General features: G+C 68.8%; 60 protein-coding genes and 5 pseudogenes (1 of these 65 running past the window's edge). 35 read left to right on the top strand and 30 right to left on the bottom strand.

Annotated features, from left to right (window positions below):
- On the bottom strand, window positions 1–865 hold the 5' portion of the coding sequence (locus tag BXA11_RS16190) for an ABC transporter substrate-binding protein (RefSeq protein WP_076435341.1). It extends 491 nt beyond the left edge of the window; 865 of the gene's 1,356 nt are visible here — the first part of the coding sequence; its start codon is at window positions 863–865; its stop codon lies beyond the left edge, outside the window.
- A gap of 142 nt (window positions 866–1,007) precedes the next feature.
- On the opposite strand from BXA11_RS16190, the gene BXA11_RS16185 reads away from it, so the two are divergent.
- Window positions 1,008–2,069 (top strand): LacI family DNA-binding transcriptional regulator, encoded by a 1,062-nt coding sequence (locus tag BXA11_RS16185; RefSeq protein WP_076435338.1) that lies wholly within the window; start codon window positions 1,008–1,010, stop codon window positions 2,067–2,069.
- Between the two features lie 690 nt (window positions 2,070–2,759).
- Window positions 2,760–4,124: a CE1 family esterase gene (locus tag BXA11_RS16180; protein ID WP_239104849.1), complete on the top strand. Its 1,365-nt coding sequence runs from the start codon at window positions 2,760–2,762 to the stop codon at window positions 4,122–4,124.
- Between the two features lie 87 nt (window positions 4,125–4,211).
- Here BXA11_RS16180 and BXA11_RS16175 read toward each other — a convergent pair whose 3' ends face one another.
- Both BXA11_RS16175 and BXA11_RS16170 read right to left on the bottom strand, forming a co-directional pair.
- Complete coding sequence (locus tag BXA11_RS16175; RefSeq protein ID WP_143734313.1) at window positions 4,212–5,582, bottom strand: hypothetical protein; 1,371 nt, start codon at window positions 5,580–5,582, stop codon at window positions 4,212–4,214.
- Window positions 5,579–6,001 (bottom strand): MerR family transcriptional regulator, encoded by a 423-nt coding sequence (locus tag BXA11_RS16170; protein ID WP_076435331.1) that lies wholly within the window; start codon window positions 5,999–6,001, stop codon window positions 5,579–5,581. Before BXA11_RS16170 ends, BXA11_RS16175 begins: the two co-directional genes overlap by 4 nt.
- Before the next feature lie 28 nt (window positions 6,002–6,029).
- Here BXA11_RS16170 and BXA11_RS16165 point away from each other — a divergent pair, with 28 nt between their 5' ends.
- Both BXA11_RS16165 and BXA11_RS16160 read left to right on the top strand, forming a co-directional pair.
- A complete protein-coding gene (locus tag BXA11_RS16165; RefSeq protein WP_030506921.1) occupies window positions 6,030–6,782 on the top strand; it encodes an MBL fold metallo-hydrolase in 753 nt (250 codons plus the stop codon).
- Window positions 6,779–7,465, top strand: a complete 687-nt coding sequence (locus tag BXA11_RS16160) for a siderophore-interacting protein (protein WP_083744287.1) — start codon at window positions 6,779–6,781, stop codon at window positions 7,463–7,465. Before BXA11_RS16165 ends, BXA11_RS16160 begins: the two co-directional genes overlap by 4 nt.
- An 87-nt stretch (window positions 7,466–7,552) precedes the next feature.
- Here BXA11_RS16160 and BXA11_RS16155 read toward each other — a convergent pair whose 3' ends face one another.
- Window positions 7,553–8,281 (bottom strand): LysR family substrate-binding domain-containing protein, encoded by a 729-nt coding sequence (locus tag BXA11_RS16155; RefSeq protein WP_083744286.1) that lies wholly within the window; start codon window positions 8,279–8,281, stop codon window positions 7,553–7,555.
- A gap of 56 nt (window positions 8,282–8,337) precedes the next feature.
- Between BXA11_RS16155 and BXA11_RS16150 the strand changes: the two genes are divergently transcribed.
- The gene (locus tag BXA11_RS16150; protein WP_076435327.1) at window positions 8,338–8,709 is read left to right on the top strand and encodes a DUF5997 family protein; all 372 of its coding nucleotides are present in this window, start codon (window positions 8,338–8,340) and stop codon (window positions 8,707–8,709) included.
- Here BXA11_RS16150 and BXA11_RS16145 read toward each other — a convergent pair.
- Entirely contained in the window at window positions 8,706–9,284 is a 579-nt protein-coding gene (locus BXA11_RS16145; RefSeq protein ID WP_076435325.1) for a TetR/AcrR family transcriptional regulator, read from the bottom strand. The two genes, BXA11_RS16150 and BXA11_RS16145, sit on opposite strands and share 4 nt — an antisense overlap.
- Window positions 9,285–9,366: 82 nt before the next feature.
- Between BXA11_RS16145 and BXA11_RS16140 the strand changes: the two genes are divergently transcribed.
- On the top strand, window positions 9,367–10,251 hold the full coding sequence (locus BXA11_RS16140; protein WP_076435323.1) for an NAD(P)H-binding protein: 885 nt from the start codon (window positions 9,367–9,369) through the stop codon (window positions 10,249–10,251).
- Between the two features lie 7 nt (window positions 10,252–10,258).
- On the opposite strand, the gene BXA11_RS16135 is transcribed toward BXA11_RS16140, so the two are convergent.
- Complete coding sequence (locus BXA11_RS16135) at window positions 10,259–10,876, bottom strand: histidine phosphatase family protein (RefSeq protein WP_076435321.1); 618 nt, start codon at window positions 10,874–10,876, stop codon at window positions 10,259–10,261.
- A 40-nt stretch (window positions 10,877–10,916) separates the two neighbouring features.
- On the bottom strand, window positions 10,917–12,173 hold the full coding sequence (locus BXA11_RS16130; RefSeq protein ID WP_076435319.1) for a PEP/pyruvate-binding domain-containing protein: 1,257 nt from the start codon (window positions 12,171–12,173) through the stop codon (window positions 10,917–10,919).
- A 58-nt stretch (window positions 12,174–12,231) separates the two neighbouring features.
- Here BXA11_RS16130 and BXA11_RS16125 point away from each other — a divergent pair, with 58 nt between their 5' ends.
- Window positions 12,232–12,621, top strand: coding sequence for a hypothetical protein (locus tag BXA11_RS16125; protein ID WP_030506913.1), 390 nt, complete (start codon window positions 12,232–12,234; stop codon window positions 12,619–12,621).
- The gene (locus BXA11_RS16120) at window positions 12,618–13,253 is read left to right on the top strand and encodes a transcriptional regulator (protein ID WP_076435317.1); all 636 of its coding nucleotides are present in this window, start codon (window positions 12,618–12,620) and stop codon (window positions 13,251–13,253) included. The genes BXA11_RS16125 and BXA11_RS16120 overlap by 4 nt, the downstream gene beginning before the upstream one ends.
- 34 nt (window positions 13,254–13,287) lie before the next feature.
- On the opposite strand, the gene BXA11_RS16115 is transcribed toward BXA11_RS16120, so the two are convergent.
- On the bottom strand, window positions 13,288–14,211 hold the full coding sequence (locus BXA11_RS16115; protein WP_076435315.1) for an SDR family NAD(P)-dependent oxidoreductase: 924 nt from the start codon (window positions 14,209–14,211) through the stop codon (window positions 13,288–13,290).
- A 109-nt stretch (window positions 14,212–14,320) separates the two neighbouring features.
- Here BXA11_RS16115 and BXA11_RS16110 point away from each other — a divergent pair, with 109 nt between their 5' ends.
- Window positions 14,321–14,986: a TetR/AcrR family transcriptional regulator gene (locus BXA11_RS16110; RefSeq protein ID WP_076435313.1), complete on the top strand. Its 666-nt coding sequence runs from the start codon at window positions 14,321–14,323 to the stop codon at window positions 14,984–14,986.
- A gap of 146 nt (window positions 14,987–15,132) precedes the next feature.
- Window positions 15,133–16,623 carry an ArnT family glycosyltransferase gene (locus BXA11_RS16105; protein ID WP_076435311.1) on the top strand — a complete coding sequence of 497 codons (1,491 nt, stop codon included), beginning with the start codon at window positions 15,133–15,135 and terminating at the stop codon, window positions 16,621–16,623.
- Between the two features lie 91 nt (window positions 16,624–16,714).
- Here the strand turns inward: BXA11_RS16105 and BXA11_RS16100 are convergent, their stop codons facing one another.
- On the bottom strand, window positions 16,715–17,740 hold the full coding sequence (locus tag BXA11_RS16100) for an ArsR/SmtB family transcription factor (RefSeq protein WP_076435309.1): 1,026 nt from the start codon (window positions 17,738–17,740) through the stop codon (window positions 16,715–16,717).
- Between the two features lie 101 nt (window positions 17,741–17,841).
- Here BXA11_RS16100 and BXA11_RS16095 point away from each other — a divergent pair, with 101 nt between their 5' ends.
- The 7 genes from BXA11_RS16095 (at window position 17,842) to BXA11_RS16065 (ending at window position 23,896) form a co-directional block, all read left to right on the top strand.
- Entirely contained in the window at window positions 17,842–18,417 is a 576-nt protein-coding gene (locus BXA11_RS16095; RefSeq protein WP_076435307.1) for a dihydrofolate reductase family protein, read from the top strand.
- A 10-nt stretch (window positions 18,418–18,427) separates the two neighbouring features.
- Complete coding sequence (locus BXA11_RS16090) at window positions 18,428–19,510, top strand: questin oxidase family protein (RefSeq protein WP_076435597.1); 1,083 nt, start codon at window positions 18,428–18,430, stop codon at window positions 19,508–19,510.
- Between the two features lie 168 nt (window positions 19,511–19,678).
- Window positions 19,679–20,647, top strand: a complete 969-nt coding sequence (locus tag BXA11_RS16085; protein ID WP_076435306.1) for an ABC transporter ATP-binding protein — start codon at window positions 19,679–19,681, stop codon at window positions 20,645–20,647.
- A complete protein-coding gene (locus BXA11_RS16080; RefSeq protein WP_143734311.1) occupies window positions 20,640–21,392 on the top strand; it encodes an ABC transporter permease in 753 nt (250 codons plus the stop codon). The genes BXA11_RS16085 and BXA11_RS16080 overlap by 8 nt, the downstream gene beginning before the upstream one ends.
- Window positions 21,374–22,147 (top strand): ABC transporter permease, encoded by a 774-nt coding sequence (locus tag BXA11_RS16075; protein ID WP_083744284.1) that lies wholly within the window; start codon window positions 21,374–21,376, stop codon window positions 22,145–22,147. The genes BXA11_RS16080 and BXA11_RS16075 overlap by 19 nt, the downstream gene beginning before the upstream one ends.
- Before the next feature lie 10 nt (window positions 22,148–22,157).
- Window positions 22,158–23,294 (top strand): sensor histidine kinase, encoded by a 1,137-nt coding sequence (locus BXA11_RS16070; RefSeq protein ID WP_076435300.1) that lies wholly within the window; start codon window positions 22,158–22,160, stop codon window positions 23,292–23,294.
- Entirely contained in the window at window positions 23,291–23,896 is a 606-nt protein-coding gene (locus BXA11_RS16065; protein ID WP_076435298.1) for a response regulator transcription factor, read from the top strand. The genes BXA11_RS16070 and BXA11_RS16065 overlap by 4 nt, the downstream gene beginning before the upstream one ends.
- Before the next feature lie 168 nt (window positions 23,897–24,064).
- On the opposite strand, the gene BXA11_RS16060 is transcribed toward BXA11_RS16065, so the two are convergent.
- Window positions 24,065–24,784: a DUF2306 domain-containing protein gene (locus tag BXA11_RS16060; protein ID WP_076435296.1), complete on the bottom strand. Its 720-nt coding sequence runs from the start codon at window positions 24,782–24,784 to the stop codon at window positions 24,065–24,067.
- A 99-nt stretch (window positions 24,785–24,883) separates the two neighbouring features.
- Between BXA11_RS16060 and BXA11_RS16055 the strand changes: the two genes are divergently transcribed.
- Entirely contained in the window at window positions 24,884–25,624 is a 741-nt protein-coding gene (locus BXA11_RS16055) for a TetR/AcrR family transcriptional regulator (RefSeq protein ID WP_076435294.1), read from the top strand.
- Between the two features lie 634 nt (window positions 25,625–26,258).
- Here BXA11_RS16055 and BXA11_RS16045 read toward each other — a convergent pair.
- Window positions 26,259–26,729, bottom strand: coding sequence for a hypothetical protein (locus tag BXA11_RS16045; protein ID WP_076435292.1), 471 nt, complete (start codon window positions 26,727–26,729; stop codon window positions 26,259–26,261).
- Window positions 26,730–26,784: 55 nt separating this feature from the next.
- Between BXA11_RS16045 and BXA11_RS45760 the strand changes: the two are divergent.
- Window positions 26,785–27,147, top strand: a pseudogene (locus BXA11_RS45760) (recombinase zinc ribbon domain-containing protein); the annotation flags it as partial.
- Between the two features lie 9 nt (window positions 27,148–27,156).
- Window positions 27,157–27,564: a hypothetical protein gene (locus BXA11_RS16040; RefSeq protein ID WP_239104851.1), complete on the top strand. Its 408-nt coding sequence runs from the start codon at window positions 27,157–27,159 to the stop codon at window positions 27,562–27,564.
- Window positions 27,565–27,935: 371 nt separating this feature from the next.
- Here the strand turns inward: BXA11_RS16040 and BXA11_RS16035 are convergent, their stop codons facing one another.
- The 4 genes from BXA11_RS16035 to BXA11_RS16020 form a co-directional block, all read right to left on the bottom strand.
- A complete protein-coding gene (locus BXA11_RS16035; RefSeq protein WP_076435288.1) occupies window positions 27,936–28,406 on the bottom strand; it encodes a DUF4262 domain-containing protein in 471 nt (156 codons plus the stop codon).
- 216 nt (window positions 28,407–28,622) lie between these two features.
- Window positions 28,623–28,982, bottom strand: coding sequence for a hypothetical protein (locus BXA11_RS16030; protein WP_076435286.1), 360 nt, complete (start codon window positions 28,980–28,982; stop codon window positions 28,623–28,625).
- Between the two features lie 185 nt (window positions 28,983–29,167).
- A complete protein-coding gene (locus BXA11_RS16025) occupies window positions 29,168–30,274 on the bottom strand; it encodes a sensor histidine kinase (RefSeq protein WP_076435284.1) in 1,107 nt (368 codons plus the stop codon).
- Window positions 30,271–30,927, bottom strand: a complete 657-nt coding sequence (locus BXA11_RS16020; protein WP_076435282.1) for a response regulator transcription factor — start codon at window positions 30,925–30,927, stop codon at window positions 30,271–30,273. Before BXA11_RS16020 ends, BXA11_RS16025 begins: the two co-directional genes overlap by 4 nt.
- Window positions 30,928–31,015: 88 nt before the next feature.
- On the opposite strand from BXA11_RS16020, the gene BXA11_RS43150 reads away from it, so the two are divergent.
- Genes BXA11_RS43150 through BXA11_RS16005 form a run of 4 tightly spaced genes read left to right on the top strand, consistent with a single transcriptional unit; the run spans window position 31,016 to window position 34,261 of the window.
- Window positions 31,016–31,438, top strand: a complete 423-nt coding sequence (locus BXA11_RS43150; protein WP_159454790.1) for a hypothetical protein — start codon at window positions 31,016–31,018, stop codon at window positions 31,436–31,438.
- Entirely contained in the window at window positions 31,435–32,421 is a 987-nt protein-coding gene (locus BXA11_RS16015; RefSeq protein WP_159454789.1) for a peptidoglycan-binding protein, read from the top strand. The genes BXA11_RS43150 and BXA11_RS16015 overlap by 4 nt, the downstream gene beginning before the upstream one ends.
- The gene (locus BXA11_RS42140) at window positions 32,418–33,074 is read left to right on the top strand and encodes an ABC transporter ATP-binding protein (protein ID WP_076435280.1); all 657 of its coding nucleotides are present in this window, start codon (window positions 32,418–32,420) and stop codon (window positions 33,072–33,074) included. Before BXA11_RS16015 ends, BXA11_RS42140 begins: the two co-directional genes overlap by 4 nt.
- Entirely contained in the window at window positions 33,071–34,261 is a 1,191-nt protein-coding gene (locus tag BXA11_RS16005) for an ABC transporter permease (RefSeq protein ID WP_076435278.1), read from the top strand. The genes BXA11_RS42140 and BXA11_RS16005 overlap by 4 nt, the downstream gene beginning before the upstream one ends.
- Before the next feature lie 11 nt (window positions 34,262–34,272).
- Here the strand turns inward: BXA11_RS16005 and BXA11_RS16000 are convergent.
- The 4 genes and pseudogenes from BXA11_RS16000 to BXA11_RS15985 all read right to left on the bottom strand — a co-directional run.
- A pseudogene (locus tag BXA11_RS16000) lies at window positions 34,273–34,583 on the bottom strand (transposase family protein); the annotation flags it as partial.
- A 365-nt stretch (window positions 34,584–34,948) separates the two neighbouring features.
- The gene (locus BXA11_RS45755) at window positions 34,949–35,278 is read right to left on the bottom strand and encodes a tyrosine-type recombinase/integrase (RefSeq protein WP_204053511.1); all 330 of its coding nucleotides are present in this window, start codon (window positions 35,276–35,278) and stop codon (window positions 34,949–34,951) included.
- Window positions 35,279–35,483: 205 nt separating this feature from the next.
- Complete coding sequence (locus BXA11_RS15990; RefSeq protein ID WP_076435276.1) at window positions 35,484–35,816, bottom strand: hypothetical protein; 333 nt, start codon at window positions 35,814–35,816, stop codon at window positions 35,484–35,486.
- Window positions 35,813–36,031 (bottom strand): hypothetical protein, encoded by a 219-nt coding sequence (locus tag BXA11_RS15985; RefSeq protein ID WP_076435274.1) that lies wholly within the window; start codon window positions 36,029–36,031, stop codon window positions 35,813–35,815. The genes BXA11_RS15990 and BXA11_RS15985 overlap by 4 nt, the downstream gene beginning before the upstream one ends.
- Before the next feature lie 85 nt (window positions 36,032–36,116).
- Here BXA11_RS15985 and BXA11_RS15980 point away from each other — a divergent pair, with 85 nt between their 5' ends.
- The gene (locus tag BXA11_RS15980) at window positions 36,117–36,368 is read left to right on the top strand and encodes a GntR family transcriptional regulator (protein ID WP_076435272.1); all 252 of its coding nucleotides are present in this window, start codon (window positions 36,117–36,119) and stop codon (window positions 36,366–36,368) included.
- A 29-nt stretch (window positions 36,369–36,397) separates the two neighbouring features.
- On the opposite strand, the pseudogene BXA11_RS45750 reads toward BXA11_RS15980, so the two are convergent.
- Window positions 36,398–36,529: pseudogene (locus BXA11_RS45750) on the bottom strand (peptide-methionine (S)-S-oxide reductase MsrA); the annotation flags it as partial.
- A gap of 330 nt (window positions 36,530–36,859) precedes the next feature.
- Window positions 36,860–38,932, bottom strand: coding sequence for a WD40 repeat domain-containing protein (locus BXA11_RS15970; protein ID WP_159454788.1), 2,073 nt, complete (start codon window positions 38,930–38,932; stop codon window positions 36,860–36,862).
- 1,542 nt (window positions 38,933–40,474) lie between these two features.
- Here BXA11_RS15970 and BXA11_RS15960 point away from each other — a divergent pair.
- Together BXA11_RS15960 and BXA11_RS15950 are read left to right on the top strand one after the other, a co-directional pair.
- Entirely contained in the window at window positions 40,475–40,780 is a 306-nt protein-coding gene (locus BXA11_RS15960; RefSeq protein ID WP_076435264.1) for a hypothetical protein, read from the top strand.
- Window positions 40,781–41,525: 745 nt separating this feature from the next.
- Window positions 41,526–42,476: a helix-turn-helix domain-containing protein gene (locus BXA11_RS15950; RefSeq protein WP_076435259.1), complete on the top strand. Its 951-nt coding sequence runs from the start codon at window positions 41,526–41,528 to the stop codon at window positions 42,474–42,476.
- Here BXA11_RS15950 and BXA11_RS15945 read toward each other — a convergent pair.
- From BXA11_RS15945 to def, 3 genes are all read right to left on the bottom strand, one after another.
- Entirely contained in the window at window positions 42,473–43,042 is a 570-nt protein-coding gene (locus BXA11_RS15945) for a hypothetical protein (RefSeq protein ID WP_143734305.1), read from the bottom strand. The two genes, BXA11_RS15950 and BXA11_RS15945, sit on opposite strands and share 4 nt — an antisense overlap.
- 467 nt (window positions 43,043–43,509) lie before the next feature.
- Window positions 43,510–44,478: an NADP-dependent oxidoreductase gene (locus tag BXA11_RS15940; protein ID WP_076435593.1), complete on the bottom strand. Its 969-nt coding sequence runs from the start codon at window positions 44,476–44,478 to the stop codon at window positions 43,510–43,512.
- Between the two features lie 20 nt (window positions 44,479–44,498).
- The gene (def, locus tag BXA11_RS15935; RefSeq protein ID WP_076435255.1) at window positions 44,499–45,047 is read right to left on the bottom strand and encodes a peptide deformylase; all 549 of its coding nucleotides are present in this window, start codon (window positions 45,045–45,047) and stop codon (window positions 44,499–44,501) included.
- A gap of 123 nt (window positions 45,048–45,170) precedes the next feature.
- On the opposite strand from def, the gene BXA11_RS15930 reads away from it, so the two are divergent.
- On the top strand, window positions 45,171–45,593 hold the full coding sequence (locus BXA11_RS15930) for a LysR family transcriptional regulator (protein WP_239104877.1): 423 nt from the start codon (window positions 45,171–45,173) through the stop codon (window positions 45,591–45,593).
- 511 nt (window positions 45,594–46,104) lie between these two features.
- Here BXA11_RS15930 and BXA11_RS15925 read toward each other — a convergent pair.
- A complete protein-coding gene (locus BXA11_RS15925) occupies window positions 46,105–47,289 on the bottom strand; it encodes an FAD-dependent oxidoreductase (RefSeq protein ID WP_076435250.1) in 1,185 nt (394 codons plus the stop codon).
- A gap of 88 nt (window positions 47,290–47,377) precedes the next feature.
- Here BXA11_RS15925 and BXA11_RS15920 point away from each other — a divergent pair, with 88 nt between their 5' ends.
- From BXA11_RS15920 to BXA11_RS15905, 4 genes are all read left to right on the top strand, one after another.
- Window positions 47,378–47,890 (top strand): MarR family winged helix-turn-helix transcriptional regulator, encoded by a 513-nt coding sequence (locus tag BXA11_RS15920; protein ID WP_083744281.1) that lies wholly within the window; start codon window positions 47,378–47,380, stop codon window positions 47,888–47,890.
- A gap of 439 nt (window positions 47,891–48,329) precedes the next feature.
- Entirely contained in the window at window positions 48,330–48,683 is a 354-nt protein-coding gene (locus tag BXA11_RS15915; protein WP_076435246.1) for a DUF4240 domain-containing protein, read from the top strand.
- A gap of 35 nt (window positions 48,684–48,718) precedes the next feature.
- Window positions 48,719–49,054, top strand: a complete 336-nt coding sequence (locus tag BXA11_RS45745; RefSeq protein ID WP_083744280.1) for a recombinase family protein — start codon at window positions 48,719–48,721, stop codon at window positions 49,052–49,054.
- 354 nt (window positions 49,055–49,408) lie between these two features.
- Window positions 49,409–50,230: a 5'-nucleotidase C-terminal domain-containing protein gene (locus BXA11_RS15905; RefSeq protein WP_076435242.1), complete on the top strand. Its 822-nt coding sequence runs from the start codon at window positions 49,409–49,411 to the stop codon at window positions 50,228–50,230.
- A 130-nt stretch (window positions 50,231–50,360) separates the two neighbouring features.
- On the opposite strand, the gene BXA11_RS15900 is transcribed toward BXA11_RS15905, so the two are convergent.
- The 5 genes and pseudogenes from BXA11_RS15900 to BXA11_RS43145 all read right to left on the bottom strand — a co-directional run bounded on the left by BXA11_RS15900 (window position 50,361) and on the right by BXA11_RS43145 (window position 53,362).
- Complete coding sequence (locus tag BXA11_RS15900) at window positions 50,361–50,798, bottom strand: type II toxin-antitoxin system VapC family toxin (protein ID WP_143734303.1); 438 nt, start codon at window positions 50,796–50,798, stop codon at window positions 50,361–50,363.
- Window positions 50,795–51,001 (bottom strand): CopG family transcriptional regulator, encoded by a 207-nt coding sequence (locus tag BXA11_RS15895; protein ID WP_231513793.1) that lies wholly within the window; start codon window positions 50,999–51,001, stop codon window positions 50,795–50,797. Before BXA11_RS15895 ends, BXA11_RS15900 begins: the two co-directional genes overlap by 4 nt.
- 301 nt (window positions 51,002–51,302) lie before the next feature.
- Window positions 51,303–51,401 (bottom strand): annotated as a pseudogene (locus BXA11_RS44565) (peptide-methionine (S)-S-oxide reductase MsrA); the annotation flags it as partial.
- A gap of 524 nt (window positions 51,402–51,925) precedes the next feature.
- Window positions 51,926–53,002 (bottom strand): TRM11 family SAM-dependent methyltransferase, encoded by a 1,077-nt coding sequence (locus tag BXA11_RS15890; RefSeq protein ID WP_076435240.1) that lies wholly within the window; start codon window positions 53,000–53,002, stop codon window positions 51,926–51,928.
- A 213-nt stretch (window positions 53,003–53,215) separates the two neighbouring features.
- Window positions 53,216–53,362 (bottom strand): hypothetical protein, encoded by a 147-nt coding sequence (locus BXA11_RS43145; protein WP_159454787.1) that lies wholly within the window; start codon window positions 53,360–53,362, stop codon window positions 53,216–53,218.
- A gap of 324 nt (window positions 53,363–53,686) precedes the next feature.
- Here BXA11_RS43145 and BXA11_RS15885 point away from each other — a divergent pair, with 324 nt between their 5' ends.
- From BXA11_RS15885 to BXA11_RS15875, 3 genes and pseudogenes are all read left to right on the top strand, one after another.
- On the top strand, window positions 53,687–53,866 hold the full coding sequence (locus tag BXA11_RS15885) for a hypothetical protein (protein ID WP_076435238.1): 180 nt from the start codon (window positions 53,687–53,689) through the stop codon (window positions 53,864–53,866).
- Window positions 53,867–53,961: 95 nt separating this feature from the next.
- A pseudogene (locus tag BXA11_RS15880) lies at window positions 53,962–54,258 on the top strand (PIN domain-containing protein); the annotation flags it as partial.
- 30 nt (window positions 54,259–54,288) lie between these two features.
- Window positions 54,289–54,551: transposase (locus BXA11_RS15875; protein WP_159454786.1), on the top strand; the 263-nt coding region annotated here is incomplete at its 3' end.

Below are 54,551 nucleotides of genomic sequence, written 5' to 3'. Positions count from 1 at the left end.
CGTCGCCCTTGATGAAGCGGCTCATCATCGTCGCGTAGTCGACGGCGTTGACGTCCTTCCAGAAGTACCCGGCCTTGATCCACTTCTCCAGGTGCTGCGTCGCCTGCACGTTGGAGGGGGTGTCGATCGTGGCGCCCGGCTTCTGGTAGATCCAGTCGTTGATCGGCCCCGAGGGACCGTACGAGGCCATCAGGTCCTGCAGCGGGAAGGCGAGTCCGCCGGTGGCCCCGCCGTTGAACTGGGCGATCGGGGTGATGCCCGCGCTCTTGGCCTTCGCGAGGGCGTCGTCCAGTTCGGCCAGGGTGGTCGGCGGGGACGACATGCCGATCTTGTCCGCGAGCTTCTTGTTGTAGAACACACCGGTCATGCTGAAGTTCAGCCCCATGGCGTACAGCGATCCCTCGCCGCGGGTCTTCCCGCCGGGGGCCAGGCGCATCTGCTCCAGCTGCGAGGCGGGCCAGGCGTCCCAGCCGAACGCCTTCGCGTAGCCGTCGAGGTTCTTCAGCAGGTTGTTCTTCACCAGCTCAGACACCTGCGGGAGCCGCATCAGGTCCGGCGGGTCGTCGGCGAGGACGCGCGGCGCGTTCTGGGTGATCACCGCGAACTGGTCCTCGCGGATGTTCCACTTCACGTTCGGATACTGCTTGGAGAACTCGGTGCTGAGCTCTTTCGGCAGGGGGAAGCCGGTCTCGATGTAGGCGTTGAGCGTGACCGGCGCCGTGCCGCAGGTCGGCGCGGCCGCCAGGGACGCGCTCGTGGCCTCCGGCTGAGGGGCGTCGCCGCCGGGCGCGCCGCAGCCGGCCGCCAGCGCCCCTCCCATCACGACCGCGAGCGCGGCCCCGTTCCAGCGAGTTCGACGCGACATCTGCGTCTCCTTGATTGCTAGGGGACTCGCCGGCGTACACCGGACGCCCCAGGACTCAGGTTTGCTAAATCGGATTAGCAGTGCGATAGTCTCATCACACGAGTCGCGGAGTGTCAACCCCCACATCGCAGGAGGTCGCTCGGTGAGCCCACGACGGGTCACTCTGGCGGACGTCGCCAAGATCGCGGGCGTCTCGCCGACCACCGCGTCGCTCGTGCTGTCAGGACGCGGCCGGGAGCTGCGCATCTCCCAGGACGTCGAGCAGCGTGTCCTGAAGGCCGCGGCCGAGTTGCAGTATCGGCCAAACATCGTATCCGTAGGCCTGCGAACTGGGACAACTCGGACTATCGGCTTTATTTCGGACACGGTTGCCACGACGCGGCTCGCCGGCGACATGATCAAGGGAGCCCTCGAGGCCGCCCGGGAGCGCGGCTTCATGCTGTTCATCGGTGAGACGGAGGGCGACGCCGAGCTCGAACGGCTCCTGCTGCAGGCCATGCACGACCGTCAGGTGGACGGCATCATCCTGGCCTCGATGTACACGAGAACCATCAAGGTGCCGAAGGGCATGGCGACCGCCCCCGCCGTCCTGCTCAACGCACTGCCCAAACAGCCGTCTCCGTTGCCCTCGGTCATCCCCGACGAGATCGAGGCCGGACGCGTCGCCGCGAGGGCTCTGCTCGACGCCGGCCACCGCGAGGGCATCCACCTGATCGGCGCAGGCCCGGGACGGCGCAACGTCCCCGCGGGGGGAAGCGTCGCAGCCGTCGAACGGCTCATCGGCATCCGCGAGGTGCTCGCCGAGGCGGGGGTAAAGCCGGCCGGCGGCCACGTCTGCCCCGACTGGCAGCCGGAGTACGGCCTCGCCGTAACCCGGGAACTGCTGAAGAAGGAGCGCCCGAAGGCGTTGATCTGCTTCAACGACCGGGTCGCCCTCGGCGCCTATCAGGCGCTCGACGACTTCGGGCTCGAGGTGCCCGCCGACGTCTCGGTCGTGTCCTTCGACGACCACCCGATCGCCTCGTGGATGCGCCCCCAGCTGACCACGGTGGCCCTCCCGCACTACGAACTCGGCCGCAAGGCCGTCGACGTGCTGTTCACGGAGATCGGCCGTGACCGCGAGGACGACGGCGGGGAGGGCGAGGTGCATCGCGTGCCGATGCCCATCCGCCCCCGCGAGTCGGTCGCGTCGCCGGCCGCCTGACCGGACGCTCCGGCCGGCGGTGAAAAGGGCGGCCTCGCCGCCGGAAACGCAGAGCCGCGGGCGATGAAATTTTCATCGCGGCGTCGGCGGCGGCCGCGACCTCTTCCCTGGTCAAAACTCAGGGAATGGACGGCCGCGGGCGAGGGGATCTCGGCCGGGAAGCAAGATCCTTGACATGCATCCTGACTTCATATTTGCTCCGCTTCACCACCACTTCCAGTCGCCCGGCAGAGAGGAGCACGCGCCCGCCCCCGTCTCTGTTATCGCTAACAATTTGTCGGCTCGACGCCAGGCGAAGCTGATCGGGGTCGCCAGATTCCGGCGCAATCCGCCTTCATCTGGCATTCGCCAGGCCACAAGCCGGATTCCACGATTCCGCTGCGTTCTCCGTCGGAACCGCCGAGGAGAGAACGCGGCAGCAGGATAACGGCGATAACGGAAACCTGAATTCGCCTTGCTCTTCCCCGGCGGGGAAAGGGCGAGCACGCGCGCGCCGACGACGGCCGGTCGCCGCGCTCCTCCGGGGTCGACTGACGGTGGGCTCATTCAGCGTTCGAATCCGTTCTGCGAGACCGCCCGGCCGGCAGGCACATGCCGGCGTTCCGGCGCTCCACCAGAACTTCACCAGAACGAGAACCCATTGGCTTCCCTATCGACGTACGTCGACTTTCGAACGACAAAGGGAGTTGCGTGAAGTTGAGACAGAGATCCATCTTTACCGCTGTCGCGGCCGCCGCGCTTCTCGTCCTGAGCACGGGACGCATGGCGCTGAGCGACAGCCTCGGTGCGACCACGCCGTCCTCGGCGAGCGCCGCCGCGGCGGCGACCTCCGGCTGCGGGAAGACCCCGGCGCTGAGAAGCGGTTCACAGACGATCACGACCAGCGGCAAGAGTCGCAGCTGGATCCTGCGGATTCCCGACAACTACGACAACAGCCGCCCCTACCGGTTGATCATCGCGTACCACTGGCTGAACGGCACGGCGCAGATCGTCGACTCGGGCGGGTCGGACGGGTCCGTCTGGGCCTACTACGGGCTCAAGCAGCTGTCGAACAACAGCACGATCTTCATCGCGCCCCAGGGCATCAACAACGGCTGGGGCAATTCCAACGGTGAAGACCTGACCTTCACCGACGACGTGCTGCGGCTCGTCGAGAACGATCTGTGTGTCGACACGACGCAGCGCTTCGCCATGGGGTGGAGCTACGGCGGCGCGATGAGCTTCGCGGTCGCGTGCGCCCGGCCGACGATCTTCCGTGCGGTCGCGGTCTACTCCGGCGCGCAGCTCAGCGGGTGCAACGGCGGCACCCAGCCGGTCGCGTACATGGGAATCCACGGCATCCACGACTCGGTGCTCAACATCTCCAACGGCCGGCAACTGCGTGACCGGTTCGTCTCCAACAACGGCTGCACTCCCATGAGCCCCAGAGAGCCCTCGCAGGGCAGCCTGACGCACATCATCACCGCCTACTCGGGGTGCCGGGCCGGCTATCCGGTCGTATGGGCGGCGTTCGACGGGGATCACACCCCCTCCCCCAACGACGGGTCCACCTCCACGAGCGGCGCCAGGACCTGGACGTCGGCAGAGGTGTGGAAGTTCTTCACCCAGTTCCAGTCCGGTCCGTCTCCGTCCCCGTCTCCCTCCGCTTCGCCGTCCTCGTCCCCGTCCGCGTCCCCGTCTGCGTCGCCTTCCGCGTCGCCTTCCGCGTCCCCGTCCCCGTCGCCCAGCGGCGGATCGGGCGCCTGCCGGGTCAGCGCCACCGTGAACGCGTGGAACAACGGCCTGACCGAGCAGATCGCCATCACCAACACCGGGTCCTCCACCGTCAACGGCTGGTCCCTGACCTTCACCCTCCCCAGCGGGCAGACCATCACCAACGGATGGAACGCCGCCTACTCGCCCAGCAGCGGACAGGTCACGGCGAGGAACGTCGGCTACAACGGCACGATGGCCCCCGGATCCACCACTGAGATCGGCTTCCAGGCCACCCACACCGGCAACGCCGCCAAGCCCACCGCGTTCGCCCTCAACGGAAACCCCTGCACCGTCGCCTGATCGCGGCAATCACCGGGGGTGGAGCCCGACCGGGCCCACCCCCGGGTCCTCACCGCCGCACAAGGCACGCTCCCGAAACGACGTTCCCTAGCCCGCACGCCAGAGAGCGGCGTGGGAGACGGCGAAGGGGTTCTCCTTCTTCGAGGTCACCGAGCCCGCCGCGTAGACCTGGCCCGTGCCGGGTCGCAGGGCCAGAGAGTTGACCTGTGCCACGTACCCCGCCGGCGCGGGGATGCGGTGGCGAGTCCAGCGCCCCTCGGACAGATGCCACAGCAGGTCGCCACGGCCGAGCACCCACAGGCCACCCCTGCCGTCGAGCTCCGCCTGGCCGAACGTCGTTATCCGCCAGGCGGGACGCCCCACGCTCGACCCCGGGGGACCCCAGTGGCAGGTCCACGACCTCCCGTTCCAGTGCAGAGCCACCGGGCGTCCCCTTTCCAGTGGCTCGCCCTCATCGTCGTACTCGTGCTCCATCAGCCACGAGACCCCGCCCACGGCCCACACGTCATCCGGGCCGATCACGCCGACATCCCGGAGCACGCTGCCCGACACTTCGTGGTCCGGCGTTTCCAGGACGGGCACCCCGATCAGGCGCCAGCCCACCTGCTCCCTGCCCACCTGCTCCCAGCGCATCGCCGCCGGCTGCCCGCCGCGCCCCCCGGTCACGGCCCAGACCTGCTCGTCCTGCGAGCTGAGCGCCCCCGCCTCGGCGGGTAGGCGATAGTGCTGCCATTCCCGCCCCGTCCACAGCAGCCCCACCCGCCCGTTCACGGTCCACGCACGGTCCGTTCCAGCGGATTGCGCGGCGGTAAAGCCCCACCCGATCGTGTCGGCCGCCGGCTTCGCGAGTGCCTCCGAACGCCACCGGCCCCTCTCGTAGGTGCCGATGAAACCGATCGTGTCCCCGCCCTTCCTGCCACTGGAGTTGCCGATCGCCCAGGCCTTGTCCGCTGAGGCTGCGGCGAGCGCGACGACCGACGGCGCGCCACGATCGGGTAGGGGAGGAATCTCGAACGTCCGCCATGCCCCGCCGTCCCGACGACGCACCCCGCCGTCCCTGGTTTCCAGGGAGGTCCCGCGCTGCCTTTCTGTCCAGAAGGTGGCCCAGAGCGCGCCGTCGGCGGCCACGGCGAGCAGGTCGATGGATCCGCGGGCGCGGTCGACCCAGAGCGTCCGCCACGCCGTCGCGACATCGGACGCACGCAGGTCGTCGCGGCCCTCCGGCGGCAGCGCGCACCTCGCGGGCCGGGCCGGCAACGGCTGAAGCTCCGTAGCGCCGGTCGGGCGCGGCGAGATCACGGCCATCGGCTTCGCATCGGCGGCGCGGCCTGGTGCGGGCGTACGCCTGCCGGTGGCGTCAGGCGTGGACGCGCGATCGGCGGGGGTCGCATCGGGATTGAACGCGCAACCGGCGACGGCCACCATCAGCACGGCCAATGCCCGACTCACCGCTCTCATGCCCGGAGTCTCTCGTCCGTCGAGCCGGGCGGGATACGCGCCGCGATCTGCTCGCGGGCGTGCGGGCAGTCCGCCAACCTGTGCGGGCAGGCGAGGGCGTGCTCGATCAGGTCCTTGGCCGCGCGCGCCCGCGCGATGCGCTGTTCCAGTGCGGCGACGTGGCGGCGCAACAGGTCCCGGTGGTCCATCGGATCGGGAGCCGACAGCACGGCGCTCAGCTCGCGCAGCCCGAGCCCGGCCTCCTTCCCCATCAGAATCAGCGCCACTCTCACCAGCGCGTCCTGTCCGTAGCGGCGCCGGCCGCCGGCACGCCGAGCGGGTTCGATCAGCCCCACGCTCTCCCAGTGCCGCAGCACATGCGTGGCCAGGCCGAACCGGTCCGCCAGCTCACCGATGGTCAGCTCCTCACTTGACTTCATGTGAACATTAACCGGCACCGTTGGCCGCATGCTCAAGCAAGCAATCGCCGTTACCCGCGTGGTCAACTCCTGCGTGCTGCTCGAACTGGACGACCACGCCGTGCTCACCGACCCGTGGTTCACCGAACGATGGTTCCTGCGCCGGGGCGAGCCACTCGGGCTGCGGGTCGCCGAGTTGCCCCCACTCTCCGCGATCGTCGTCACCAATCTGGCCACCAACCACTGGGACCTGCGCGGGCTGCGCGCGTTGCCCGGCAAGGATTCCACACCGCTGTACGTGCCCACCGCGGGCATGGCCCGCCGGGCGAGGGCGCTGGGCTTCCGGCGCGCAGAGCGGGTGCGCTGGGGGGAGACGTACGAGATCGCGCCCGGCCTGTCCATGCGGGTCGTGCCTGCCGGCCGGACCCTCGTGTGGCCCAACAACGCCTACGCGTTCAGCACGGCGAACTCCCGGTTGTTCTTCGGCGGGGAGATCGCCGACGTGGCGCTGCTGGAGCGCTACCGCGCCGAGCACCCGCCTGCGGATCTGGCCCTGCTGCCGGTGAACGGCCTGCGGCCGCCGCTCGGACCGCCTTTGGTGATGGGTCCCGCCCAGGCCGTGGCCGGGGCGTCCGCACTCGGTGCGAAGGTCCTGGTCCCGGTGCACGACGCCCACGGGCACGATCCGCTCTCGGCGCTGTTCCGCACCACGGGCACCGCCTCGGACGCGATCGCCCTGGCCGGACCGGATCTGACGGTGATAAACCTGCCCACGGGCGAGCGCTGGGAGTTGACACCATGATCGGGTTCCTTCACGGAACGGTTTCGGAGATCGAGCAGATCGCCGAACGCATGCGCCGCATCCGGATCACCGGCCCGGACCTGTGCGACCTGACCTGGCTGCCGGGCATGCACACCCGGCTGCGGGTCGGCGACCCCCGCTCGCCCCGCTCGTGGTTACGCGGGCTCCGCCGCACCTACTCCATCTGGGACTACTCCCCCGCCGGTCACCTCGATCTGTGCGTACTCGACCATCCGTCCGCCGGGCCCGGAGCGCAGTGGGCGCGGCGGGTACGCGTCGGCGACCCGGCGGCTCTCACTTCGCCGGAAGGCAGGCTCGTCCTCCGTGAGGATGCGCGCTACCACCTGTTCGTCGGCGACGAGACCGCGACCGCGGCCTTCGGAGCGATGCTGCGCGCGTTGCCCTCGTCCGCGATCGTGCACGGCGCGATCTCGGTCGGGGACCCCGGCGACCGTCTCCCACTGGACCATGCGGATCGCCTGACGTGGAGGTGCCGCCCGGCCGACCTCGCCGACGTGACCCGCTCCCTGGAGCTCCCCCACACGCCGGGGGTCGCCTATCTCGCCGGAGAGGCCCGCGCGTGCCAAGCCGTACGTCTCCACCTCGTCCGAGAACGCGGCTGGCCTCGCGGATCCGTCGTCGTGAAACCGTTCTGGACCCCCGGGCGGCGCGGCATGGACTGACCGCTTCATCGAAGCCCGCCCTTCGACGAGGGCGGTCTCGTACCTGTCACGCCCGCCGGCGGTCAGGCGAAGGTTCGGGGTCGGAGGTCACCGCGACCGATAGCCCTTCCTCTTGCGGCCGGCCGGCACGCCCCGGCGACCGGAGCCGTTCTGCGCGGGTTTCTGGGCCTGCCGGGGTGCTGGTTTCTCCGCGGGCGAGGCAGGGGTCCGGCCCCGCGAGCTGTTCACCGTCCGGCCGCGGACGATGCCGATGAAATCTTCGACCAGGTCGGTGGTCGCGTCCGTGGGCCAGGTCAGCGCGATCTGAGACTGCGGCGCGTCGAGCACCGGCCGGTACGTGAGATCCCTCCGGTGGTAAAGGCGTGCCAGCGACTGCGGGACCAGGAGAAGCCCGGCGCCGGCCGCCACCAGCTGGACCGCCTCCTCCGTCGTGGCCGGACGGGTGAACGCGCGCTGCCCGGGCCGAACCTGCCACTCGATCGTGTCGTCCAGAGCGTGGAACACCTCGTCGTCGGCGAGGTCGGCGACGGTCACCTCGTAGGCGGCGGCCACCGCGTGGTCCTTGGGCACCACGACCACCGTGGTCTCCACGTAGAGAGGAATCACGCTGAGCCCGTCTCGGTCGATCGGCAGCCTGGCGAATCCGGCGTCGGCGCCGCCGTTCCGGAGGAGCCCCACCACCTCGCCGGCGGCAACCGCGACCAGGGCGACCGGCACGTCGGGCGTCCTCTCGGTCCAGATCTTGACCCACTTCGCGGGTGTCACCCCGGGCACGTAAGCCAGCCGGAACACCCTGCCGGTCTCTCCATCAGTCACTTCCTCAGGCTACCGATGTCATGGGAACCCGCTCCGACTGACTACTCTTGACGTTTATGAGCTCGTCCAAGCCGAAGACCATCCAGACGATGAAGCCCGCGACCGCGGCCAAGAAGCTGGGTGTCCTCCTCTCGGCCACACCCGCCGAGTTCCAGGCGGGGGTCGTCTCCAGGGACGAGCTGAACGAGTTGCAGTCGAAGCCGCCCGCCTGGCTCCTCGACCTGCGCCGCAACGGCCCGCACCCCAAGCAGGTCATCGCCGCGAAGCTGAGGATCTCCATCTCCGGCCTTATCAGAGGCGGAATCACCGGACCGCTCACCACGGCCGAGATCGAGGCGCTGAAGGCGGAGAACCCGCCGTGGCTGGAGCACGAGCGGTCCGTCCAGGCCGAGGTCCGCAAAGAAGCACTCCGTCTCAAGCAGCGCTAGACGTCTCCGGCGGCCGCGCCGGAGCCGCGGATGCCCTCCAGCACAAGCATGACGTGCCTGCGCCAGGCACCGGCACCGGTCATGTTGGCCATGGCACCGCGGGTGATGAGCACGAAGTCATCGGCGCGGAAGTCCGCGCGGAGGCGGCCGGCGTCGACGGCGCGCCGCACGATGCGTTCGGTGATCGCGGAGAAATCCGTCTTCTCGGCGGCGATGTCGTTCCAGCTCGGCTCTTCCGGGCCGAGGAGCGCGAAGCGGAACGCGGCGTCGGCCTCCGCGGACTCCAGATAGCCGTACAGCAGCGTCTCGAACGCCACCCACGGATCCTCGGCCTCGTCGGCGGCGCGGGCGAGGCCGGTTATCGCCTCGAACCGGCGGCCGATGATCGCCGCGAGTAGCGCTCGCTTGTCGGCGAAGTGCCGGTAGAGGGTGCCGACTCCCAGGCCGGCACGCTCGGCGATCTCGTCCATCTGCACGGCGTCGCCTCGCCGGGCGAACAGTTCGGCGGCCGCATCGAGGACGGCCTCGCGGTTGCGCCGGGCGTCGGCGCGCAACGAGCGTACGGGAGCGGTCATGGTCACTCCACTCTAATTGACGTTGCCTGGAAGCCGTGCCATATTCGGAACCGGAGTTCAGGTTCAGGTTAGGAGAGATCTGATGATCGTCGTCACCACACCGACAGGACAGATCGGCAGCCGGCTGGTCCGTCGGTTGCTCGACCAGGACGAAGAGGTCCGGGTGATCGTCCGGGACGCCTCGCGTCTGAATGGCGCGGTCCGCGAGCGGGCCGAGATCGTCGTTGGCTCCCACGACGATCCGGCCGTGCTCGACAAGGCACTACCCGGGGCCGATGCGCTGTTCTGGCTCGTCCCACCGAATCCACAGGCGGCCAGCGCCGAGGAGCACTACCTCGCTTTCGCCCGGGTGGGCTCCGCTGCCGTCGCCCGCCACGACGTCGGTCACGTCGTCGGCGTCTCCAGCGCCGGGCACGGCTGGCCGGCCCCGGCAGGCGTCCTCTCGGCGGCTTTCGCGATGGACGCCGAACTCCGCACGTCCGGTGCGGCGTACCGGGCGTTGTCCATGCCCTTCTACATGGAGAACCTCCTCGGGCAGCTCGATGCGATCCTCGGACACGGCGCGTTCTCCCTGACCTGTGCGGGTGACCTGCCGCTGGCGTCGATCGCGACGCGGGACATCGCCGGCATCGCGGCCGGCCTGCTCACCGACCTGTCCTGGACCGGGCAGGAGAACCTCCCCGTGTTCGGCCCCGACCGGCTGACCCCTGACGGCATGGCCGAGGTGATCAGCCAGGAGCTCGGGCGTCCGGTCGCCTACCGTCGTGTGAGCCTGGACGATTACGCGTCGCTTCTGCGCTCCCGGGGCGCCGGCGACCAGGCGGTGAAGGACGTGACCGAGGCGTTCGCCGCACAGGACCACGGCATCTACGACGCGGACTGGGCGACCGCCACGCCCACGCCGACGGACTTCCGCACCTGGTGCAGGGACGTGCTCAAGCCCGCCGCGGACGCCCGGGCATCCTGATGCCGCCTCACGGCCTGATGCCTGCGGGGAATCCGGTCCATCGCAGGTCGGGCGGGAGGTGACTCATGTCGTTGAACATCACGATCGTGGGCGGCAGGCCGTCGCGGTATTCGATGACCGTCAGCGCGGTGTTGGCGCTGTTCAGGCCAAGCCACCGGGACGGCGGCGCGTCCAGGGCGTGCCGCACCAGCCACGCGATCGGATAGGCGTGCGTCACCAGGACCTCGTGCGTGCCGGGCCGCACGCCTTCCGCGGTTGGCTCGGGGACCTTCGCGAACCGGGCGACCAGAGCATCGGCGATCCTCTGGCCCGAGGCCGCCTCGGCCTCGTCGTAGCCGTCGAAGAAGCCGGCCCAGGACGGGGGCGTCTCTGCCGCGCCGGGCACGTAGGGCACGTGGTCGACGAGTTCGGCCGCCTCGGTCACGGGCACGTTCTCCGGCAGATGACGCGCGAGTTCGTACGCGCTTGCCACCGCACGCGGCAGCGGTGAGTGCCACACCGCGTCGACAGGCACGGCCGCCAGCCGTTCGCCCAGCAGGCCTGCCTGCCGACGCCCGACATCGGTGAGTTCGCCGAACGCGTCGGCTGCGCCGTGACGCGCGAGGTAGAGGCGTCTGATCGTCATGACAGGTACGGGAGCCGGCGCGGACGACGGAAGTAAGCAGTCACGCGTCTGCCGCCGTGACGGTGCCGGTGGTGCCGTCAATGGTGACGACGGTGTCGTCGCGGAGCCTGCTCGTCGCGTTCGGGACGCCGAGGACGGCGGGGATGCCGTGCTCCCGAGCGACAATCGCGGCGTGGGAGAGCACGCCTCCGGTTTCGGTGACGACGCCGGCGGCGATGCGGAGCAGTGGCGTCCACGCGGGGTCGGTGAAGGGGCAGACGAGGATGTCGCCCGGGCGCACGCGCGCGAAGTCGCCGAACCCACGGACGATCCTCGCGATGCCGGTCACGGTCCCGTGACTGCCGGGCGTTCCGGCGAGCTCGGCGATGGTGACACCCGGGGCTCCGGAAGGAGGTGCGGGTGGTGGGGGTGGGGGTGGTGGGAGTACGGCGGTGACCGGCCGTGCTTGCAGAATCCACGTGCGGCCGTCGGCGATCGCCCACTCGACGTCCTGCGGTCCGCCGAGTGCGGCAGCGATCTGTCCGCCCAGCTCGGCGAGCCGCGCGGCGGTCGCGTCGTCGATGGCCGGCCGGTTCCGGACAGCGGTGGGCACGTCGCGGATGACGAGCCGGGTGCCGTGCCGGTCGAGGCGCTTCTGTTTGTCCGCGACGGTGCGGGTGACCGACCCGTCACGGGCGACGCGGTAGGCGTCAGGGGTGACTCTGCCCTCGACGATGCTGGGGCCGAGGCCCCAGGACGCCTCGATCCGGGTCGCCTCGTCCGGGTCCGCCGGTGTGAACATGACCCCGGATACCTCGGCGTCCACGTGGCGCTGGACGATGACGGCCATCAGAAGATCGCCGAACGGTTGGTCGTCCGAGGCAGCCCTGTAGGCGACGGCACGCGGGGAGAACAGCGAGGCCCAGCAGGCGCGTACGGCCGTGGCGACCGCACCGACTCCGCGCACGGCGAGGAAGCTGTCGTGCTGGCCGGCCGCCGATGCCTGGCAGGTGTCCTCCTTCGCCGCCGATGATCTCACTGCCACGGGCGGCTCACCGAGCTGGTCGAGCGCGCGTCCCAGCGCATCGATCACGGCGGCGGGGACCGGCAGCGCCTCGACCGCCTGCCGCGCCGCGGCGACGTCGTCCGGCTCGCCGGCGAACCGCCCGAGGTCCAATTGATGGACAGCGGCGAGGTAGGCGTCGAACGGGACGACGAAGCCGTCAGGAACCGGCAGATCCGCACGGAGCAACGCGCCGAGTGCGCCGGCCTTGCCCCCGCACGTGCCGACGACGCTCTCCATGAGAGGTACGACCACGACGCTTCCCTTCAACGAAGCGTTGACAACAATTTGTTGATTGTGCATCCTGAGCCCTATGCAACGCAAGGACGACATCAGCGCGCACGCCGACAGCGTCCAGGCTCAGCGTGAACGGGACGCGCGTGAACGTCTTCTGGGCCTGGGCGCGGACGAACTCGACGCCCGCCCGTGGCGTCCCTCACCCGTCCCGCCGTCGGCGGTCGACCTTGTGCAGTTCGCCGTCTGGCGCAACGCCGGCCTGGCGCCGGAGGACATCCTGAGCGCACTCGCCCTCCTGCCGGCCGCACGAGCCGAGGTCGAAGGACTCGAGTCCGCCCTGCTGTTCATCGCCCGGAGCGCAGGTCTGACCTGGGCGCAGATGGCACACGTGATGGGGTTCAACTCCCCCCAAGCGTGCCAGCAGCACTACACCCGCCTGACCGCACGACAGGACGCCGGCTCGTGACGCGCGACTCCGCGCCCCACCTCCTGGTCCTGCACGCCGTACGCATCACCGGGTTCGCGGACACCCCGGCGATCGCTCTTCGGTACGGACTCGACACGGCCACGACGAAGGAGGTGCTGCGCGACGCCGAGGCACGCGGCTGGGTCGAGCACACCGCCTTCGCGGGCACCGGAGGCTGGTCGCTGACCGAACCGGGCCGCGCCGAGAACGAGCGCCGGCTCGCGGCCGAGCTCACCCGCGTCGGCGGCGCCGACGAGGTCCGAGACGTCTACCGCACGTTCCTTCCGCTGAACGCTCTCCTGCTGCAGGCCTGCACCGACTGGCAACTCCGGCCCACCGCCGGCGATCGGCTCGCCGTCAACGACCACTCCGATCCCACCTGGGACGCCGGAGTGCTTCACGAGCTCGCCTGTATCGACCGGGCACTCACGCCACTCGTCGACCGGCTCGGCCGCGTCCTCACGCGGTTCCACGGATATGACACACGATTCGCCACAGCCCTGGCACACGCCCGAGCCGGGAAGGGCGCCTGGGTCGACCGCACCGACGTGGACTCCTGCCATCGTGTCTGGTTCGAGCTCCACGAAGACCTCCTCGCCACGCTCGGCCTCGACCGGCACGAGCGACCCTGACCCGTTCCCGTACGACGAAGGCGAACAACGCCGCCTACATCGTGATGAGCGATGACTGAACGACGGGGAACTTCACCCCGGTGAGGTCTTCGGAGACGGCCCACAGCCGCTGCTGGACGGCCACCTCGTACGACTCCGGGCTGGAGGTGACCAGCCGGGGGTGGCCCATGATCTCGTAGCGTCCGCCGGGACCGTAGTACTGGCCGCCGAGCACCGCGGGGTCGGCGGCGGCGCGCAGGGTCGGCAACGCGCCCATCGCCGACGTCTGGGTGATCAGCGGCGCGAGCCAGGTGAGCGGAAGCCGGAGGGCCGTGGGACTGTTGCGGGCGAGCTCGGTGTTGGACATGCCGGGGTGGGCGGCCACCGCGACGGTGGTGCCGTGCGCGGCGAGCCGGCGCTGCAGCTCGTACGTGAACATCAGGTTGGCCAGCTTGGACTGGCCGTAGGCGGCGACCCGGCTGTACGACCGCTCCCACTGCAGGTCGTCGAAGTGGATCGCGGCCCGGACGCGGTGGCCGATGCTGCTGACCGTGACCACGCGCGAGCCGGGCACCGGCAGCATCAGGTCGAGCAGCAGCCCGGTGAGCGCGAAGTGACCAAGGTGGTTGGTGCCGAACTGCATCTCGAAGCCGTCCCGGGTGATCTGCTTCGGGGTGTACATCACGCCGGCGTTGTTGATCAGCAGGTCGATCCGGTCGAGCCGGGACCGCAGCGCCGCCGCCGCGGCCCGGACGGAGTCGAGCGAGGTCAGGTCCAGCGCCTGCACGGTCACGTCGCCGGTCATGCGGGCCGCGGCCTGCTCGCCCTTCTCCACGTTGCGTACGGCGAGCACCACGGACGCCCCGCGCTCGGCGAGCGCCTTGGCGGTCTCGTACCCCAGTCCGGTGTTGGCCCCGGTCACCACGGCCACCCGTCCGCGCTGGTCCGGAATGTTGGCCGTCGTCCACTTCTCGCCCATGTCAGGCTCCCAACTAACTAACGTACCGAAGGTATCTTGCACCCACGACGCTAAGGTACTCGCGGTACGTTGTCAACGTACCGGAGGTACTTAAGTTAGGCTGGCGATCGTGACTTTCCAGCGGGCGCGCACCGAAGAGCAGCGGGAGATCCGCCGGCGGGCGATCCTCGACATGGCGTCGGCGATGCTCGACGAGATGCCCGTGGCCGCGGTCACCCTGAACGAGCTCAGCCGCCGGGTGGGCCTGGCGAAGCCGAACGTGCTGCGCTACTTCGAGTCCCGCGAAGCGGTGCTGCTGGAACTGCTGGACCGCTTCCTGCGTGAGTGGCTGACGGAACTGGCGGACGAGCTGGCCGCCGGCGTCGATGAGAATCTGCCCATGGCGGAGCGAGCGGCAGCGGTGGCCGACATTCTCAGCCGCTCGCTCTCCAGCCGAGTGGTGCTGTGCGACCTCTTCGGCGCACAGGGCGGCGTCTTGGAGCACAACGTCTCCGTCGAGGTCGTAGCACGCTACAAGCGCGCCTCCCTGGAGCGCCTGGCGGCCATGACCGCCCTGATCCAGAACTACCTGCCCGAGCTGGGCGAGCACGCGACACAGTTCAGCCTGCAAACCATGGTCATGGCCGGCGCGCTGTCGGCGTACAGCACACCCCCACCCAGCCTGCAGGCGGCCTACCAGGCCGAACCCGACCTGGCCCGCTTCCACATGGAGCTGAAGGACTCCTTGAAGCTGGCCCTGACCGCGACTCTCCTCGGCGTGCTACCCCGCCGCTGACCTGCCCTGCTCCTGCCCTGCTCCTGCTCGGAATCACCTGGGCGATCCCGAGTTCGTCGTCGGCGTAGACCGCGCACCGGCTTTCGCCCTGATCGACTTCGCTACAGGCCCTGGCGCCGTGGCGGTAGCGCGATCACACTGTGACAATGCCGGACACCACCCAGCGCACCCGGTCCTTCGTCGTCCCCTGGCCGGTGGTCCTGATCGCTGGTCTGGTAGTCGCTCTGCTGCTGGCGTTCTCGAGCGCCTACGGCTTCCTGGGCGACGAGATGTACTTCGTCGTGGCGGGTCGGCATCCCGCCTTCGGCTACGTCGACCAGCCGCCGCTGACCCCGTTGCTCTCCGCCGCCTCGGTGGGCCTGCTGGGCGTCTCGCCGACCGCGGTCCGGGTGCTGCCGGCCGTGGAGGCGGCGCTCGTCGTCGTCCTCGTCGCGCTCATCTCCCGCGACCTCGGCGGGTCTCGGCGGGCGCAGTTCCTGGCGGCCGTCACGGCCGCCGTCTCCGGCTATCTCGCCGCCGGCCACATGGACACCACCACAGGTCTCGACCTGCTCGCCTGGGCGCTCGTCCTGTGGCTGGCGGTCCGGCTTCTCGCCGGTGCCGACCGGCGCCTGTGGCCGGCGGTGGGCCTGACCGCCGGGATAGGGCTGCAGAACAAGGACACCCTCCTGTTCCTGGCCGCGGGGCTGGCGCTGGGCATTCTCGCCGCCCGGCGCTGGGACGTCGTCCGTTCACCGTGGCCGTGGGCGGCCATCTCGATCGCTCTCCTGCTCTGGGCGCCGAACCTCGTCTGGCAGGCGACGAACGGCTGGCCCCAGCTCACCATGGCCTCGCGCATCGCCGGGTACGCGGCGGACAACCGCGCCCAGATCGTGCCGCTGCTCTGGCTCTTCACCGGTCCGGTCCTGTTCGCCGTGAGCCTCGCCGGAGCGGTCTGGCTCCTGCGTTCGAGGAACGCGGTTCCGTGGCGGGCGATCGGCATCGCGGGCCCCGTCGCGCTCGTCCTCGTCGTCGCGACCGGAGGCAAGGCCTACTACGCGATCGGCACCGCGGCCGTGTTCATGGCCGCCGGTTCGATCGTCGTCGACCGCTGGCTCGTACGCGGCCACGCCGGCATCAAGGGGGCAGTCTTCACCGTCGCCGCCTTGGTCTCGGGTCTGCTCATCGCGTACCTGACCCTGCCGGTCCTGCCCGTCGCCACCTATGCCGCCAGCACCCTTCCGGCCACGGTGCCGGACACCGCGAACCAGATCGGCTGGCCGGCGTTCGTCTCCACGGTCAAGGGCGTGGTGGCAGCCCTGCCCCCCGACGAGCGCGCCCGAGCGGTGATCCTGGCCAACGACTACAGCGAGGCGAGCGCACTCGACCTGCTCGGATCGGGACTGCCCCCCACCTACTCCGGTCACAACTCGTACTGGTCATGGGGCCCGCCACCGGCTCAACACACCGTCGTCGTCCACGTCGGCGACTGGCGGCCCACCGACTGGAGCAGGTTCTTCGTCGGATGCCACGACGTGGCCCGGATCGACAACGGACTGGGCGTTCCGAACGGGGAGCAGGGCAAGGCCGTCTCGGTATGCACCGGCCTGAAGTCGTCGTGGGCCGCGATGTGGCCCGGGCTCCGCACCATCAGCTGAGGAGCTCGTGCAGCCGGCGCCTCCACTGTTCGACAGGGATCGCCGCGAGCTCGGCGGGCGAAAGCTCCCTGGTGGCGGGGGACGTTGCGGCTCAGGCGTCGGGCTGCCGGCCTGCCTCGCTGAGCAGCCGGTCACCGAGTTCGGTCCGGGAGTAGAGCACCTGCCGGCCCGCCCGGCGCGAGGTGAGCAGCCCGGCGGCACGCAGCGCCTGGAGGTGAACGCTGAGCGTCGGCGCGGAGAGCGCCATCTGAGTGGCGGCCTGGCTGGTCGACATCGGCAGGTCGAGCTGGGCCAGCAGGGCGGCCCGGGTCTGCCCGAGGACGCCGGCGAGCGCCGAGCCGGTCTGCTCGGGGTACTCCTCCCAGAGCCGGCCGAGGCCGCGCGGGGAGTAGGAGACGCTGGGTGAATCCGGCTGCGCGGTCCGCACCAGGACGTCCGGCCAGGCGAAGGCGCACGGCACGAGGAACAGGCCGCGCCCGCCGCAGTCGGCGTGGCCCTCGTAGTACTTGACGATCCTCAGCGTCTGGTCGGCGAACGTCACCGACGGGTGCAGGTTGCCCATCATCCGGTCGACGCCGCCGTCGGCCAGGGCATCGAGTCGGTAGGCGATGTCGTCGTTGAGTAACGCATTGATCCGCGGCCACTCTGGGGCGATCGCGACCCGGTGGTACGTCTCGAGCGCCTCCGTGACGGGGCCGATGCCCGCATCCGGCCGGTCCACCAGCGCCTGGAGCAGCGCTCGCCGCCCTTCGCGGCCGGGCCCCTGCTGGGCGACCGGGTGGGCCGCCAGGTGCGCCAGCTCCTGCGCCACGATCTCCGGATCGGCGTCGGCGATCTGCGCCAGCGCGTCCGCGAACGTCGATGACCGGCGACCCGGCGGCGGCACCAGGAAGTCGGGGATGTAGCCCTCCGGACGCACCAGCGCCCGCAGGAGGTCGAGGTCGCGCTCGCGCAGCCGGCCCGCTCGCTCGGCGAACCTGTCCATCCAGGGCCGGTGCAGGTGCCGCCCCTGCCTGCGGGCGGCCAGCGTACGCAGGCTGGCGACGGTCTCCATGAGGGGTGAGACGGCGAAGCGTACGCGGGTCAAGTCCGTCGCCGTGAAGTGCAGGTGGATCACGCGGCCGCCCTTCCGATTAGCCCTGAGCCTAATCGTGGCCGTGTCCGTGATGTGAGGACAGACTCAGGCCATCCACGTTGACCACGGATAGGACATCGAAGATGCGCACGCTGATCTACACCGCCTTCGTCTCGCTGGACGGCGTCGTCGATTCTCCCGGCGGCGGCACCGAGGCCCACCGCAGCGCCGGCTGGACCTTCAAGGACATCGAGTTCCTGCCCGAGGCGTACGAGCTGAAGGGCCGGGAGATCGAGGAGGCCACCGCGCTGATGTTCGGCCGGACCAGCTACGAGGTGTTCTCGCCGGTATGGCCGGACATGGAGGAGTTCGCCGCTCTCAAGGAATTGCCGAAGTACGTCGTCTCGACCACCCTCGGCCGGGACGCCCTCGTCGACAACTGGGGTGACATCACGATCCTGCGCTCCCTCGAGGACGTCGTGAAGGTCAAGGAGAGCGACGGCGGCCCCATCTTCATCCACGGCAGCGCCACCCTCGCCCACAGCCTCTCCGACGCCGGCCTGATCGACCGCTACCACCTGCTGGTCTTCCCCGTGCTGCTCGGAGCCGGCAAGCGGATGTTCAGCGACACCGACAAGGACAAGCAGATGCTGAAGGTGGCCGAGTCCGAGACGTACGCCAACGGCATCACCAAGCTCGTCTACGACGTCGTCCGCTGAGGTGGCCGTCATGACCCACGAGTCGATGATGGAGACCCTGCCCGCAGCGTACGAACGACTGCACGCGTACGGGCCGGAGTTCGGCGGCGACGAGGAGGGCAACCACGGGTTGACCAACCACGGTCCGATGGCCGTGGAGGTCATGGTCCGGCGGGGGCTCGACATCGACGTCGACGGCTGGCTCGACCGCTACGTACGCCGCCTGGCGGAGCTGCCCGGCACGAGCGCGGCCATCCAGCCCGGCGAGTGGCGCGCGGCGCTGGGCCAGGCGCGACGGCTGCCCGACTGGACCGCGTACTTCCGGCACGAGCTGACCGAGCGCCCGTGGCAGGAAGTGCTCGCCGAGTGGTGGCCACGGCTGGTGCCGGGCATCGTGGCCGGCTCGACCCACGGCGTGATCCGGGTCAGTCACGCGGTGCGTACACTGCGCGGCACCGCTTGCGCCCCAGCACGCCAGACCCTCGACGAACTGGCCCACGGGCTGGCGTTCTGGGCGGCGCGCTACCGCGAGCTCGCCGGGGTGGTCGCGCCGGAGGGCACCCTCACACCGCGACAGGCCCTGCCGGCCGTCACCCGGATCAAAGAGCAAAACGGCTTCATCGCCCATCGGCTCGACCGGCTCGAGCGCAGCCCGGGCTGGACGGAGAGCCTGCGCGCGTTGAAACCCGCCGCGTCCGCCGAGGATGTCCCGGCGCGGCTGGAGTCGCTCGTCGACAGCGCCGCCCACGCGTACCTCGGGCTCGGCCACGGCTCGCCGGTCCTGCTGGTCCACGCCGCTACCGCGCCCAACGCCGTGCGGCACGTGCTCCCGGTCCTGCCGGCAGAGCAGTGGCTGCCGAGCCTGACGGCGGCCTGGGCGGCCGTGGTGGCGGTCATCGCGACGTACGCCCCAGCCCGGCCGGCCCCGTGCGCGGAGATCGTCCGGCGCTACCCCGAGCTGACCCGCGAGGACGCGCTCCAGCGAGCAGCCGAGCACGGCGACGAGCACGTCCTGAAGTTCGCCGACACGGCCGTCGAGTCGTACGACCGCACCGGCGACCCCGAGCTGCTCGCCGCGACCCTGCACGTCGGCGAGCTGATCGACCGTCCCTGACGCGAGCCAGGTCAGGTCCCGACGACGGCCTTGGTTAGCTCCTCGCGCATGCGCCGCCCCCCTCAATCGGTTCATGGGCGAGTCGCGCGGCTTCGTATGCATCGCTCGCGCCGCGAAGTTGTGAATTGCTCACTGTTTCCGTCACCGCCCCGGGCGAAGGATCGAGGCGTGGCAGCGATTCAGGTGAACCATCTCAGCAAGAGCTACGGCGGATTCCAGGCGGTCAACGACATCTCGTTCGAGGTCGAGGCGGGAACGGTCTTCGCCTTGCTCGGCCGCAACGGCGCGGGCAAGACCACGACGATGGAACTGCTCACCGGGTTCCAGAAGCCGGACGCCGGTTCGGTCAGGGTGCTGGGCCTCGACCCGTTCAAAGACCGCAGCCGGGTGCGCGGCAACGTCGGCATCATGGTGCAGGAGGCCGGATTCTTCCCCGACTTGACGGCCGGGCAGACGGTCGGGATCTGGCGTGACTTCACCCCCGCCGCGCGCCCGGCGAGCGAGGCGCTGGAGTTGGCGGGCCTGACGGCGAAGGCGAAGACGAAGGTGCGGCAGCTGTCCGGCGGTGAGAAACGCCGCCTTGACCTGGCGCTGGCCCTCCTGGGCGAGCCTGACGTGCTGTTCCTGGACGAGCCGACAACCGGCATGGATCCCGAGGCCCGCCGCAACATCTGGAAGGTCGTCCGCGACCTCGCCGCCGGGGGCACGACCGTGCTGCTGACCACCCACTATCTGGAGGAGGCCCAGCAGTTGGCGACGAACCTGGCCATCATGGACAGGGGCGAGATCGTCCTCGGAGGCGACATGGCCGAGACGCTGGCCGCGCGGGTGGGGCAGGTCTCGTTCGAGCTGCCGTCGGTGAGCCATGCCGGGGAGCTGCCCCTGCCCGCGACCGTGCGGGGCAGGCTCGCCGTGGTCAAGGCCGCCGATCCCGACCTGGCCGCCCAGACGCTGCTGGGCTGGGCGAGCGAACGCGGCCTGCGCCTGCGCGGCCTGGAAGTCCGGACGGCCTCACTGGAGGACCTGTTCCTGGAACTGGCCCGAAACGACGAAATGTCCCAAACTAACGCGCCCGCCCGAAGCGACCACGGAACTCGAAGCGACCGCCCTGCCCGAAGTGGTGGCGCCGGTGCGTGAGGTGCTGGCCGTGGCGCGGCTGGGCGGACGGCTGTTCTGGGGCGACGGGCGGGCCGTCGGCGGCATCGCGGCGCTCGGCGTCTGCCTGGGGGCGGGCCTGCCGTTGCTGATCGCCGCCTCGCTCAGGAGCCGCGACGTGGACGTGGTGCTCGGCATGCATCTCGGCATGCTCGCCATGGTCCTGACCATCGTCGCGACCACCCAGACGGCCGTGACGCTGTCGACCAGGCGGGAGATGCTGGTCCTCAAGCGGCTACGCGCCTCGGGCCTGCGCGGGCGGGCCATCATCGGCGGTGAGCTGGTCAACATCGTCACGCAGGCCACTCTCCTGTCGGCCGTCGTCTCGGTGATCCTCTACACCTTCACCTACCTACCGCCACCCGAACTGCCGCTGCTGTTCGCGGCGTGCGTCGTCGCGGTGGCTGGGGTGCTGGCGCTGATCGGCGTCGTCTTCTCGATCGTGACCCGCCGCCCCGACCTGAACGCCCCCGCCACGATCCCGTTCATTCTGGCCACCACAGTCGGGGCCGGAGGATATGGGCCGTTCGTCACCGGCCTCCTCCCCGGCTGGGTCCGGTGGACACTCGACCTGCTGCCGACCGGAGCGATGGTCGAGATCGCGCGGCTCGCCTACCGGGGCGGCGAGCTCACGACGCTGACCGGGCCCGTTCTGAACCTGACCGTCTGGGCCCTCCTCGGCCTGGTCGCCGTCCGCCTCCTCTTCCGATGGGACCCACGTCGATGAGCCTCACGGCCACCTACAAGCTGAGCGCCCGGCTGTTCTGGCGCGACAAGGGCATGCTGCCCGCCTCCGTGATCACCCCGCTGGGGCTGGCGATCGGGATGCCGGCGCTGATGCGCGACGTTCAGGCCGACGGCGTCACGGCGGCGACGCAGATGTTCGTGGGGACGCTGGCGCTCATCCTGTCGGGGACCGCGTTCCTGAACATCACCGTCGCCCTGACCATGCGCCGTGACCAGCTCCTGCTCAAACGGCTCCGCACCACCCGGCTCACCGACCGGCAGATTCTCCTCGGCGAGGTCGCGAACACCGTCACGCAGACGGTCGCCCTCATGATCGTGTCGGCCGTGGCCGTACATCTCCTGGCCGACGTGCCGCTGCCGAGGAATCCCGTGCTGTTCGCGGTGTTCGCGGTCGCGGGTTCGGCGGTGCTGGCGACGCTGGGGGTGGCGTGGACGGCCGCGATTCCCCGCGGGGAGCTCGCGGCGCCCATGACTCTGCCGTTCTTCTTCCTGGCCGGCCTCGCGTCCGGGGCGATGGGTTGGATCATGGACCTGCTGCCCTCCTGGCTGCACCCACTCCTCGCCACCCTGCCCACCAGCGCGGTGGTCGACGCGGTCCGCGCCTCCTACGGGCCGGGCACACTCGGCTCCGATCTGACGGCGGCAGCCGTACCGGCTCTGGTTCTGGCGGTGTGGGCGGGGGTCGCACTCCTGTCGATCAGGAGGTGGTTCCGCTGGGAGTCCAGGCGGTCATAATGGGGCGATCATGAACTCCACCTCCGCGCGACGGCTCGGAATCGCGCTGATCGTCCTGGTCAGTGTCGGCTACACGATCATCCCCCTCGTGGTCTCCCTTGCGACCACCTCCGCGTCGCTCAACGCCCGGCTGCTCATGGTGCTCACCGCTTTCTACTGGCCGCACTTCCTTCACGTACGGCAGGCGTTCAAGGGCATCCGATCCCGGTGGCTCCCCGCGACACTGGCGGTGCAGGTGGTCGCCACCTACCTGCCGGAGGCCCTCGGGTTCACCGGCTGGTCGGCCGGGACCGCGCCGCTCCTGGCCGGGCCGGTGCTCCTGCTGCTCCCACTGCGCTGGGGCGGCGTCGCGGTGATGACGATGGCGGCGGCGGAGTTCTGGTGGCTACAGGGCATCTACCACAACGTCACCGGCTCGTTCTTCTACGCCCTCACCATTGTCATCACCGGTGCCATGATCTACGTCGTCGTGCGGCTGGTCCGGGTCACCGCCGAATTGAAGCAGGCGCGGGCCGACCTGACGGAGGCTGCCGTACTGAAGGAACGGCTGCGGATCTCCCGGGACCTGCACGACGGGCTGGGCCACAGCCTTACCGCGATCGTGTTGAAGGGCGACCTGGCCGCCCGGCTCATGGACCGCGATCTCCCCGCCGCGAAGACCGAGGTCGGCGCGTTGGTCCACGTGGCGAGGGAGGCCGCGCAGGAGGTGCGTCAGGTGGCTCGCGGCTACCGCCGGATGACGCTCGCCGATGAGGTGCACCGGGCCGTGGCGCTGCTGGAATCCTCCGGCATCGGCTGCCAGGTCAACCTCGCCGAGATCACCCCGTCCCGCGAGCCGGACGAGGCCCTCGCCTGGGCCGTGCGCGAGGGCGTCACGAACATCCTGCGGCACAGCCGCGCCACCACCTGTTCGATCACCACCTCGAACCGCGCGGGACGCACCCACCTGGAGATCGTCAACAACGGCCTCCAATCTGATGCCACGCGAACCGCTGCCGACCCGGTCGATGACGGGCCCGTGGGCGCCCAGCCCCTTGGCGGCGGGCTGATCGGACTGGTGGAGCGGGCAGCGCAGGTGGGAGGCACGGTTGAGGCTGAGCGAACGTCCGAGGGCGGGTTCCGGCTGACGATGGAGGTGCCCACGTGATCCGCGTCCTCCTGGCCGAAGACATGCACATGGTCCGGGCCGCGCTCACCGCCCTGCTGCATCTGGAGTCCGACCTGGAGGTGGTGGCCGAGGTGACGCGCGGGGACGAGATCGTCCCCGCCGCGCTGCGAGTGCGGCCGGACGTGGCGATCGTCGATATCGACCTGCCCGTCCTGGACGGCATCAGCGCCGCCGCGCAACTGCGGAAAATGCTCCCCACCTGCCGCATCCTGGTGCTGACCGCGATGGGCCAGCCGGGTCAGGTACGGCGGGCGTTGTCGGCGGGCATCGAGGCGTTCCTGGTGAAGGACGCCCCCGGCGACCGCCTGGCCGACGCCATCAGGCGTACGGCGGCCGGGCTGCGGGTGCTGGACGCGGAGTTGGTGGCCTCGGCGATGCAGCACGGAGAGAGCCCTCTCACCCCACGCGAGGCCACAGTCCTTCGCGAAACCGCCCGAGGGGCCTCCGCCGAGGAGATCGCCGCCCGGCTGCACCTGTCGGCGGGCACCGTACGCAACTACCTCACCGGCGCGATCACCAAGACCGGCGCCCGCAACAAGATCGACGCTATCCGAATCGCCGAGGACGCCGGCTGGCTGTGAACCGCGGTTCGCCGTGATACCCGCAGAGCCTGTCAGGCTTCGCCGGCGCTGAGGCCGACGGCGCAGGAGAAGCCGGTGCCGACGAGCCTTCAGTGGCGGAGACCACCCGCGGCGGTGGTTCCGGGGCGGGCGGTCGTTCCGGGGTCGGACCGGGACCGCCCTCCGGGATCAGGTCGCGGGGGCGGTGCGGCGGCCGCGGCGGGCCACCTCGCGCTCCAGGTACCACTCCACGGCCAGCAGCGGGATCGTCCAGCCGAGCCACCCGGACAGGCCGGAGATCGTCCACGCCATCAGGTCGGGGTCGCCGCGGAAGACGGTGTCCTGCAGCGGGGCCAGGGCGATGATCAGGGTCCCGGTCCACACCCGGTTGGTGATGATGGAGTAGGTCAGCACGGCGCTGCGCAGCATCCAGCGCCGGTGGTCGGCGTACCGGCGGGCGCGGGCGGCGCGCCAGCCCGCCACGGTGAAGGCGAGCCACAGCAGGGCGAGGAGCACGTCGCTGACCGCGAGGAACAGCCCGAACGGGGTACGCGCCCCGATGACCAGGCCGGTCAGCCCGGCAGGCAGCACCCCGGCGAACACGTAGACCCGCCCGGCGCGCCGATGCCCCACCGGGTGCCGCCGCCGGAACCACGGCCATACCTGGAAGAACGCGGTCACCATGGCGATCGAGGCGAACAGTACGTGCGCCACGAGCAGCGGGTAGTGCAGGCCGAACCCCTGTGGCTGCGGCACCCGGGACAGCGACGGGTCCCCGGTCAGGTACGGCGGCAACGAGAACGCGAGGAACCCGGCCGTGACCAGGCCGAGCGGCAGCGTCCAGCGGCGCCGCCACCACGGACGCCGGCGGGCCGATGCCGGCGGAGGACTGTCGATCGTCGTGTGCATTACGGCTCCAAGAGGACGGTCGAGGGTGCGTATCCCATACGCTAATGCGTACCATATACGCAACGCGTAGGCCATACGCAAACTGGTAAGCTCACTGGAATGCCGGACGACATCGGGAACGAGCTGCCGCACGCGCTGAACGTGCTGTGGGGACGGGCCAAGCCGAAGGGACGGGGACGCACGCCCGCGCTCAGCCTGGAGCGGATCGTGGCGGCGGCCATCGCCCTCGCCGACGAGGAGGGCCTGGCCGCGCTGTCCATGGCCCGGCTCGCCGAACGGCTCGGCTGCGCGCCCATGTCGCTGTACCGGCACGTGGCCGGCAAGGACGACCTGCACCTGTTCATGCTGGCCGCCGCACCCGGCCCGCCGCCGGAGTTCGACACGGCGCCGGCCGACTGGCGCGGCTCACTCACCCGATGGGCCGTCGAACTGTTCGACGTCTACCTGCGGCATCCGTGGATCGCCCAGCTGGCGAACTCCCCGCCGATGGACCCCGGCCAGCTCGCCTGGCTGGACGCCGCGCTGCGCTCCCTCGGCGGCACGCCACTGGACCCGCGGGCCCGGTTCTCTGTGGTCATGCTGGTGCTGCACTACGTGCGCGGCGCCGCCCAACTCCTGACGTCCATCCCCGCCGAACCAGAGGAAAGGGCCGACGAGACGTACGCCGCCCTGCTCACCGAGCTCGCCGACCCCGCCCGGTTCCCGGCACTGGCCCGCGCCGTCGAGGCCGGGGTGTTCACCCCCCGCCCGGGGGCCGCTCCGGACGACGACTTCCACGCCGGCCTTGACCATCTGCTCAACGGCGTGGGAGTGGCGATCGAACGCGCCGCCCGTGCCTGAGCCGGATCAGCCGGCCGACGCTGCTCCCAGAGGCGCGGACCTTCAGCCCGGGCAGCCGAGGCGGCCGGATGCTCATGGCTCGGAGCAGGCCCGCACGCGGATGAGCCTGGAGGTCAGTAGCGCGACGCCGCTCGGAGGTCTCACGATCCCGCTACTCGCCGCCAGAGGTCGCCAGGCCGACGGGGCAGGAGACTCCGGTGCCGCAGTAGCCGTTCGGCACCTAAAAAGGTGTTGCTGGTGGTAGCGATTCACTTCGGGCAATAGATCGGCGAGTAACGGATCACGCGTCCGTGTCTTTCGGATGGCGAGGCGAAGCGTAGATCAACCACACGGTGCGCGTCCCGTCGTCGATGACGTATCGGACACGGCCTCCATTTGTGACCTCGAACTCCCACTGTTCGAGGTCCTTGCCGTTGTGGCGGTGAACTGCAAGGTCGCCGCGGAGACGATGCTGGCGCTCGTGATCTGCTCGCGAGCGTGGATCTGTGCGTAAAGCTTCAAGGCAGCGCCGCGCGTTGGCCAGAGCGTGCCTGCACAATTCCTCCCACCCCCCTCACCGCACCACTGGCAGCGAAGCGCACATCCCACTCACCGTCAGGAGGGGGAACGGTGACACGATCCCCGCGTTTGGGACTCATACAGAGACCTCAACCGGTCCGAAATCTCCGCTCGTAGGCTTACGCGCGTCCGCGTACTCCGCCGGGTCCGCCTTGATCCGAGCCGTCGCCCGCCAGCCCGCGATCACTTCTTCCGACTGGCTGTCCAAGTCCAACTCTGCAGCGTCGGACAGAGCCGCGACCAGTTCGAACGTGAAACTCCGCAGTTCGTCCGTGGTGAGGTGGCGAACCCAGGGGAAGACCTCAGGCATCGCGATAACCAATGTCCTGGCTGTCGGATCATGTTTGAGGAGCGCAAGGAACAAGCGAGACGCCGTCGCGAGTGTCCGGTCTCGCTGCTCCTCGCGGTCCGCAGCCGTCAAGTAGAAGTCCGGTGCATCCCGATGCGTGACACGGACCCGCCCCAAACGTGTCGCACGCTCCGCGACCGCTCGCGGATTCCTTGACAAGTCTGAGAACGTCACCGACTCTGCATGACTCGCGCTCATATCGTCATCATAGTCAGAACGTGTTCTGATATGCAGGTGATGGCCGGAGACTGCTCTGGCCCTCGATCGGCACCGGGCTTGCCGGGCGACCAAGGGCCAGGATCAGTCTCGCAGCAGCTTCGAGACCACCCGCCCCCTGCTGGGTGAGATCGTCGCCGACGCCGTCTGGCCCGCGGTCATCAGCCCGGTCGACTCCGACCGGCTGCGTGCATTACTCAGCGATTCCACACGCGACTACCGCCGCCAGGCCGCCACCGGGCGTACCTACCTCCTGTCCGGGATTCTGCGCTGCGGCCGTTGCGGGCACCGGATGAACGGCCGCCCCCGCGCAGGAGTCCCCCGGTACGTCTGTCCGAGCGTTCCCGGTAGCGGCTCATGCGGCGGTGTCGCCACCAACACCGCCCGTACCGACGACTATGTCCGCGACGTGCTGCTGACCGCGCTCGACTCTCCTGCCCTCGGCGAGCGCATCCGCCACGATGGCGGCGATGATGACAACCTCGCCGAGGTCGTACGCGCTGACGAGGAACTGCTGGAAGAACTCGCGCACGCCTGGGCCAGCCGTGAAATCAGCCGCAAGGAATGGATGGCCGCCCGCGCCCCGATCGAACTGCGGCTGGACAAGAACCGTGCCCAGTTGGCGAGCCTGTCGCGTACCTCGCCCCTGATCCCCTTCGTCGGCACCGCTCAGGAGATGCTCACCCGGTGGGAGGCCATGAACGTCTCCCAGCAACGCGCGATCGTTGCCGCGGTCATCCGCACTATCACCGTCGCGCCCGCCGACCCGCGCAAGAAGTGGGACCCCGACAGGTTCACCTTCGACTGGATCCCTTAGGCCACCCGGCGCAGGTGCTCCGACTCGTCCCCGCCGACGAGCCGGAACACCGACGCCACCCGTTCCAACACCGCCAGATCCTCAACCACTGGCGGAAGTTCCTGAGCCGCCCGAGATGCCGCCACCCGCGCCCGCATCTCGTCATCCACCCACCCCCACCGGCGCCCGCACTCGCCGCCACCACACGGCGCCGCTCTGCCGGGTCCTCCCCTCGCTGCATACGCTGCCTCCCTTCGCCTCCCCTCTGTCGATGGACAGGATCAAGGGTGCAGCCAGGAGCAGGGTCAAGGGGACCACCTGATGGGACGTCGTCAAGACGTCCTAGAAATCCCTCGCGGGGAGCAAGTCGTCCTCAGCGCGGCGTCTTACTCTCAATGAGACGAAGAAAGAATTCGTTGGTCGCCGGGCCAGAGCCACAGCGAGGGCTGTAGCTCCCGATACTGCTCGGCGCAGTCCGGATGCCAAGGGAACCGGCCATCGGGGTCAGGCCACACAACTTCCAGCACCGGAAACGGTGGACGCCGGTAAAACGAGATCGCCTGCCCGAAGAACTCTCGATACCACCTCAGGTCGACCTGTTTAAGGACCACGGGGTGCCGTGCGATGAGGTCGTACCGCTCCTGCTCCGCTTCGACAGGCTTCCCCGTAGCGACACCGTCTCCAAGGCGGTTCAGCAGCTCGTGCATGAAATGAACGTCCAGACCGAACATGGCCAGCTCAGGCGACCGGTAGGTGTGCCACAGGCCGACGGTGTAGGCGAAGCCGGGCCCCAGATCGTCCTCCGGAATCATCGTCACACTCCAGCCGCGACTCCGGACATGCTCAACGGTATGCCGATCCATGGCATCCCACTCATCGCGGTCCCCATAGTCATGGCAGACGATGCAGCGACAACCCGGACTATCAGTAGACATAGGCCGTAGCGTACGGACTCCGCGATCAGCGAGGCAGCCGGCCTCTGGCAGCTGCTATGGCGATGTCCGGCCTCGCCCCCAAGATTGAAAGCTACTTTTCTTCTCGCTATTAAAGGCGGCCCGCTGCGCGGCCCGCCGGGCGCGTCAGTCGGCAAGCGCGCCCCCTGCGGCTCTCCGGCCGGTCCGGGCACGCACCGCCCGCGCGCCCGAAAGGCCGGCAGAAGTCGCCACTTGACGCCGCGACGATCGCTCACTTCGGATCTCGGCATACGTGGTTGGGGCGATCGACTGCCGCGGCCCTCCTTCGTTGGGCCTTGCCATCGGATGTCGCGGAAATGCCCTGGATAGGGTGATGAGTCGGCGGGCGTGATCGCGGATCGGCAGCGCGGTCAGGTCTTCGGTGTTGACGATCCGCCGGTCCAGGGTGCCGACGCATTCGGCCGCCTCGGTGGCGTACTTCGCGATGCACGCCGCCACGGCCTGTTCAGTGAGATCGCTGGTCATGATGATCGGGCCGAACTGGCCGCGTGATTACCCACGTTCGCGATCTTGGCGTGGGGAAGGCTCGCTTTTGACGGCGGCGGCTACGCGGTAAGGGCCGCGCCACCGACCCTGGCATCAAGGCGGTGCCCGGCATCGTGGGCGCCTAATAACAGCCCGGCGCGGCCGACCTCTTGGCCGCAGCCCCGCTACTGATCTTCCACGGCGAGACCTACGCCTACTTCTTCCCGGAATTGGCTCGGGCCTGCAGGTCTTGAGAGGCGGCAGCAAACCATTAAGCCGCCGCCCGGATTCGGTCGTGCCGTCACGGTCATCGCGTGGGCTCTCGCGATTGAAACGACGATGGAAAGGCCCAGGCCGGAGCCGTCGGCGCTTCGCGTACGGTCGGGCGCCATACGGCGGAAGGGCTCGAACAGTTCGGGAATGCGATCCGCCGGGACCTCGGGGCCGGTATTGGACACGACCAGCCCGCCATCTGGTGTCACACGCACGTCGACGCTTCCGCTGGGCACATTGTGTCGGACCGCGTTGTCGACCAGGTTGGTCACCAACTGGGTCAGCAGTACGGCATCCCCGGTCACCAAGGTGGGCTGGGACTGCAGCTTGACACTGGGGAAGCCGGCGACAACGTCCGCGACGACCCGGTCGAACCGCACCGGCTCGACCTCGTCTAGGCCGTGCTCGCTACGCGCCAGCACCAGTAGTCCGTCGATCAGCCGTTCGGTCCGCCGGTTGGCCTCCAGCAATTCCGCTCGGAAACGCTCGATCCGGTCAGGGGTGGGGTCGGCCAGGCCGATCTCGATGGCCGCCCGCTGAATGGCGAGCGGCGTCCGCAGCTCATGCGAGGCGTTCGCGACGAACCTGCTCTGTGCGGTCACCGCGCGTTCGAGTCTGTCGAGCATGGCGTCGAAGGTGTCGGCCAACTCTTTCAACTCGTCCTTCGGGCCCTTGAGCGCGATCCGTTCGTCCAGGTTCGTGACTGACAATTGCCGGGCGGTCGACGTGATCCGCGCCAGCGGCCGGAGAGTGCGCCCGGCCAGCCACCACCCGGCCCAGATCGAGACCGCGACCAGCACCACCCCCACCACCAGTGTGATGATCGAAATCCCGGTGACGGTCGTCTGCCGCACGATGACGGTCTTGCCCTCAGGGGCCAGATGGACGGTGCCCGCCTCGAACTTCGTTTGGCCCACCGCGGCGTATGTGATGAAGACGTTGACGGCGACCAGCACGGCTATGGACGTGGCGATGAACAGGACGCTGTAGAGCGCGGCGAGCCGGACCCTGAGCGTCATGGCAGGCGGTATCCGCTGCCTGCGACAGTCTCGATGACCGGAGGGTCGCCGAGTTTGGCGCGCAGCTTGCTCATGGTGACCCGGACGACCCCGCTGAACGGGTCGGTGTGCTCGTCCCAGGCCCGTTCCAGCAGTTCCTCCGCGCTCACGATCGCGCCGTCCGCCCGCATGAGGACCTCCAGTACGGCGAACTCCTTGCGTGACAGCGCCAGATAGCGGCCGTCCCGGAACGCCTGCATGCGCGGCGTGTCGAGGACGATGTCCCCGTGGGTCAGCAGTGGCGGGACGGGCGCCTGGCTGCGGCGTCCGAGGGCCTGGACACGTGCCACGAGTTCCGCGTAGGCGAACGGCTTGGGCAAGTAGTCGTCGGCACCGAGGCCGAGCCCGGCGACCCGATCGCGGACCGACGCCGCCGCCGTCAGCATCAAGATCCTCGTACGGGCGCCCGCCTGCGCGAGGTCACGGCAGATGGCATCGCCAGATGTGCCTGGTAGGTCGCGGTCGAGCACGAGCACGTCGTAGTCGTTGACGCTGAGCCGTTCGGCCGCGGCGGTGCCGTCGTAGGCGATGTCGACCGCCATCGCGTACCTGCGCAGGCCCTCGGCGACCAGGTCCGCGAGAGCCTTCTCGTCTTCGGCCACAAGTACGCGCATGACCCAAGTCATACCCGGTCAGGGGTTTCCCTGGCGTTAACGAACGCGGAGACGGCCGCGAAACGTCTCCTCCGCGATGGTTTCCCGCATGAAGAGATTCATTTTCGCCCTGGCGTTCCTGGTCGCGGGATGTGGCGTCATCCCGGGCCTCGGCGCCGATGACAACAGGCACGACCAGCTCGTCAAGTACGCCCAGTGCCTCCGCCAGCAGGGAATCAACGTCGCCGACCCGCCACCGGGCGAGGACTCCTTCAATCTCGACGGCCGTGGTGTGCCCAAGGACAAGCTCGAAGCCGCGTTGACGACCTGCAAGAAATACCGTCCACAGGAGCGCCCGCCCACCGCGGAGGACCTCGAAAGGATGCGCAAGTCGGCCGCCTGCCTGCGCAGGAACGGCGTCGACGCGTCCGACCCGACGGCCGCCGACCCGGGGATCAGGGTCGGCTCACCCCCGCCCGGCAAGGACCTCGACGCGATCACGGCCGCCTGCGAGAAAGAGGCGGGCCAGTGAGATGGCTGGTCGCCACGGCCCTCGTAGTGACCGCGTGCACTCCGACGCAGGCGGCCGCTCCGTCGTTTCCCACGGCACCCGTCGTCCGTACGGACCTGGTCAGCAGGACCAACGTGGACGGCACCCTCGGATACGCCGCCAGCAGAACCCTGGTCGGCGGCTTGGGGACCGTGACGTGGCTGCCCACGGATGGCCGGATCATCAGACGCGGCCAGCGGGTCTACGCGGCCGACGGGCACCCCGTCCCGCTCATTTACGGGCAGACCCCGCTGTGGCGAACGCTGTCGGTTGGAGTGCGGGGTCCGGATGTGCGGGTGGTCGAACGAAATCTTGCCGCCTTGGGCTATTCGCTGGTCGTGGATGACCGGTTCACCTGGGCGACGGCGAAGGCCGTCAAGGCTTGGCAGCGCCACCTCGGCCGGCCCCAGACCGGCACGCTCACCCCGTCCGAGGCTGTCGTCGAACCCGGCCCGATCAGGGTCGCCTCCCGTACCGCACGGCTCGGCGGACCCGCATCGGGGCCGCTGCTCACCGTCACCGACACGACCCGCCAAGTCGTCGTCGACATTCCCGTCGACCAGCAGCAACTCGCGGTCAAAGGCGGAACGGTCACCATCACGCTCCCCGGCGGAAAGACCACGACCGGGCACGTCACCACCATCGGCACCGTCGCGAAGGCGGCCTCCACCGGCCAGATGGGGCAGGGCACCGAGACGGCCACCATCGCCGTCACGATCACCCTCGACCACCCGAAGGCCCCGGGACGTCTTGTCGCAGCACCTGTCACCGTCGGGTTCGCCGGCACCGTTCACAAGGGCGTGCTCGCCGTACCCATCGAGGCCCTGCTCGGGCAGGCGGACGGCACGTTCGCGGTCCAGGTGGCGGGAAAGCTTGTCCCGGTCGAGCTCGGACTATTCGCAGGCGGGCTCGTCGAGGTCACCGGGGTGGCCGAGGGAACACGGGTCGAGGTGCCCAAACCGTGAGCGTGATCGAGCTGGAGCGCGCGTCCAAGACGTACCCGGGCGGGCTGCAGGCCCTGCGCGACGTCACGCTGACGATCGGCCAAGGGGAGCTGGTGGCCATCTGCGGGCCGTCCGGGTCGGGCAAGTCGACCATGCTGCACCTCATGGGGACGCTCGACCGGCCGAGCGAGGGCCGCGTCAGGCTGCTGGGCCATGACATGGCCACTCTGTCCGACCGGCGGCTGTCGGCGGTACGGGCGCACTGGATCGGGTTCGTCTTCCAGCAGTTCTTCCTCACCCCCCACCTCACGGCGGTGGACAACGTGGCCACCCGCCTGCTCTACCTGGGCGTCCCCGCCCGCCGCCGGGCCGCGGCCGCACGCGAGGCGCTCGAACGCGTCGGGCTCGGCAATCGGCTCACCCATCGCCCCCACGAGCTGTCGGGCGGCGAACGCCAGCGGGTCGCCATCGCCCGCGCCCTGGTCGCCCGACCGGTGGTGCTGCTCGCCGACGAGCCCACCGGCAACCTCGACACGGCCGCCGGCGCGGGCATCTTCGACATCCTGTGGAAACTGCACGAGGAGGGCACCACCGTCGTGGTCATCACCCACAACACCGACCTCGCCGAGGCCGTCCCACGCCGCGTGGACCTCTTGGACGGGAGGCTCCAGTGATTCCCGCACCGGCCCGGCTGAGCGCATGGGACCTGGCCGCCGTCGGGCTGGCCGGGCTGCGGGCACGCCGGGGCAGGGCCGTGCTGTCGGCCCTCGGAGTGGCCATCGGGATCGCGTCGATGATCTCCGTACTGGGAATCAGCGCGGTCAGCAGCGCCGGACTGCAGGAGCAACTCGCCCGTGTCGGGACGAACGTGCTGACCGTGGCACCAGGCCATTCAATCCTCGGCGGTCAGGCATCGCTGCCGCTCGAATCGGTCGCCCGCGTCTCCCACGTCCCTGGTGTCGTCGGAGCCACCGCCATCGCGTACATGAACGGGGCGACCGCCCGCCGTACCAACTTGATCGACTCGGCGGTCACAAACGGTGTCGGAGTCGCCGCCGCGAGGCTCGACCTCCTCGCGACGCTGAAGGGCACCGTCAGGTCGGGCACGTTCCTCAACGCCGCCACCGCCCGCTACCCGGCCGTCGTCCTCGGCACGTATGCCGCCGACCGGTTCGGCATCGACCGGCCCGGACGGCAGATCTTCGTCGCAGGCCGGTGGATGACGGTCATCGGCATACTGGACCCGCTTCCACTCGCCCCCGACCTCGACGCCACCGCGCTCGTCGGCTGGCCGTACGCGGAAAAGGAACTCGGCTTCGACGGCCACCCCACCATCGTGTACGAACGGTCGACCGCTGACCGCGTCACCACGATCGCAAAGGTACTCGCCGCGACCGCCAACCCGGAGCATCCCGACCAAGTTCAGGTCAGCCGCCCGTCCGACGCTCTCACCGCGGAACTGGCCGCGCGCGCCGCGTTCAACGGCCTTTTCCTCGGACTCGGCGCGGTCGCCCTCCTCGTCGGCGGCATCGGCATAGCCAACGTCATGGTCATCTCGGTGCTGGAACGCCGCCAGGAGATCGGCCTGCGCCGCTCCCTCGGGGCGACGCGAGGGCAGATCCGTCTGCAATTCGTGGTCGAAGCGGTGGTCCTGTCCCTGTGCGGGGGCGTCACGGGGACCATCGTCGGCCTGGCCGCGAGTCTGCTCTTTGCTTTCGCCCAAGGCTGGCCTCTCGCGCTCCCCGCCCAGGTCATCACCCTCGGTGTCACCGCGGCCGTACTGGTCGGGATCGTCTCCGGCCTCTACCCGGCCCGCCGCGCCGCCGCCCTCACTCCGACCGAAGCCTTGGCGACGGGATGAACGAACCCTTTTCATCCTGGGTAGCGGTTGGCTTCAATGGCGGGCAGGACGAGGATGGCCTGCACGATCGCGGTGGCGCGGCGCGGGCAATAGCGCAGCTTCACCAGGACCTTCCACATCTTCAGGGTCGAAACGGCGCGTTCGCCGACGCCTCGGATACGCGCGTGGGCTCGGTTGACGTCCTTTTGCCCCCGTGACAGCCGCGGCTGGTGCCGGTGGCGCTTGACCGGATGGTGTCCCCTGCCCCTTGGTAGCCCTTGTCCGCGAAGGTCGTCACGCCGCCGGCGGTTAGGGCGTCGATCAGGCCGACGGCTCGGGCGGCGGCGGACGTGCTTCAAGCGATGGAGATTTTGCACGAGGGTCGATGACCGGGCGGCTCGAATCGGCTCACTGGCGAGATACAACCGCCTGACAACTCCTCGTCACCAACCTGCGCTCTCTTCACCACGACGGGCATGGGGAAGTCTTGGAATCGACGACCGGGCCCGTCAAACGGGATACAGGCAAGCAGGACGACCGAGAGTTCGAGATCCGTCGCGAACGTGGAAGGATCGATTGCCAGCGAGCCGCCGCCGAGAAACAGGGACGAGAGCTGAAGGTCAGCCAGAGGGAGAAGGAACTTCGGGCAGGCTGAGGCCCTTCAGGGGTATCCCGAAGGGCCTTGTAGGTGAAGTTGGGTGCATGCGGCTACATCTCGCGTTCCTCAATGTCGAGGCTGGCATTGAGGCGGTCGAGCGCTTTGCGGGTCTCAGGGCTGGGAATCTGCGTGTAGACGTCCATGGTCATCGAGATTTGCCGCAGGATGCGCATCGCGACCCGAGGGTGAACGTCCAGCGCGGCCAAGAGCGACGCGCACGTGTGCCGGGTGTCGTGTACGCGAATACGGGGGACACCGGCCTTACGGCACTGGGCTTCAAAGGCCCGGTTGAAGTTGCGCGGCTCGATGGGCCGTGCCGTACTTCGTGGTGAAGACGAGGTCGGAGTCCTTCCACCTCTCCACCGCCTCCTTGCGGGCATCGTCCTGAACCCGCCGGCGGTGCCGTAGCGCTGTGACGCACAGCCCGAGCAGCGGAAGGGAAGCCGTCGAGTCCTCCGTCTTGGTCGTTTCCCTGTGGAGGAGTTGGCCGCCCACCCGCGTGAGCTGTCGGGAGATCCACAGTTACTCGCCCCCGAGGTCGACGCAGTCCCACGCGAGGGATTCCCTTGAGACAGAAGTCAGGGATCAACGGGCTGAGCCCGTCAGAATTCGCATCCACCAATAGCGGGCTTCGTCGCCTCTCCAGCCGCCGGTGTATGTGTGCTCGGGCGGGTCAGACTGGATGACCTTGTGGACCTGGTAGATGCCGCCGACACGGATCAGCTCGTAGACAACTGCCTGGCAGCAGCAGGTGTGGTCGATGACTCGGTAAAGCCCACGAGGCTGGTTCTGCCACTCCAACCGTTTCCGGCTCTGTAGCGCGATGCCTGGATGGATCGCGATGCCCTGGCAGTCCCATTCTGGGGCCTCCACCAGATCGCGGGCCAGCCGACGCGGCCCTCCCTGCACCGCCGTCATTGCGCCGCCGACCGGCCCGTCTGTTCGTCCAGCGCGCGCCGCAGCTCATTCAGAGTTTCAGCGGCGACCGTCATGCAAGCGCCGGCCACGAGCTCGGCCTGGGTAAGCCGATGGCCTCGCCGCGTCGCGTACCAGTCTCCCGGCCTGTCATCCGCTTGGCTGCGCCAGATCGACCAGCCGGGGAAGCCCGCTACCAGTTCCTCAAGCTCCGTCATGCCCGCAGGTTACAGAGCCTAAATATACCTGTCTATAGCTATGAGCTTCTATGCCTCTCCTGGAGCTACTACCTACAGTTGCCGAGTGATCGACTACGACCCGACGCGACCCAAGTGGGTGCAGATCTACGAGGTCGTACGCGCACGCATCGAGTCGGGCGAGTACCCGCCCCGCTACCTCATCTCAGAGGTCCAGATGGAAGGCGAGTTCGGCGTCGCCCGCGTGACCATCCGCAAGGTGACCGCAAAGCTCCGCGACGACGGCCTCATCGTCACCACCCCGGGCATGGGCTCCTTCGTGGCCCAGGACAAGAACGAGACCTCCGAGCAGGCATAGCCACCGCCCGGAGGTCTCAGCAATCCCGACTACTCCTCCGAAGAGGCCGTCAGCCCAGTCGGGCACCAGGCCGAAGGGTCACCTGCGTTGACACCGGTGCCGCCGATGCCGCAGTAGCCGTTCGGCGCCTTGAAAAGGTATTGCTGGTGGTAGCGCTGCGCCTCAGGAAGAAATTCGCGGCTAGCGTGGGCTAGAGCGGAACTCAGCCCAGAGGTCGACCGCCTGCTGCAAGTCAAGGGCGGCCACGTCCTCGCGAGACATACCCACGGTGAAGATCAAGCGATCCGCAAGCCAATCCGGCACCGGCTCCCTGAGAAGCGGTTGTTCCACGAGCCGCTCTGGCGAGGCGGCCCGCACGAAGAGGGCAGCGGCGAAACCGGCGTCCACGCGAGTGTCTCGGCCGGTGGCGTGGACGCCGCGCCGACCGGTAGGACGTGGCGCTCGTTACGGCATCGACGACGCTCCGATGATCATGGGACGGTCTTCCTGTATTACGCGGCAGGCCCCAGATCCCAGGTCCACAGCGCTTCACGACCGCCGCCGACAAGCACGGCGCGGCCGTCGAGGTAGCTCATCGAGAGAGAGCCGATGTAGCGGGAAGGACGCTGAAGCGTCCCGACCTGCCGGCTGGTCGTGAGGTCCCAGACCCGCATGCTCCTGTCCTGTGGCGAGTAGGTGACCGCGATCGGGACACCAGCGACCCGCCCGGAGGCGATGCTGTTCACCTGCCTGGAGTGGCCGAGCAACGGACGCTCGACCTGCTTGCCCGTGGCGAGGTCGTAGAGTTCCACGGTCCTGCCTGTGGCCACGATCGCGACCGTCGTGCAGTCGAACAAGGCGATCTCCACCCGGGCCGAGTGCTCGGTCTTCGCGATGCGGAACGATGCCATCCGTTTTCCCGCGCCGACGTCCCAGAGCCGGGCGCGGGTGGCGCTGAAGGTCACCGCGACCGGCCGGCCGGCGAGGCTGATGAGGGCCAGCTGTCCGACTGGGCCGTTTCCGACGGCGAGATCGTGCAGCAGCACTCCCGAAGGAAAGTCCCAGATGCGTACCGCGCCCCGAGAAGAAGAGTCACCGGCCGCGCCGTCCTCGTCGACCGCTCCGACCACAAGCGCCCGGCGATCGGCTTCGGTCAGCGCGACCTCGTTGACGAAGCCGTCATAGCCGATGAGGGGTTCGCCGATCGGCATGCGACTGGCAAGATCGAATATCCGGATCGAGGAGTCTCCGAAAGCGATCCCCGCGACCAGAACCCCTCGTCCGCCGTAGTCGCCGGTCGTGAACGAGGTGATGCGCCCGGGCAGCCTGACCGGCGCGTCCAGCGGCCTGCCGCTGCCGAGATCCCACACGCCGGGGGATCTGTGGTCTCCGTTCCCTTGGGCCACCACGATCGGCCTGCCGCGCAGCTCGCCGTTCACGCCGTAGATGTCACCGTTGGGCCCCCCGGTGGCGGGAGGAGCGGATTCCCGGCCGGTGGCGAGATCGTAGGCGCGGACGGCGTTGTCGCGCCCGCCGGTCACGATCACGGGACGGTCGCCGAGATCACCGACCGCCAGCGACGTGACGTGCCCCGGAATCTCGAAGGACGACACCCTCTCACCGGTTACCGGATCGATGACCGCGATCGAGCTTCGGAGCCTCGATCCGTAAGGGTCGGTGGCGATGCTCCCGTCGGCGTCGACCGAGACGAACACTGTCCGGCCGTTCAGCACGGCGAGCGACGAAGGGCCGAACCTCCCCTCCAGCGAGTGGTAGGTCGCCTCACGCGTGACCAGATCCCAGCGGATCACCCCGAGATCGGCCGTGGGGATCAGGGCCACCGGACGGCCGCCGATCGTGGTCGTCGTGATCGTGTTTATGCTCTGGATGAACTCGCTCTGAAGAGTGAGCGGTTTCCCGACGGGTTTTCCGGACACCGGATCCCAGGCGATCACAACGTCGCTCTCTCCGGTCAGCACGAGCAGGACGCCGTGGACGCGGGTCAGCGCGACGGCGCCGAAGATACCGGTGCCGATGGGCGGACCAATCCGGCGGCCGGTCGCCAGATCGAACACGTGGGCGCCGTCGGTGCCCGCCGCGGCGGCGATCGGCCTGCCGTCGAGCTCGCCGAACGCGACGGCACGGAACCGCCCGGCGGGGAGCGGTCCGCCGACGGGCAGCCGAGTGGTCGCGTCCCACCTCTGGAGCGCCCCATGGCTTCGGCCGAGGATGACGGGTCTGCCGTCGACGGTGCCGTACGCCACCGGGCCGTCGCCGGGGATCGGATCGCCGATCGGTTTCAGAGTGGCCCTGTCCCAGATCCGGATGGTGTGCTCGGCACCCGCGCTGATCGCGACGGGCCGGCCGTCCAGCTCACCCACGGCCACCGAGGTCACGTCGGAGTGACCGCCCATGTCCATCGCGACGGGCGCCGCGAACGAGGCGGGAACGCCACCGGGTGACGTCTCCTGGCAGGTGGCGGCCGCCCGGGGCCATCTCACGACGGTCGACCCGGCCGAGGCCAGCGGCACGAACCCGGCCAGAACCAGCACGGCGAGGAGGGGTGGCAGCCGTCGAAAGAACATCCGAACCCCTGTCGCCGAATCGCTCCCGAGCATAAACCGCATCCCCCGCCGGCAGTGTCGCCCCGACGTGATCCGCCGGAAGGACACCCGGGCCCTGCACATCGAGTCCGGATACGATTCTCGGCATCGTCCCTCCGAACTTCGGTATCGAATCTCGCGGCAAGTCCACGACGAGCGCCTGAGCCGGCAGTTCGCAGCGTGAACCAACCGTCAAGCGGCTCTCCAGAAAACGCGGGACCATCTCAGGCTTCATGCTCAGCGCCCCTCCTCGCAGCATTCCGGCCCGAGCATCACCGGAGGACGTTCCGATGCCGCCACGCTCTGATTCGGAGATGAGATTCGCGCCCCGTATCGGCTGCACGATGAAGGCATCCGGGAACCCGTGCATGTGGGTGCCATGCAGGGTGCGCATACCCTCGGCCCGGTACTCGGAGAGCTTGACACCGTCATGATCGGTCATGTCGTAGCCGACCCGTCGCGTGTACTCGGTGCCGACATCGAAACCGGAGGCGCAGATGACGCAGTCGATCTCGTACTCCCTGCCGGCCACGACGACTCCGTTCTCGATGATCCGACGTCAGGTTCGCCGACGTGCGACCATCCGGCACCGCCGAGCGGTCAGGTCATGTCGCGTGCGTCAAGGAGTTCGTGCCGGTGTTCGTGTGCCCGGGCGCATGCGATGGATCCGTGCGAAGACCGTCGTGGGACGATCCTGGGCCAGGCTACGTGTCAAGTCAGGTCACACCTCACCGGCGATGAGGCCGAAAAGGCAGGTGTCCCCGGCACCGCCTTGAGTCCGCGCGAGAGTCTCCCCACTGCCGCGCGTACTTCTCCGAGTCCGTCAGGCCCGTCTGGTAGTCGATCCACTCGGAGGGGTCACCTAGCTTGACGCTGGTGCCGCCGATGCCGCAGTAGCCGTTCGGCGCCTCCGGCTAGCGCGCCTGGTGGGGAAGTCAGCCCAGAGGTCGACCGCCTGCTGCGAGTCGAGGGCAGTGACGTGCCCGCGAGACACACCGACGGCGAAGAACTGGCCGGCGTCTGCAAGGACTGCGAGCATCGGGATGTGAAGACCCCCTACGGGCGTCACTGGATCCCCTCCACATTGCGCCGCCGGTGATGATCGCCTTGACAGGGTCGCTGATCGGCTGGGCGGGGATCCACTGCCCGCGAGCCGATCAGCGCGGCTTGCAACCGGGGCTCGACCCTGACGAACTCCGACGCCAGGGCGCTCATCAGTTTCTCGAGGTTCCCCTGCACCCGCGCTGCCTCGGATGAGGGCAGCAGCCGCTCAATCTTGTAATTTTCACACCGATGATTATGAGTGGCCGCTCTCGTTGTGCCGTATTCCGTCACAAAATTGATCGGAGGGGGGCGTATCGTCCCAGCTCACCCTGCAAATTGCGGCTGCCGTATTAGCCATGTGCTCCGTCATGAGGACAACGGTCGCCAGATTCTTGTGGCCAATTGGTCAATACCGCACTATATCGATCCGGGCTAAATCAATGTTGATCGATGACCTGCCCGTCCCGCGTAAGGAGAAGCATGCAAAAAGTCACTTGGCCCCGCCGGCTCGGCCTCGTCTCAGCGGTGGTGGCGGTCGGCCTGGCCACCTCGCCCGTGGCCGCGCACGCCGACGGCTATGACACTCCCCGCAACGCCACCGCTATGGGAGCGGGCAACACCGCAGCGGCCGGGTACGCGGCGGCCGAACAGCGGGCCCGGCAGGCCGTCCTCGCGGTCGGCCACGACTGCACCCCCGGGAGCTACAACACGTATCCGACCTTTATTTCTCCGGGTGGCGGCACATGGGTCTACCGGTCCATCCACGAGGCGATATGCGTCGACTGATCAAGGTTCAGCGGATCGGCCCCCGCCGTGGCTGCCCGCCATCGTGGAGCCCAGCGCCAGCAAGCCCAAAACGCTAGATCCACCCAGACTGAGCCCCAGACTGAGCCCCAGGCTCAGCACCATGGTCATTTGCACCCTGCGAGTCATCCCGGCCATGTCACCTCCTCTCGCTGCAAGCGGCGCACAAGTCGTCTACGCGTGGAACAGTCGCGGCGGTGGCCCCCGCTTTATGAAGTTGGGCAAGCACGTCCGGCACAAGGTCGCCGAAGTGGAAGCGCGGGAGCACCAGCACTACGTGGAGCAGGCGAACTGACGACAGCGCAGGCGCTCTCGTCGTCCCCACCAGCGCAGAAGGGCCCGGCACCGATCACGGTGCCGGGCCCCGGCCAAGGCCTCCAGCGAAGCCCGTCAGTCCCTCGGTCGGCATCGCGTGTCTCTTTCGAAGCACTCCGACTCACGCCATGGATACTCAGCGAGCTCAAGCCCTTCGAGACCGGCGTCGCTCAAGCCGGTGGCTAATCGTCTTCCAGCTCCTGCACTCGCTTCTTCCAGTCCATGAGAGCTCCGCTACTGCCCTCACCGAGCCACTCCGATCGTGCAGGCCGTCCTCGTCATACAAGCCTTCGAAGACGACCGCTACTCAGGGTGAAAAAGGCTCAGAGTTCCTCCCACCTCTTAACGGCATCACCGGTCGTGCTCCCCCACAGGCACACCGAAAGGGCGGCCGATAAGCCAGGCTGGACGTGTGAAGGACGACGGGCTCTACACGATCGGCCAGGTGGCGCGGCTCGCCGGGGTGCCGGTGCCGACGGTCCGGTACTACTCCGACGAAGGGCTGGTACCTCCAGCTGGTCGGTCGGCCGGCGGCTACCGGCTCTACGATCACGACGCCCTGGACCGGCTGGAACTCGTCCGTACACTGCGAGATCTCGGCGTCGAGATCGCGACGATCACACGGGTGCTCGCCGACGCGCAGACTCTGGCCGAGATCGCCGATGGGCAGATCGCGGCTATGGAGGACCAGATCCAGACCTTGCGGGTACGCCAGGCGGTGTTGCGCTACGTCACCACCCGCCACACCGGCACGGCCGGAATCGCCCGCGCGAACCGGCTCGCCCGGCTACCGGCGGAGCAGCGCCGGCAGCTGGTGGCCGATCTTGTGGCCGAAGCGACGCGCGGGCTCGACATGGAGCCCGCGTTCGCCGCGCACCTGCGCTCGATGCTGCCCGACCTGCCCGACGACCCATCGGTCGAGCAGCTCGACGCGTGGCTGGAGCTGGCGCACCTGGTCGGCGACCCCCACTTCCGGGAGAGCGTACGCGAGGCGTTCGAGCGGCACGCGAGAGACCGCTGCTCCGGCGCCGATCACGGCGACCACGAGAGCTGGGCGCGGGCCGAGCAGGCCGCGCTGGACCTCGTCGGCCGCGCCCTGGCGGACGGGATTCCGCCGGTCTCCGCCCTGGCCCGGCCCATCGTGAACGAGCTGGTCGCCGTCTTCGCCCAGGCCCATCGGCGGTCTGACGACGCCGGGTTCCGGCTCTGGCTCGCCGAGCGGATCCGCATCGGGGCCGACCCTCGCGTCTCCCGATACTGGCGACTGCTGGCCGTGATCAACGGTACGCCCCCGAAACCCGATCCGGTCCCTGCGGCCCGCTGGCTCCTCGCCGCACTCGACCCCCGCGTACCCGACCTCTAGGGAGCGGGATGGTGCCGGAGCGCCTGAGTGAACCAGTCGAACGCCGGCGCCAGGCTCGGCGGCACCGGCCAGCCGTTGATCGTGGACAGCAGGGCAAAGTACCGCTCCGTACGGGGATCATTGGCGATCTCCAGCCGAGTCAGCAGCTTCCTGCGGTACTCGGCACTGTCGAGATGGCCGAATGTCGCGGTGTATCCGGCGATCAGCTCGACCAGCATCATTCGCGCCTCCGGCGAACCCGGCTCGACCCCGTCCGCCTGCGCCTGCCGCACCCGTTCCCGGACCAGCTCGGTCACCTCGTGATGCAGGCCGGTCTGATCCCCGGCCGCCCTCTCGGCCGCCTGATGCTCGGCCATCCTGCGGACCCTGGCCTTGAAGTCGGCATCGCGGACCAGCGCGGACAGCTCCGCCCAGGCGCCCAGCTGCTCAGGGCTGGGATCGGCGGGCATCTCAGGCACCACCGTACGCAGCATGGCGACGAAGTCCGGGTTGGCGTCCAGATCACCGAATGTCTCGTCGATGAAGTCGTTGATGAGGCGCTTGCCATCCTCAGCGGACGGCGTCATGTATCGCGGCATTGGAATGTGCTCTCCCGGAGTCGGATTGATGGGTCGCGGACGGCGGAAACGAGCACGCGCCGCCCACGGCATCGATCCTGGAGTCTCCGGTTACTTGAGACTCAAGTGCCGGTCCGAACAAAGGCCCGGCCCGCAACGCGAGCGGCGAGGAAGTCGTTGACGGCGCCGAGAAACCGGCACGTACGTTGTGGCCGGCCGCGATGATGACGAGGACGGCGTCCGGCATCCGCTCGACCATCTCGGCGATCAGGTGCCGGGAATCCGGCTGTCCGGGCCGCCGCCGACGAGCTCATGGACCACGTGAGCCCGTTCTGAAACTTTGATGGCCCGCGATCACGGACCATCGGTTCGAAGGGTTACGCCTCGCCGCTGGTGAGGCCGACGGGACACGCGACGCCGGTGCCGCAGTAGCCGTTCGGCACCTGAAGAGGTATCGCTGGTGGTGGCGATTCGGCTCAGGCGGCAGAATCGGGGTTGCCGTCTTCGGTGAGGACTTCCAGGACGACCTTGCCACGGGTGTGCCCGCGCTCGGCGTAAGCGTGTGCGTCGGCTGCCTGGTCAAGCGGAAACGTCCTGTCGATGTTGATCAACAAATCCCCGCGTCCGAGCAACTCGGCGACTCGATCGAGCTGCCGTCCCTCCGGGTGGACGAACACGATGTATGCGATCAATCCGCGCGCCCGAAACCTCTCCAGATCAGGCGAGACGATGGACACGAAGGTTCCCCCCGGCCGCAGGAGCTCAGCCAGTTCGTCCTCGGCCTCCCCATGGGCATCGATCACGACGTCGACCGGGCCTCCGACCTGTACGGCGAGCTCCCGCGAGTAATCCAGGACCTGCGTGGCCCCGAGTCCCTCGACGAAGGAACGGTTGCGGGGGGACGCGATGGCGAGGACCTCGGCACCGGCCCCGCGGGCGAGCTGCACGGCGATGTGTCCCACCCCACCGGCGGCGGCGTTGACGAGCACCCGCTGCCCCCCTCGTAGTTTCGCGGCCTCGAACAGCGCCTGCCACGCGGTGAGGGCGGCCAGCGGCGCACCCGCGGCCACCGGGAAGGTGACGCCGTCAGGCAGGGCGGCCAACTCGTTCACATGGGCCGTCACGTACTCGGCGTAGGTGTTCGCGGGCTGCGGAAAAGCCGGCAGGCCGAAGACACGGTCGCCAACGGCGAAGGCGTGGACTCCAGGGCCGGCCCCGCTCACCGTACCGGCGACGTCCCAGCCCAGCACAGCGGGAAACTGGGAGATGAGAGCGCCCACGTGGCCCTGGCGGGTCTTCCAGTCGGCAGGATTCACCCCCACTGCGTGCACCTTGATCTGCACCTCCCCCGGCCCGGGCTGGGGCCTGGGCGACCGGGTCAGGCGCAGAACCTCCGGACCACCAAAGGCGTCGATCACGACGGCCGCCATCTCGGGCTGGGACATGTCACACTCCTGGATCAGGGTCACCGGTAACGGCCGAACATGGGATGCGGGCTGACCTTCACCTGGGCTTTCCCGTCGGTGTTCCACGGCGCGTTCCGAATTTCACGCAGGGCGATGCGGCGTGTGCGAGGGTCCAACCGGTCGATGAACAACACCCCGTCGAGATGATCGCTCTCATGCTGCAGGCAGCGGGCCAGCTCGGCAGTGCCGACGACCTGGATCGGCCGACCGTGCACGTCGCGTCCACGCGCTACTGCGTTCAGCCGCCTGCGAGTGTCGTAGTACAGACCCGGCATGGACAGGCATCCTTCTGGACCGTCCTGCTCCTCGTCGTCAGGGAAGCTCAGCCCGGGATTGACCAGATGCCCGCGAACGCCGCCGACGTCGAACACGAAGACCCGAAGCGACACGCCGAGTTGCGGAGCCGCAAGCCCTGACCCACGCTCGTCACGCAAGGTGTCCGTGAGGTCCTCCGCCAGGCGGCGCAGTTCACGATCGAAAGTCACCACCTCCTCCGCAGGAGTGCGCAACACCGGATCACCGAAATATCGCACCGGCCGGATCGGCATCTTCCCTCCTCCGCTGACACCGTCAGACAGTCTCAGACCGGGAGAATCAGCAGGTCAATGCCCATTTACAGCACGGACGTGATGGAGGACAACACGATGGCGACTATGGTGTGACCGGTGGACATGCGCGAGATCGAGGCCTTTCTGGCCGTGGCCGAGGAACTGCACTTCGGCCGTGCCGCGCAGCGCCTGCACCTGTCGACCTCGCGGGTCAGTCATCTCATCCGTGCGTTGGAACGGCGGGCAGGCGCGCCCTTGTTCGCACGGACCAGCCGCCGCGTGCATCTGACGACGGCGGGTGAGGGGCTTCTGGCCGAGGTCCGCCCCGCCTACGAGCGGCTGAGTACGGCCCTGCGACAGGCGCGCGAATCCCCACGCCGATGCACCCGATCCCTCATCGTCGAGATCACACCGGTCGGCGCCGAAGCTCACGACGAGGCCGAGCAGCGCTACCGGATGCGCGATGTCAACGACCCACACCGGCCCGAACTGTATTTCTCCCACGCCCAGTGGGACACGTTCGTCCACAGCGCGACCGCTCGATAGTGATGCACGTGCCGGAAGGTCCGCCCCATTACCGGCATCCGCAGCCCACAGACTCCAGGGACAGACACCCGGGCGCCCTACAGGAACGACTCCGGCCTTCGATCGGGTCCGGACGAAGCCGGCGATCGAGGGCCGGTGGGCGTCCAGAGGTCACGCCTCGCCGGCGGTCAGGCCGACGGGACAGCTCACACCGGTGCCGCCGAGGACGCAGTAGCCGTTGGGCACCTTGAACAACTATCGCTGGTGGTAGCTATTCACTTCAGGCAGTAACTCATGCGGCAGAGGCACGTAGCTAATTCGTCAGGTGCTTGGGCCCGACCATGAGCTCGCGAAAGTTGATCGGCCCCCGCCGAGGGGTCCCTCGAACTGTCGAGCTCCGATCTAGTCCAGCTTGTTGACGCGAAGGCGAGTGGGCGCGGCTGCAGGAACTCGCGAATCGCCCCCGCGCTGTGGTGCTGCCGGTGCTTGCGAGCCATATGTGGCCACTCTTGTAATTGTCAGGTCATCCCGTTCACGAGGTGACCGTGCTGTCGAAGTCGATGCGGTGGTCGTACAACCAGGCCAAGGCTTCGGGGCTGCCGAACCGCTTCATGAGCACCGGAAACATCGCGTCGCGGAGCACGCGAGCCAGGCCGGTGGCGGACTTGCTCCGGTTGACCTGCCGTGCGCCGGCGTGCACCTTGCGGAGGCGTCCTTCCCGTAGCCGCTGGTAGGCCGGGAGGGCTTGGGCCAGCGGCAGATCGCGCAGGCAGCGGGCAAGCTCGATAGCGTCCTCTATGGCCATTGCGGCGCCCTGCCCTGAACTGGGGGAGGTGACGTGGGCAGCGTCGCCGATCAGTACGGCCCGGCCCCGGTGCCAGGTCCTGGGCGCCTTCATCTGATGGGAAACGAACCAGTCGTAGCCGGGCGGCGTGGCCTGGATGATCCGGGCAGCGGGGGAGGCGTCGACCGCAAGGAGCTCATGCAGCCGGTGCCGCCACTGTTCGGAAGGGATCGCCGCGAGCTCGGCGGGCGCGGGCTCCCTGGTGGCGGGGACGTTGACGAACCACCACACGCAGCCGTCCTCGCGCTGCACGTAGCCGAAGAACGCTCGCCTGCCGAACACCATATGGAAGGTGCCGGGTTCGGTGTCCAGGTTGAGACCGTGCGCGAACCCGTTGGTGCCGAAGATGCCGCAGTAGCGGGGGCGGGGCGCGCCGGGAGCGACGAATCGCCTGGTCGCTGAACGCATGCCGTCGGCGCCGATCAGTACATCGCCTACTGCCTCGCCGCCGTCAGCGAAGCGCGCGACGACTTGGTCTCCGTGGTGGTCGACCTCGACGAGACGCCTGCCGTACTCGGTGCGCACACCCCTGGTAGCAGCGTGCTCGTGCAGTGCGGCGTACAGGTCGGCGCGCAGGAGCTGGATGGCCGTCGTACCGTCCGGCAGCGGGGTCGGGACGTCCTCGCCGAGCCGCCGACCGTCGCCGAGCCACATCACGCCTCGGGGGCAGGGGAACCCTGCGTCGGCAATGGCGCGGTGCGCGTCCAGAATCTGGAGCGCTGCCAGCCCGTTGGTGGACAGGCCCATCGTGGTGCCAACGCCGTGCGCGCCGATGGGATGGGCCTCGTAGAGAGTTGAGTCGATGCCGACCTTCTGCAGCGCCATGGCCGCCACCGGCCCGGCGATGCCGCCGCCGATGATCAAAGCCTTCATGGTCTACCCTTCAGGCGAAATCTACACTTGAGGAAGTAGCTTCCTAGAGAAGATTACTTCTTTGGGAAGCTAACTTGGGGAGCATCAGATGTCAACAGGGCGAGGAGAGTTGGAGGCCGCCGCCTTTGCGGAGATCCCGCAGTTCGTTAGTGCGACGACGCTGTTCCAGAACGCCGTGGCCGACCAGCTCGGCGTGCCCGTCAACGACCTGCACTGCCTGAACCTGGTGAGCTCGGGCCAGGCCGTGACACCCACGCAGCTCGCCGAGTGCATGGGGATGACCACCGGCGCCGTCACGAAGATGCTCGACCGGATGCAGGAGCAGCGGCTGATCCGGCGCGAGCACGACCCCGGCGACCGCCGACGCGTAATCATCAGCCAGCTACCCGACAGGCTCGCCGAGCTCGCCGAGCTCTACCGGCCCATGGCCGCCTTTCTCCAGGAACGGCTGGCCGCCTGCACCGTCGACCAGCTCCGATTTATCGCCGACTTCGCCGGCACGGCCAGGGACGTCGCTCTCGATCAGGCCGCCCTGCTGCGCAGGAACGGCAAGGCGCATGCCACGCGCAGGGCTGCCGCTGAGAAGCGTGAACGAATGTGAGACCTGAACGACATCACGGCCCTGCTTAGATCAGGCGCCGGTGGTAGGCCATAGATCTCTGACGCATAACGTGTGGCCCTCGGTCGCCCGGGCGGCCGAGGGCCAGGATCAGTCAGTTACGGCAGGTCTACGCGTTCGCCAGTGGTCAGGCCGACGGGGCAGGAGACACTGGTGCCGCCGAGGCCGCAGTAGCCGTTCGGCACCTTGAAAAGGTATTGCTGGTGGTAGCGGTTCTCTTCGGGTAATAATTCGCAGCTAGCCTCGCCTGGAGCGGAAGTCAGCCCAAAGATCGACCGCCTGCTGCAAGTCGAGAGCGGCGACGTCTTCGCGAGACATACCGACGGTGTAGATCAAACGATCCGCGAGCCAATCCGGCACCGGCTCCCTGGGGGGCGGTTGCTCGACGCGAACGTGATCGGCCAGTTTCGTCTATTGGCTCATGAGCTTGGGCCGAGAGGCGTACGACCAAGTCGCCGATTGCCCGGATCGCGTCATGGGACTGCCGCAGGTCGTACACCTCCTCGACCTGAAGCGACGCTGGATTGCCGAACGACGCCGCGGCTTCCCGTGGTCGGATGAGGAGTACCCGGCCTTCGAACTCCTTGCCTACGTGGCGCTGGACGCCTATAAGCAGGTCACCGGCGAGAATGTGGACGATCTCTACGCCGCCGTCCAAGCTCGAGGAGTCCGGAGTGGTTTCCGCTTCTGGCGGCCGAATTCGGCGAGCAGGACTGGGATATCGCCGATGAAGGGGAGGTCGCCCGTAGACTCCCCCGGCTGGCCCGCTACCTGAACAGCCCTGACTGACCTCCGTACTCCCCGCCACTACTGATCGCGCACGTGGACAGGCTGACACGATCCCCACGCGAACTGGAAGACGTCATCGACCAGACCGACCAGCGCGGCATCGAACTCGCCACGGTCACCGGGGAAATCGACCTGGCCACGCCGACCGGGCGACTGATCGCACGCACGCTGGGGGCCGCAGCCCGCCACGAGGCCGAACACAAGGCCGAACGACAAAAGCGCCCAGCGATGCCAGAACGCCGAGGAGGGCAAGGTCGCCGGCGGTGGGATGCCCGCCCCTACCGCTACGCACGGCCGGGGCGCCCAAACCTTGCTGGTCGTCCTACGAGACACCGCCGCTTCTGCTTGTCCTGGTGACGTACAGGAACGGTGCGATGGGGTTGGTCGGAACGTCGGGAGCCACGGCCGGTTTCTCTCGTGAACGTTCCACTCATTCGGCGCGCGGAATTGTCGGTCGGCGTGGCTAGCCTCTGCTCGTCCTTGTCGTCATCGACAGATGGGAAGACTGTGGGATTACCCAGTAGGGCTGGGCGTCGGATCGGAGGGCTGGCGGGCGTCGCGGTCCTGGCGTCCAGTGCTTTCGTTCCCGCCGCGCAAGCCGCACCCGAGCGATCCTTTTCCGGTACGGCTTCCGCCCCACTCGCATCGGCCGAAAATCCGGTGCAGAAACTCACCCTCTCATTCGAGCGAACCACTGCGACGAAGTGCCCGTTGACCTTCAAGGTCTACGGGACCTTCGAAGGACTCCCTCCGGGCCTGCAACTCATCCAATACCGCATCGTCGGCACCGAGCAATGGAAGAGCCTCAAATCCCCCATCGAGCACAACGGCAGCTTTACAGCCCTGCTCGCGACGCTCGACTGGGAATGGGACCCCGAGACACCGACACCAGGTCAGACGTCAGTCCAAATCGAGCTCAGGCAGCCCGACGGTCTCAAGTCCAATACGCTTTACTACTTCGAGTGCGGCATGGCCGACGCAGACGACACCTTCGGCGAGACTTCCGAGCCCATCGTTCGGACACCCAGCGGCGGCCCGTTGGCCGAACTGGTCGCCGATGCCAACCTCGACGCGGTTCAGGCCCGGTCGGGTGCAGAGGCCGCCCTGGTCAGCAGGTACGGATTCCACTTGGACCTCGACGCGGGCCCGGTCACCTACGAGGAGGTGTTCGCGACGCTTCCGGCCGGGTTCGCGGTGGACGTGTGGGCGATCACCGGCGCCGCGCTGAAGTCCGTCCTCGCCCACCCGAATGCGCAGGGCTGGGTGCTCACGCCGTCGTCCTCGCTCCGCTACACATTGGAGGGCGGCGCTGTCACCGAGATGACGTTGAACGGCGTTCCCGTGACCGACGACCAGGTCATCAGAATCGCGGCCAACTACATCCTGGTAGGCGGCTACGAAGGTTTCCCCAGATGGCCCGGAGTCACCAACGTCTATCGCGGTGGCCCGGACGACAGAGGGGCCCTGGCCACCTATCTGGTGAAGAACTCACCGGTCAGCGCACCAGCCGGCGACCGGGTCACCGTCCGATGAGCATCACGTGAACGAGCTGATCGCCGGGTGAAATCCGTTCCGCCCGGCGATCAGTGGACCTGAGCCGGTCACTGCGGATGTGACCTCGCCAGGTACGCAAGCTCACGCAGGCGGCCTTGACGTGACGGTGCTATCGGCTGATCTTGTCGACGTGAACGACCTGTATCCGCTCGTGACCTGCGGTGAGGGCGGTCAGGTGCGGCACGTCGGATGTGACGATCACGATGGGACCCTCTTGAGCCAATGCCGTAGCCGCGACCATGGAGTCGACAGCTTGATCAGTGGGCGTTCCCGCCGTCCCGATCAGCTTGCCGGCCTGTTCCCCGATCTCGCGAGTGACCGGTTCGACCACCACACCACTGAGAACGCGATATACCCCGGCGTCACGAGGGGTGCCTATCAGCGCTTCGGCCAGAATGGCGGCGGACGTGAGGACACGCCGTCCATCCAGGTGCGCGGCATGAAGCCGGACGTACATCGCCCTGTCGGTCGCCGCCCGCGAAAGACCCTCGTTGTCGAGGACGAGGGAGCCGTGCTCGCGCGGGCTTATCCGCTTCCGCTGCTTCACGCGCTCGGCCACTCTGCCCGCGCCGCCGCCAACTCCTCATCGGTCACCGGACCATGGATCTCTCGAAGATCTGCCACCAGATCCCCCAGTCGGTCATGCTCCAGTTGACGGACCAGCGCATGTGTGACGTACGCAGAGACGTTGCCCTGTCCGGCCCGGGCCCGCAGTTCGGCGGCGACGTCCGCAGGCACGGTGATGCTCATCTTGTCAGTCCTCAATGGCTCACCCATACGCCAATCCTACCAATGGTAGGATCGCATTGCCCAGGCGTCGCCAGGTGTAACTACCCGCGTAAACGAGGTCGGCCAACACGAGCGACCTCCTGCGGCGGGCCAGCCGGCGAGGGCTGAGAACCGGTAGGAGAACGGCAGCAGGCGCACCCGGTAGGGTCGCGAGGTGGCCGGCAGCACACCCGACAACAGATTGAAGACGCTGTCGGCCGAGACCGCCCGGCGCCCGGGCGGCCTACGCCTACGTTCCTCGCGCCCGCTCAGACCGCCTTGTTCACTCGCCAACGGGCGCGATGCCCACAGGACAGGAAACCCCGGTCCCTCCCAACCCGCAGTAGCCGTTGGGCACCTTGAAAAGGTATTGCTGGTGGTAGTAGTTCTCTTCGGGCAATAATTCGCGGCTAGCGAGGGCTGGAGCGGAAGTCAGCCCAGAGGTCGACCGCCTGCTGCAAGTCGAGGGCGGCGACGTCCTCCAGACATGCCGACGGTGTGAATCAAGCGATCCGCGAGCCAATCCGGCACCGGCTCCCGAGGAGGCGGTTGGTCGACGCGGATGTGGTCGGCCAGCGCGCCCAGGCGTTCGATGATCTGGCCTAGCTGCACCACCTTGGGACGCCCCTTGCCGGCGGCACGAACCCTGCGACGTACCGGACGCGGCCTCCGCTTGTGACCTCAGGCATCGCGATAGCCAAGGTCCTGGGAGTGTCCGCCCTCCTACCTCATCTCCGAGGTCCAGGTGGAAAGCGAGTTCGGCGTCGCCCGCGTGACCACACGCAAGGTGACCGCCAAGAGCTGCGTGAGGACGGCCTCATCGTCACCGCCCCGGGCATGGGTGGGCCCGCCGCCGGCCCCTCCGCCGGGAGTAGACAAGCATCCACTCCCGGCGGAGGGCCCTGCTCACCCCAGCCGGGGCGCCGTCCACCGGACGAGGAACGACTCCGCCCCGGCGACCCGTACGCGTTGCAGGTGCACCGGCGTGAGGCCCTGACTGATGCCGAGCGGCAGCTCGCTGATGCCGGGAAGCAGGACCACGGCGGTCCCGCCGGGCGCGAGCACCCGGCGCAGCTCCGCCCACCAGCGTCCGGCGGACACCGCCAGCAGACCGCCCGGGGCGACCTGCCCGCCCCAGGGCGGGTTGGCCAGCACGCGGTCGGCGACGTCGTCCGGCACCGGCAGGCGGCCGGCGTCGGCCCAGGTGACGGCGACGGGCAGCCCCGCGGCGTTCTCCCGCGCGGCCGTCACCGCCTGCCAGGCCAGGTCGAACCCGTGGGCGCGGATGCCCGGCCGCTGCCGCACAGCTTCGATCAGCAGGGTCCCGGCGCCGCAGCAGGGATCTAGGACCGTGTCGCCGGGTTCAATGCCTGCCATGGCCACCATGGCGGCGGCGACCGGGGGGTGCAGTGTCCCCGGGACGGACCGCCGCTTGTACGCTCGCCGATGCAGGGGGCGCTCGGCGATCCGCAGCAGCAGCGTGGCCCGCTCACCGTCGAGAGTGACACGCCAGCCGCTGTGACCCGGGGGCGGCGCGCCGCCGCCGCGCCGTGAGTGGTAACCGACCCCCAGACGGGCAGCCAGGGCATGCCCGACCGCGTCCTCCACGTCGTACCTCGTGAAGTTGCGCCTGCCGAGGAACGACGCTGACACCTCAACGCCGGTGATCGCGCCCAGGCCGCCGTGGTGGCGGCGCAGCCGTGCCAGGACGGCGAGGTCGGCGGCGCCCGCGAGGCCCGCGAGCGCGGCGGCTCCCTTCCGCGACACGCCGACGTCGGAACCCTGCGCGGCCAGCAGGAACACGTCGTCCGCCGTGCGCAGGTCCCCTATGAGGCCGGGCGGCGCGGGCGACCGCGCCACCCGGAAGTGCACCTCGCGATGCCCGATGTGAGTGATGACGCCGAGCCCGCGCCGCAGTACCTCTGCGGCGACCGTCGGCTCAAGCCCGTGGACGCACCGCGCCACCAGGCTCGCCGCCGTCATGGGACGGAGGGAGCGCTGGGACGCGGAGCGGTGAGAGTGACAGCGCGTACGCGCATCGTGACCGTTCTTCTTCCGCGTCGGCCCGGGACGGCACACCGCCGTCCCGCCTCGTCGGCGACGGGCAGGTCCTCGCTTCGCCGACGGCGGCTAGCGGAGGTGGAAGAAGAACGTGAACGTCACGGCCGCAATCCTAGGGGCCGCGGGAGCGTCCGATCAACGTCCCCTCCCGGCCAGCGCGTTCACCGCGGTGCACGCTTCGGCGAGCGACCTGTCGCCCAGCTTCCGGAAGCGGGCCAGCGCAGGGACATCCCCGGCACGGGTCATCTCGGCCTGCACGACGTGCAGGTTCTCCTCGGCCACCCCGAGATCCTGGAATTAAGTCCGCAGGTAGGGCGTCTGGAAGTCGGAGCCCTCCCGTGGGGTGCCGGGGCCGTAGGCGCCGCCCCGGGCGTGACCACGGTCACCGCCGTGTCGCGCAGGCGGCTGCTCCCGGTGTCGAGGTCGACTCGGACACCGCACTCCGGCCCGCCGTCCCCGCACTCCGGCCCAGCGAGACGCCGAAGCCGCGGTCGTCCGGGGCGAACCTGGTCTGTAGCGATTTCACCACAGGCAACGAGTTCTTCCCTCACCGCGCTCTGTGACTTCTCACTGGCTACGGGCAGGTCGGCGCCTACACTTGGCAGCATGGACTTGGACAACGAAGGCTGGGCCGACATCGAGGAACCCCTCGACACGCCCGCGCTTCCACGGCATCTCGCCGCGCTCGTCGGCGCGCTACAAGGGCCGGCAGACCTCGGCGTCCACCATGACCGGTACCTCACCTATCCTCACCATGAGGAGTCCGACGGAGCGATCACCGCGTGATCCTCTGCGACACGGGACCCCTCGTCGCGGCGTTCAACAGGGCCGACAAGGACCACGTTCGCTGATTCCGGTTTCTCGCGCAGAACTGGACCAAACTCGTCGTACCGTCGCTCGCGGTGACAGAGATCTGTCACCTGCTCTCCGACCCAGTCCGTCGCGGCAGCCCCACTCTCGCAGCCGAGTTCTGCGCCGCCATCGCCGACGACGAGCTTCGCGTGATCGAGGTGACACCTCACGACTACCGGCGGATGTCCGAGCTGCTCTCGGCGTACGCCTCGCTCCGACTTCAGGCCGTCGACGCCTTTGTGATAGCCCTGGCCGAACGCTTCGACCTTCGCGAAGTCGCCACGCTGGATCAGCGGGACTATCTCGTCGTGAGCTTCCCCTCGTAGCGTGGAGACCGAACCGGGAGAGGTTTGGTCGTGGGAGCTACCACGAGACGGCGGTTTGATCCGGAGTTCCGGGCCGGTGCGGTGCGGATCGTTAAGGAGACCGGCAAACCCGTCTCGCACGTCGCGCGAGACCTTGGTATCAACGAGTACACGCTGCACAACTGGGTGCAGATGGACCGGCACGCCGGCGGGCAGGCCGGCGGCAACGGCGGCGGAGGCGGGACGCTGAAGGAGTCCGAGAGCGAGGAACTGGAGCGGCTGCGGCGGGAGAAGGCCGAGCTGGTCAAGCAGCA

This window comes from Microbispora rosea (assembly GCF_900156315.1).
Taxonomy (GTDB): domain Bacteria; phylum Actinomycetota; class Actinomycetes; order Streptosporangiales; family Streptosporangiaceae; genus Microbispora; species Microbispora rosea.
This window is presented reverse-complemented; position numbering and strand designations above follow the sequence as displayed.

What these genes read in the sequence shown, in the direction of transcription:
- BXA11_RS15895 (WP_231513793.1), bottom strand. Translation starts at nt 51,001, where the DNA reads ATGAGCATCACCGTGCCTGCGGACGTCGCCGCCGAACTGCGGGCCCGG.
- BXA11_RS15920 (WP_083744281.1), top strand. Translation starts at nt 47,378, where the DNA reads ATGTCAACAGGGCGAGGAGAGTTGGAGGCCGCCGCCTTTGCGGAGATC.
- BXA11_RS16165 (WP_030506921.1), top strand. Translation starts at nt 6,030, where the DNA reads ATGCTCAAGCAAGCAATCGCCGTTACCCGCGTGGTCAACTCCTGCGTG.
- BXA11_RS16170 (WP_076435331.1), bottom strand. Translation starts at nt 6,001, where the DNA reads ATGAAGTCAAGTGAGGAGCTGACCATCGGTGAGCTGGCGGACCGGTTC.
- BXA11_RS15885 (WP_076435238.1), top strand. Translation starts at nt 53,687, where the DNA reads ATGGACTTGGACAACGAAGGCTGGGCCGACATCGAGGAACCCCTCGAC.
- BXA11_RS16160 (WP_083744287.1), top strand. Translation starts at nt 6,779, where the DNA reads ATGATCGGGTTCCTTCACGGAACGGTTTCGGAGATCGAGCAGATCGCC.
- BXA11_RS15915 (WP_076435246.1), top strand. Translation starts at nt 48,330, where the DNA reads ATGAGCTTGGGCCGAGAGGCGTACGACCAAGTCGCCGATTGCCCGGAT.
- BXA11_RS16135 (WP_076435321.1), bottom strand. Translation starts at nt 10,876, where the DNA reads ATGACGATCAGACGCCTCTACCTCGCGCGTCACGGCGCAGCCGACGCG.
- BXA11_RS16070 (WP_076435300.1), top strand. Translation starts at nt 22,158, where the DNA reads ATGAACTCCACCTCCGCGCGACGGCTCGGAATCGCGCTGATCGTCCTG.
- def (WP_076435255.1), bottom strand. Translation starts at nt 45,047, where the DNA reads ATGCCGATCCGGCCGGTGCGATATTTCGGTGATCCGGTGTTGCGCACT.
- BXA11_RS16125 (WP_030506913.1), top strand. Translation starts at nt 12,232, where the DNA reads ATGCAACGCAAGGACGACATCAGCGCGCACGCCGACAGCGTCCAGGCT.
- BXA11_RS15930 (WP_239104877.1), top strand. Translation starts at nt 45,171, where the DNA reads ATGCGCGAGATCGAGGCCTTTCTGGCCGTGGCCGAGGAACTGCACTTC.
- BXA11_RS16060 (WP_076435296.1), bottom strand. Translation starts at nt 24,784, where the DNA reads ATGCACACGACGATCGACAGTCCTCCGCCGGCATCGGCCCGCCGGCGT.
- BXA11_RS15890 (WP_076435240.1), bottom strand. Translation starts at nt 53,002, where the DNA reads ATGACGGCGGCGAGCCTGGTGGCGCGGTGCGTCCACGGGCTTGAGCCG.
- BXA11_RS45755 (WP_204053511.1), bottom strand. Translation starts at nt 35,278, where the DNA reads ATGCCCGCAAGGAGGCGGTGGAGAGGTGGAAGGACTCCGACCTCGTCT.
- BXA11_RS16140 (WP_076435323.1), top strand. Translation starts at nt 9,367, where the DNA reads ATGATCGTCGTCACCACACCGACAGGACAGATCGGCAGCCGGCTGGTC.
- BXA11_RS15970 (WP_159454788.1), bottom strand. Translation starts at nt 38,932, where the DNA reads ATGTTCTTTCGACGGCTGCCACCCCTCCTCGCCGTGCTGGTTCTGGCC.
- BXA11_RS16075 (WP_083744284.1), top strand. Translation starts at nt 21,374, where the DNA reads ATGGGACCCACGTCGATGAGCCTCACGGCCACCTACAAGCTGAGCGCC.
- BXA11_RS16020 (WP_076435282.1), bottom strand. Translation starts at nt 30,927, where the DNA reads ATGCGCGTACTTGTGGCCGAAGACGAGAAGGCTCTCGCGGACCTGGTC.
- BXA11_RS16095 (WP_076435307.1), top strand. Translation starts at nt 17,842, where the DNA reads ATGCGCACGCTGATCTACACCGCCTTCGTCTCGCTGGACGGCGTCGTC.
- BXA11_RS15960 (WP_076435264.1), top strand. Translation starts at nt 40,475, where the DNA reads ATGCAAAAAGTCACTTGGCCCCGCCGGCTCGGCCTCGTCTCAGCGGTG.
- BXA11_RS16090 (WP_076435597.1), top strand. Translation starts at nt 18,428, where the DNA reads ATGACCCACGAGTCGATGATGGAGACCCTGCCCGCAGCGTACGAACGA.
- BXA11_RS16105 (WP_076435311.1), top strand. Translation starts at nt 15,133, where the DNA reads ATGCCGGACACCACCCAGCGCACCCGGTCCTTCGTCGTCCCCTGGCCG.
- BXA11_RS15990 (WP_076435276.1), bottom strand. Translation starts at nt 35,816, where the DNA reads ATGACGGCGGTGCAGGGAGGGCCGCGTCGGCTGGCCCGCGATCTGGTG.
- BXA11_RS16150 (WP_076435327.1), top strand. Translation starts at nt 8,338, where the DNA reads ATGAGCTCGTCCAAGCCGAAGACCATCCAGACGATGAAGCCCGCGACC.
- BXA11_RS16175 (WP_143734313.1), bottom strand. Translation starts at nt 5,582, where the DNA reads ATGAGAGCGGTGAGTCGGGCATTGGCCGTGCTGATGGTGGCCGTCGCC.
- BXA11_RS15985 (WP_076435274.1), bottom strand. Translation starts at nt 36,031, where the DNA reads ATGACGGAGCTTGAGGAACTGGTAGCGGGCTTCCCCGGCTGGTCGATC.
- BXA11_RS16115 (WP_076435315.1), bottom strand. Translation starts at nt 14,211, where the DNA reads ATGGGCGAGAAGTGGACGACGGCCAACATTCCGGACCAGCGCGGACGG.
- BXA11_RS16030 (WP_076435286.1), bottom strand. Translation starts at nt 28,982, where the DNA reads ATGACCAGCGATCTCACTGAACAGGCCGTGGCGGCGTGCATCGCGAAG.
- BXA11_RS16055 (WP_076435294.1), top strand. Translation starts at nt 24,884, where the DNA reads ATGCCGGACGACATCGGGAACGAGCTGCCGCACGCGCTGAACGTGCTG.
- BXA11_RS16045 (WP_076435292.1), bottom strand. Translation starts at nt 26,729, where the DNA reads ATGAGCGCGAGTCATGCAGAGTCGGTGACGTTCTCAGACTTGTCAAGG.
- BXA11_RS15945 (WP_143734305.1), bottom strand. Translation starts at nt 43,042, where the DNA reads ATGACGCCGTCCGCTGAGGATGGCAAGCGCCTCATCAACGACTTCATC.
- BXA11_RS15940 (WP_076435593.1), bottom strand. Translation starts at nt 44,478, where the DNA reads ATGTCCCAGCCCGAGATGGCGGCCGTCGTGATCGACGCCTTTGGTGGT.
- BXA11_RS16035 (WP_076435288.1), bottom strand. Translation starts at nt 28,406, where the DNA reads ATGGATCGGCATACCGTTGAGCATGTCCGGAGTCGCGGCTGGAGTGTG.
- BXA11_RS16145 (WP_076435325.1), bottom strand. Translation starts at nt 9,284, where the DNA reads ATGACCGCTCCCGTACGCTCGTTGCGCGCCGACGCCCGGCGCAACCGC.
- BXA11_RS43150 (WP_159454790.1), top strand. Translation starts at nt 31,016, where the DNA reads ATGAAGAGATTCATTTTCGCCCTGGCGTTCCTGGTCGCGGGATGTGGC.
- BXA11_RS15925 (WP_076435250.1), bottom strand. Translation starts at nt 47,289, where the DNA reads ATGAAGGCTTTGATCATCGGCGGCGGCATCGCCGGGCCGGTGGCGGCC.
- BXA11_RS16025 (WP_076435284.1), bottom strand. Translation starts at nt 30,274, where the DNA reads ATGACGCTCAGGGTCCGGCTCGCCGCGCTCTACAGCGTCCTGTTCATC.